Here is a 54,950-nt window from a genome sequence, read left to right as displayed (position 1 = left end):
TCGCCAATGCCGCCGCCGTCATGCGCGAGGCCGGGATCATCGGCAACGGGCCCAACGACACCATCGGCGATTTCGACATGGACCGGGTGCAGGCGATCTACGAGATCGTGTCGCCCAACCTGGATGAGCGCGCCGACCCGGATGTGCAGCCGGGCGATGTCGTGACGAACCGCTTCATCGACCCGACCATCGGGCTTGAATGACGCGATATGTGCGCCGTCAGTCTTGACAGTGCAGACCTGGCCGCCACCCGCCTGCGCGAGGTGGCGGCCAGGGTTTCCGAGCTTCGCCGCCGTGGTGTCCAGCCGCATCTGACAACCGTTCTGGTGGGCGCGCATCCGGCCAGCGAGGCTTACCTGGCCCGCAAGCACGCCGATTGCGAAGCGGTGGGCATCGCGTCCGAGGCCATGGTGCTGGACGCCGGGACCATCCAGGCCGATCTGCTGGCCCTCATCGCGCGGCTCAACACCGACCCTGCGCGCCACGGTCTTCTTGTCCAGTTGCCCCTGCCCGATCACCTGGACAGTGACGCGATCATCGCCGCCGTCGATCCGGCCAAGGATGTGGACGGGTTCCACCCGGTCAATCTGGGGCGGCTGCTCTGGGGCAGCGACGGCATCCTGCCCTGCACGCCTGCGGGGATTCTCGACCTGTTGCTGGCCAGGCAAGTTCCGCTGGCGGGCCGCAAGGTGGTGATCCTCGGGCGCGGGTCCATCGTGGGCCGGCCGCTGGCGATGCTGCTGTCGCGAAAGGGGATCGACGCGGATGTGTGCCTGCTGCATTCGCGCTCGGGCGATCTGTCTGCGGTCGCCTCCGCCGATGTGGTGATCTCGGCAGTCGGTATCCCGGATTTCGTCACCGCCGAGATGATCCGCCCCGGCGCTGCCGTGGTGGGGGTGGGCATCAGCCATGTGGGCGGTCAGATGGTCTCGGACATCGCCGATGACGTCGCCGCGAAGGCCGGGTTCGTGACGCCGCGCCACGGCTCGCTCGGGGCGATGACACGCGCGCATCTGCTGCTGAACCTCGTTGCCGCCACCGAGGCCGCCGCCCGGAAAGGACACTGACCCATGCGCATGTTGCAGCCCGATACCATCGCCCCGCCCTTCGCGCGCTACGCCCACGGGGTCGAGGTGCCCGCAGGTCACCGGCTGGTTGCGACCTCGGGTCAGCTTGGGCTGGCCAGTGACGGGACGGTGCCCGAGGGCGCCCGCGCGCAGGCCGATCTGTGCTTTGCCGCCTGCACCGCGATCCTGGGCGAGGCCGGGATGACCCCCGCTGATGCGATCCGGATCAACGCCTTTGTCACCGCGCGGGAGCACATGCAGGGCTACATGGACGCGCGGGACGCATGGCTGGCGGGTGTCGCCCGGCTGCCCGCGTCAACCTTGGTCATCGTCTCGGGCTTCACCCGGCCCGAGTTCCTGGTTGAGGTTGAGGTTCTGGCGGCGGCCCCGTGACCGCCGCCAACTTGCCCGCCTATTCAGACGGCGGACAGGTGTTGATCGGCGCGGCGCGCACGATGGGAAAGCACGCCTCCCATTCCTCGGTGCGGGCGGGCCAGGGCGTCAGCATCTCGGGGCTTTCATCCCTCTCCAGGATCTCAAGCGCCTGGAGGTCTTTCACACGACCGTCGAGATATTCCTTGATGATGGTGATCTCGCCGCCCTCGACGGTGGCGATCCAGACATCGTTGACGACCTGGTAATTGCCGCGCTGGAAGGCGCGGAACTGCACTTCGGCGGCGATCCTTCCCGTGACCGTGTCGATATAGAAGGCATCGGCGGGCAGGTAGAAGGACACGTCCGTCGCCATGCCGCAGAAGGCATCGAGATCGGCCAGCATCGGTTCAAGCCCGGTGTAACTGGTGGTCGGGTAGGCAAAGAACACGTCCTGCGACACCGACGCCTCCATCGCCTCGGCGTTGCAATCGGCCCAGGCCGTCATCAGGTCGAGGATGAGGCCCTGCATCAGGGCGCGGTCGCTGCCGGGTTCCTCAAGCTCACCGGCGAAGAAGACGTTCGGGCGCACCTCCTCCTGCGCGTTTGCCAGCCCTGCGGTTGCGGCAAGGACGGCACTGGCCGCCACTATGGTCTTGATCATCGTCTTCCCTCCCTGTTTTCGATTTTCGAAACACTAGTCGATTTTCGCCGATTCGACAAACGCGGGGCGGCGTCAGCGGCCAAGCCGAAGCACGTTGCGCAGCAGGCAGGCGGCGGTGACGGGGCCGACACCGTCCGGCACGGCGGTCAACCAGGCGACATGCCCCCGCGCGGCGTCAGGGTCGATATCGCCGATCAGCCGGTCGCCGACGCGTGTGACGCCAATGTCAATCGCGATGGCACCCTTGCGCAGGTGGTCGCGCTTGACCAGCCCCGGCACCCCGGCGGCGGCGCAGACAATATCGGCGTCACGGGTCTCGGCGGGCAGGTCCTTCACCGTCTCCTGTGCCACCCGCACGGTCGCGCCCTGCGCCAGAAGCGACAGCGCCAGGGGCCGCCCGACCGAAGCCGAGGCCCCGATCACCGACACCACCGCGCCTTGCAGCGATCCGGCCAGATGCGCGGCCACCAGCGTTGCGGCCTCCGCCGTGGGCGGGGTGATATCGGGCCGCCCGAGGGCAAGGCGGCCCGCGTTCTCGGGGTGCAGCCCCTCGACATCGCGTCGCGGCCCGAGCTTGTCCAGAAAGCGGCGCATGTCAAAGCCTGCGGGGGTCGGCAGAAGCGGCAGGATAGGCCGGTCATGGGCCGCGATGAGCGTCGCCCCCGCCTGCGCGGACCTGGGATAATCGGTGATCTCGACCGAAAGGCCGATCTGGCTGGCGAGGGTCAGGATGCGGTCGGCATAGGCCACCGCGCCAGCCGCGGTCGCATCGGCCAGCACGCAAAGACCATCACCGGGCCGGGGGTTGAGTCCGTCGAGAATGGACGCGGCGAGGTCATGGCCCTCAAAGATCCGTGTCTGCATGTGCCCCCTCCCCGCCCCTTATCTCAGACCCAACCGTACCTGTCTGCCCTGAACGGGTGCAGATCGACCTGCGCCGCGCGGCCCGCGACCATATGGGCAATCTCGCGCCCCGTGGTCGAGCCGCCGCACATGCCGACATGGCCGTGACCGAAGCCGAACCAGGCGTTCTCGGCACGCGGCGCGCGGTCAATCACCGGCATGGAATCCGGCATGCAGGGGCGGTGGCCCATCCATGTGGTGTAGGTTTCGGTCTTCAACGCGCCGAACACCTTGCGCCCAACCGCGATCAGCGCCTCGGCCCTCCCCGGATTGGGGGCCGCGTTGAGGCCCGCGAACTCCACCGTTCCGGCCAGCCGCAGCCCCATCCGCATCGGGTTGACCATGATGTTCTGTTCCACCGCCATCACGTTGCGGTTCAGCGTCACGCCGGGATCGGGGATGGTGACGTGATAGCCGCGCTGGCTTTCCAGCGGCACGCGCGCGCCCAGTTTGCGCGCCAGCTTCCCCGACCATGCCCCGGCGGCGATGACCACCCCGTCAACCGCAAGCGGATCGCCCTGATCCAGGGTGATCCGGCGCACCTGGCCATCGGCGAGGTCGAACCCGGTGGCCCGCGCGCGCAGATGCGCCGCCCCGTCCTCGATCGCCTGCGCATAGATCGCCTGCACCAGTGCCTGCGGATCAATGGTGGAGCCGTTTTCCGGCGCGAACTGGCCAAATCCGAAGCGGCCGCGCAGGGCGGGTTCAAGCTCGAACAATTCCTCCCCCTCGACGGGGCGCATCTCGACGCCGAGGTCGCGGCGAAGTTGTGTGCCGAAGCGCCAGCGTTCCGCCGCCGCGCGCGAGCTGTAGACATAGAGACAGCCATCCCTGCGCATCAGCCCCGTCGCGCCCGCGCGCTGCAAAAGCGGCGTGTAGCAATCGAAGGTGGGCGCCAGCAGCCCGCGCATCGCGCCCGCGATCCTTGTCACCTCGGCCTCGGACATATGGCGCAGAAAGCGCATCAGCCAGGGCAGGACGCGCGGCAGGTAATGGGTGCGGATGACCAACGGCCCCTCGGGATCGGTCAGCCATTTCGGCACCCGTTTCCACATCCCCGGCATCCCCACCGGCAGCACTGCACTGGGCGAGATCGAACCTGCATTGCCGAAGGAGGTCTGCGAGCCCGCGTCGTTCGGGTCGATGAAACTCACGGATTGCCCGTCGCGTTGCAGCCAGGCAGCCGTGGCAACGCCCACGATCCCCGTTCCGATCACCCCGATATGCAATGGACGCCCCCCCGTTTCGGGGGCGAGTATCCCGGTTGCGGCAAGTTCAGGCAAACGAATTGATCTTGTGTTACCATCAGCTTTCTTGATGCGCTGCAAGAGGCCGAACTGGATCGGCGCGGCACCATGGTCAGCGCCCGCGGCCCCCTGTGGCAACAGCGGCAGTGGCGGCGCCGAGACAGGTCGCCACCCATTGCCGTTGCAAGTTGGACCGCGCATCAGCAGACTGACCGGGGAACACCCGCAGCAGCCAATGGGCCAGATCGACCATGAACGAACCGACTTTTCTGCCCTATACGGACCGGCCACCCAATGGCGTCCAGCGGAGAAATCGCCGGTCGCGCCCGGTTCGCGTGGCCGACGCCATCAAGGACTGGGTCGTTGAGCGCAACATGAAGAAGGGCGACCGCCTTCCAAGCGAAACCGCGATGATGGCGCAGTTCAGCATGTCCAAGGGCACCATCCGCGAGGCGATGCGCATCCTTGAAGCGCAGGGCCTGATCGAAACCCGCACCGGCCCGGGCGGCGGATCCTTCGTGGGCGAGGTGACGGCGGATCGGGCCAAGGCGCTGCTTGCCAATTACTTCTATTTCAAGGATCTCTCGGTCGCCGACATCTACCAGCTTCGCCGCGTGCTGGAGCCGGAACTCGCGGCCTCGCTGGCCGGTCGGCTGACCGGCGACCAACTTGCCGAGCTGGAGGAGGTCGTCGCCCGCTACCCCGAACCCGCCCGATCCGCGGAAGAGGAACGCGACCAGCATGTCGCCTCGCTTGCCTTTCACCGCAAACTGGCCAATTTCTCCTCGAATGCGCTGCTCGCCTTCGTGGTCAGCTTCATGGGCCGCATCCTGACCGATCTTACGGTCTATCGCCGTCTCTACGATCCGCCCAACCGTGAGCTTTACGACAAGGGGCTGGCCTACCAGACCGACCTGATTGCGGCGCTGCGGAACGGAAACGCCGAGGATGCCCGCGCCATCATGCGCGCGCATATGGAGACCGCCGAGGACCTGATGCAGGCGCAGGAGGCACAGGTGCTGCGCCGCTTTATCGAGGAATGAGGTTGCCCGCTACCGGCCTGCGCCGGGGGCCGCCTTGACCATCGGCTGGGGCATGTCGGGCACATCCGCCGGGGACGGCGCGCGATATGGATCGTCCAGCACCGGCACCACTTCTGTCCAGCCATGATAGGGGTCGCTTTGGCTCAGCCGGTAGAGATCGGCCAAGGCTGCGAGGGGCTGCATCGAGTGGTCGATCCGCAGCGACAGGGGCGCGAAATCGCGCCCGACGACCAGCAGCGCCGCCGAGGCCAGCCCACGGGCATCCCCGCCCGCCGCCGCCGCCGCGTCCAGCGCCGCCAGCAACCGTTTGGGCAGCGGCCCGTCAGCTTGCTGACAGGCCGCAAGCGCTGCGGTGATCACTTCGGGCCCGGTCAGCATGTTGCCCGCGACCACGACGCCCGGTGCCTCGGCCGATCCGGCATAGACGACGCTTTCGGCGCCCGTAAACGCCGCCGTGCCGCCCTGCGGATCGAGGGCCGCCAACTGCCGATGCGCGCGGCCCGTATCGGGCGATGTGACCGCATCGACCGCTGCCGCCGCCCCGGCGGACATCCGCGCCAGAACGTCTTCGCCCCACAGGGTCGAGGGGGCCGTGCCCTGGCTTGCCGACATGCCCGAATCAGCGTGCCCGCGCAGAACCCAGCCGCCCACGCACAAGCTTCCGGTGGCGGCAGCCCCGCCGATCCAGCCTGTTTTTTCATCAATCGCAAGGACCGAGATCGTCATTCGCCATCCTCCGGCTCAACCCTCTTGCATTTATCATGATAATTTGGCGTTATGCAATTTATCATTATAAATGCGGCGTAACGATGGGCACCGCTGAGAAAGACCATAGGAGAGGTGAGATATCATGAGACTTCTGAACCTGACGCGGCGCCTTGTGCTGGCCGGTGGTGCGGCCATCGCGCTTGGGCTTGCCGCATTGACCCCTGTCGCGGCGCAAACGCCGCCGGGCGTTCTGGTGGTGGGCCAGGTGGCCGAACCGCAAGCGCTCGACCCCCATGCCGTGACCGCCGTCAACGATTTCCGCATCCTGATGAATATCTATGACGGGCTGGTGCGCTATGCCTCTGGCACGCTGGAGGTCGAACCGGCCCTGGCGACATCTTGGGATATTTCCGAGGACGGCACCGTCTATACGTTCAACTTGCGTGACGGGGTCAGCTTCCACGATGGCAGCCCCTTCGACGCGGAGGCCGTGGTGTTCAATTTCGAGCGGATGCTTGACGAGGACCACCCCTATTCCGACACCGGCCCCTTCCCGCTGTCGTTCTTCTTCTCGTCCATCGACACGGTCGAGGCCGTGGACGATATGACCGTCCGGTTCACGCTGAGCGAACCCTACGCGCCGTTCCTGTCGAACCTCGCCTATCCCACCGGCCTGATCGTCTCGCCTGCGGCGGTGATGGAGCACGGGTCCGAGTTCGGCCGCAACCCTTCCGGCACCGGCGCGTTCACCTTCGCGGAATGGCGCTCCAACGAGGCTGTCGTGATCGAGGCCAACCCCGATTACTGGGATGGCGCGCCCGCGCTTCAGGCCGTGGTGTTCCGCCCGATCACCGACGCGAACACCCGCGTGGCCGAAATGCTCTCGGGTGGCATCGACATGATGGTCGAGGTGCCCCCGGTGGCGCTGTCCGAGTTTCAGGGCGACGAGTTCACAATTGTCGAACAGGCCGGACCGCATGTCTGGTTCCTGATCCTCAACATGCGCGAAGGCCCGTTCACCAGCCAGCTGGTGCGCCAGGCGGCGAATTACGCGGTGAACAAGACCGCCCTGGTCGAGGAGGTGCTGGAAGGCACCGCCGCCGTGGCCGCCGGCCCGACACCGCCCGCCTTCGCCTGGGCCTATAACGAGGAGCTTGAGCCCTATCCCTACGACCCCGACCGCGCCCGCGAATTGCTGGCCGAGGCGGGCATGGAGAACCCCGAAGTGACCTTCTACGTCACCGAAGGCGGCTCCGGCATGCTCGACCCTGTCGCCATGGGCACCGCCATCCAGGCCGACCTGGAGGCCGTGGGCTTTGACGTCACGATCGAAACCTACGAATGGAACACCTTCCTGGGCCGCGTGAACCCCGGTCTTGAGGGCGAGGCAGACATGGCCGAAATGGCGTGGATGACCAACGATCCCGACACGCTGCCCTATCTCGCGCTGCGCACCGGTGCCTGGCCTGAAGAGGGCGGCTTCAACTCGGGCTACTATTCCAACCCCGAGGTCGACGCGCTGCTGGAAGAGGCCCGCAGCGCCACCGATCAGGACCGCCGCGCCGAGCTTTACCGCGAGATGCAGGTGATCGTGCAGGAGGACGCGCCCTGGGTCTTCGTGGCCAACTGGGTGCAGAACGCCGTGACCTCGGATGCGGTCGAGGGCTTCTCGCTTGAGCCGTCCTTCTTCCTGTTGCTGCAGGACGTGGTGAAGAACTAACCTGGCGTCGGCGCCGCGGCGGGGGATCTTCCTGTCCCCGCGCCGCGGCGCGATTTGTCTGCACGGGGGGTGTACGGGGGGTGTACGCCCGGTGCATTGGGGGCACCCCCCTTGTTTTCCGCCCCTGACCGCCGGAGAAACCCGCCATGGGCCGTTACATCCTCCGCCGCTTGCTCTCGGCCATTCCGGTGCTTCTGGGCATTTCGGTGATCGTGTTCGCGATCATGGCCCTGATCCCCGGCGACCCGGCCCTGGCCATCCTCGGCAGCTTCGCCACACCCGATAACGTGGCCGCGCTGAACGAGGATCTGGGTCTCGACAAGCCCTTGATACAGCAATACTTTATCTGGCTTGGCAACATGTTGCAGGGCGATTTCGGGCGCAGCTTCGCGCTCAACCGTCCGGTGCTGGACGAGGTGCTGGAACGCTTCAACGCGACGCTTGTCCTGGCCGGCACCAGCTTTGTGATCTGCTCGATTCTGGGCATCATCGCGGGGACGGTTTCGGCGGCCAACCAATATGGTTTCGCGGACAAGGCCATCACCTTCGTCGTCCTGCTTGGCATTTCGATCCCCTCGTTTTTCCTGGGCATGATGATGATCCTGATCTTCGCGGTGAACCTGCGCTGGTTCCCGGCCTCGGGGATGTGGCCGATCTACGGCACCCGCGACATCTGGGCGCTGCTTGACCATCTCGCGATGCCCGCCTTCGCCCTTTCGGTGGTGGCGACCGGGGTCATCGCGCGGCTGGCCCGCTCTGCCATGCTGGAGGTGCTGCGCCAAGATTTCATCCGCACGGCGCGCGCCAAGGGTGTCTCGGAACGCGGCGTGGTCTGGCGTCACGCGCTGCGCGCCGCGATGGTCTCGATCATCCCCGTCCTTGGTATTCAGGCGGGCTTCGTCCTCTCGGGCGCGGTCTATATCGAGGTCGTCTTTCAATGGCCCGGCATTGGCCGGATGCTGGTCGACGCGATCCTGCGGCGCGACCTTTTGCTGGTCCAGGGGGGCGTGGTCATCGTCGCGGCCTGCTACGTCTTCTTCAATATCGTCGTGGATGTCGCGCAATCCCTCCTCGACCCGAGGATCAAGACATGAGCTTTCTCGCGCTCATTGCCCGCAACAGGCTGGCCCTCGGCGGTCTGATCGTGATGGCGGTCGTGATCCTGCTGGCACTTCTGACCCCGTTCCTGCCGCTGGCGGAACCCAACATCACCGACACCTCGAACCGCTTTGTCAGGCCCTTTTCCGAGGGCGCGCCTCTCGGCACCGATCATCTTGGCCGGGATCTGCTGTCACGGCTGATGTGGGGCACCCGCCTGTCGCTTGCCGTGGGTTTTGCCGCCGCCCTGGTCGCCGCCACGCTTGGCGCGGCCATCGGCATCATCGCGGGCTACTATGGCGGCCGCACCGACAACATCATCATGCGCGGCGTCGACATGCTGATGGCGTTTCCCTACATCCTGCTGGCGCTGGCCATCGTTGCGGCGCTTGGTCCCGGCCTGGTCAATGCCCTGATCGCCGTGGCCGCCGTCAACATCCCCTTCTTCGCCCGCAACATTCGCGGCATCACCGTCAGTATCGCGCATAAGGAATTTGTCGATGCGGCCCGTCTTTCGGGCATGTCGGATGCGCGTATCATCCTGACCGAGATCCTGCCCAACGTGATCCCGGTCATTGTCGTCGCCATGTCCACCACCATCGGCTGGATGATCCTGGAAACGGCGGGCCTGAGCTTCCTGGGGCTCGGCTCGCAACCGCCCGTGGCCGATCTAGGCTCGATGCTCGGCGAGGCGCGCTCGGCCCTGATCACCAACCCGCATACTTCGATCGTGCCGGGCATGATGATCCTGGTCATCGTGATGGCGATCAACCTTCTGGGCGACGGGGTGCGGGACGCCCTGGACCCGAGGTTGAAATCCGGCGCGCTGAACCGCCCGCTGCCCGCCACGCTGGTCGCGCGGGATCGCACGCCCGCCCCGCAGACACAGGAGGGCATCCTGGCGCTGAGCGAATTGCAAACGCAGTTCCACGTCAAGGATCGGGTCTACCGGGCCGTCGGCGGCGTATCCCTGGCCGTCAAGCCCGGTGAATGCCTTGGCATCATCGGCGAAAGCGGATCGGGAAAATCGGTGACCGCCCTCTCGGTCATGGGGCTAGTGGCCTCGCCGCCGGGTCTGATCACCAACGGCTCGGTCTGGCTTGACGGCGAGGATCTGGTCGGCGCGCCCTATGCCACGCTGCGCAGTCTGCGCGGGCGCAAGGTCGCCTATATCTTCCAGGATCCCCAGGCCACGCTGCACCCGCTCTACCGCGTCGGAGACCAGTTGATCGAAGCGATTTCGAGCCACCGCCCCATCAGCCGCGAGGGGGGGCGCAGGAAAGCCATCGAATTGCTGGAAGCGGTCCGCATCCCCAACGCCCCGGCCCGCGTGAACGACTACCCGCACGAGATGTCGGGCGGGATGCGCCAGCGCGTGGGCATCGCCATGGCCCTGGCCAACGATCCCGAGGTGATCATCGCGGATGAACCCACCACCGCGCTTGACGTGACCGTGCAGGCGCAGATCCTGTCGCTGCTGGACGATCTGCGGCGTGAGCGCGGGCTGGCGATCATCTTCATCACCCATGATTTCGGTGTCGTGGGTCAGCTTTGCGACCGGGTAGCCGTGATGTATGCCGGCCGCATCGTCGAGCAGGGACCGACACGCGCGATCCTCGATGCGCCGCGCCACCCCTACACCGCGCGGCTGATGGCCTGCGTGCCGGAACTTGGCGGCGGACGGCGCAGGCTGGAGGCCATCCCCGGCCTGCCGCCTGCCGTGGATCGCCTGCCCGAAGGGTGCGCCTTCGCTCCCCGCTGCGACCGTGCGCGGCCCGACTGCACGCAGGGCGACATTGCCTTTGACGCCGATAACGCCCGCGCCGTGCGCTGCCTCTATCCCGTCGATCAGAGGGAGGCGGCGCAATGACCCCGGCCCTGCGTCTTGAGGCGCTGTCCAAGACCTTCCCCCTTGGCCGCACGCTCTTTGGGCCAGAACGCCCCGGCGTGCGCGCGGTGCACCCCCTGACCCTTGATGTCGCCACGGGCGAAACCCTGGGCATCGTGGGCGAATCCGGCTGCGGGAAATCCACATTGGCCCGGATGCTTGTGGGGCTGCTGGAGCCGAGCACGGGCAGAATTGAAATCGAGGGGTCGGCGCTGGACAAGGCCGATCCGGCGGAATTCGGCAAACGCATCCAATACGTCTTTCAGGACCCGATCAGTTCACTTAACCCGCGCAAGACCATCCGGCAGATCATGGAGGCGCCCCTCAAGCTGCTGCATGGCATGGACAAGGGACAGCGGGCCGCACGGATTGCCGAGATCTTCGATCTGGTCTCGCTGCGGCACGAGTTCCTGGACCGTTACCCGCATGAGTTTTCCGGCGGTCAGGCGCAGCGCATCGGGATCGCCCGCGCCCTGGCCGCCGAGGCGCGCATCCTGATCCTGGATGAACCGGTCTCGGCCCTGGATGTCTCGGTGCAGGCGCAGGTGCTCAACCTGCTGGCCGATCTGAAGGCACGGCTTGGCCTGACCTATCTGTTCATTTCCCATGACCTTGCCGTGGTCGAGGCCGTCTCCGACCGCATCGCCGTGCTGTATTTCGGGTCGGTGGTCGAGCTTGGACGGGCGGAGGATGTATTCCGGGCGCCGCGTCATCCCTATACACGGCTGCTCGCCGACAGCGCCCCGGTCGTCGGTCGCGCCCTGACGGCGCCGGAGGGCCGAGAGACGGAATTGCCGGATCCGCTCAACCCGCCCGAAGGCTGCGCCTTCGCAGCCCGCTGCCCCCGCGCGACCGACCTCTGCCGGGCAGAGGTTCCGAAGTTGAGCGGCAATCCCGGTCACTCGGTCGCATGCTTCCACCCCTTCGGCCCGAACCAGGAATAATCCCGCACTCCGACGGTCTGCGGACTGCAGTTGGGTTGAGGGGTTCCGTTCAAGGCGCCTTGGTCGGGGCTTGGACCAACGAGAGGCGCAGCAGATCTGTCCGAAGAGATGGGACCACTTCAACCTGGTCCCTTCAACGAATGCGTGTTTCACTGTCCTTGTCAAAGACATACAGGTGATGCGGCTCGAAGGTGAGCGACACTGTATCGCCAAGTGCCGAGGAGATCTCGCCGCGTTCCTCGATGATCAGTTTTTCGCCGGCCGACGACGTCAGATAGGCATAGCTGATCCCGCCGAGCGCCTCGGTGATCTCGACCGTCAGGGTGGTCCCGTTCGGGTCGATCTTCGCGTGCTCCGGGCGCAGGCCGATGATGACTTCGGTGCCGTCTGCGGGAAGCTCAACCTGCGGCAAAACCCTGCCACCGAGGGCGGGGACGTCCACAGCGCCATCTTGCACCACGCCGGTGACGAAATTCATTGCCGGGGATCCGATGAACCCCGCCACGAACCGGTTGTCAGGATCGCGGTAGAGATCGAGAGGGGCACCGACCTGTTCGATCCGCCCTGCCCGCAGGACCACGATCTTGTCGGCCAGCGTCATCGCCTCGACCTGATCGTGGGTGACGTAGATCATCGTTGCGCCGATATCCTTGTGCAGGCGGGCGATCTCGACCCGCATCTCGACGCGCAGTTCTGCGTCGAGATTGGACAATGGCTCGTCGAACAGAAACACCTCCGGCCCCCGCACGATGGCGCGCCCGATCGAGACCCGCTGCCGTTGGCCACCCGACAATGCGGCGGGCTTGCGGTCCAGGTAGTCTTCCAGTTTCAGGATACGGGTGGCTTCGGCGACCTTCTCGGCGATCTCGGATTTCGGGTGGCCGTTCATGCGCAGGCCGAACGCCATATTCTCCCGCACCGTCATATGCGGGTAGAGCGCGTAGGTCTGGAATACCATGGCCACGCCACGCTCGGCCGGGTCCAGCCGGGTCACCTCGCGGCCGCCGATATGCATCGCCCCTTCGGTCGTGTCCTCAAGTCCGGCGACCATCCGCAACAGGGTGGATTTGCCACAGCCCGAGGGGCCGACGAACACGCAAAACTCACCATCCGCGATTTCGAGGTCGATGCCGTGGATGACCTGAACATCCCCGTAGCGTTTGACCACTTCCTCCATCCTTACGCCTGACATTATCTCGTCGCCCTCCTTGTCGCCGGATGACCGGGTCGGGTCAGGTTGCGGATTGTGTCGACCTCATGCCGGTCATAGGGGCTGCCATCCTCGTGCAGCAGATCGTGAAACCAGATGCTCCGATCCGGCGTTCCGCCATGCGCCCGCACCAGCGCATCGGGCCAGGGCAGCCATGTTTGCGTGCGACCCTTCACAAGGCCCCATTGAAAGCACCCGACGCCGCGGTCGTGAAACAGTTGGAGTTGATCGGTGATCCGGCTGTCGACGGCGCGGGCCATCCATTCCGTACACAGGATGGGACGGTCCAGGACTTCCAGATAGTCGATGAACTGCGCCACGCGTCCGCGGCTCCAATAGGCATGAAAGGTGATGATATCGGAATGCAGCAATGCGCTGCGGTCGATCTCGGTCTGGTATGGGTGGCTGTCATCGCCCGGCAGGGGGGTCGTCCAGGCCGCAACCGAGAGCGGCTGGACCGGGCTTTCCGCCCGCGCCCATTCAAAGCAGCTTTCCATCAGGGACAGGGCCCCGGTCTCCAGCTCGGACGCGTAATGCGCATAGCCGGTGTCAGAGAAATTCATCCGGTTGCCCGGTTCGTTGTAGAGATCCCAGAACAGGATGCGCCGATCGTCTCGGAAGGTTCGGATGATGTCACGCAGATAGGCTTCGAGCCGGGGCCGCTGGCGCGCATCAAGAACGATCGCGCGCCCCGGCGAGGCAACCGCGCGGCTGTTATGGATGCCCCGCACCGGATCGGGCTGCGGGCCCCAGACCGGCTCATCGCCGCCGAAGCCGCAATCGTCGAAGAGGCACGGGACCGTGTCGAGGCCAAGCCCATGCGCCACGCCCATCACCCGATCCAGCCGGTCGATAGTTCCATCGCGGTCATGCACCCAACCGAGATAGTGAAGGTTGAACCGCACCGCGGTGAACCCGATCTCGGCCGCCCAGGTCAGTTCGCGCTCGATCGTGGGAAGGTCGAAGGTATCGGGGTGCCACATCTCGATGAAGTTGACGGCGGTGGAGGGCAGGAAATTGAACCCGCAGACCCAGGGCCGCGCCTGCCACCAGTCCCTTGCGTCTGCTTCCGTCCAGCGATCCATGTCATGACACCCGATATGCGCGTGAAGAAGGCCGCCCCACCGGATGTCGGCAGGGCGGCAAGGCGGGTTAGCGGTCCAGAAGGTCCTGCACGTCGATCTCGGCATCGGCCAGGGCGTCTGCCACCGGCTTGCCGGTCAGCCAGATCGCTTGCAGCTCGCGGTTCAGGACGTCCTGGATCGCGCCGTAACGGTCGGATGACGGCATGTCCTGTGCCAGCTCGGCGGTGCCGGTATATTCGGACCGATGCGGCAGGGACGCATAGGCGTCACTGGTGATCACCGACTCGCGAATGGCTATGTGGCCGGTACGGGCCCAGTCGATATTGTGATCGTTGATGAAGGCGAGAACCCGCAAGGCGGCCTGGTATTCCTCGCCCTCCAGCGAGGCGGGAATGGCCCATATGTGACTGTCGGCCCAGGTTGCGCCGGTCTCGAAGATGGTCGGGAAATCGGCAACGTAATAGCTGTTCAGGCCGGTTCCCTCCTGTTCCGCCTCGGCCGTGTAGAGATCGACGACCCAGGTGCCGTTGACCAGAATTGCCGCCTCGCCGTTGAGGAAAGCCTGCTGGCTGTCGGCATAGTTGAGCTGCGGGTTCGCCAGACCGGCATCGAACAGTTGCGTGACCGCGGCGATTGCATTGCGCGCCTCCTCGGTGTCGATGGTGGCGGTGCCGTCCTCGTCGAACACGTTCGAGCCCTGCTGCCAGATCAGCGCCAGCACCAGCCGGACGCCAAGCGGGAACTGGGCAAAATCGGCGGCGAGATAGTCTTGCCCGGTCGCCTCTCGGACCATCTGCGCGTGTTCCAGCAGCTCCTCGGGCGAGGTCGGCAGGATCGGCCGGCCGTCTTCGACAAGGCCGGCGGCCTCCATGATCTCCATGTTGACGTGCCAGAGATTGGCATGGACATCCATCGGGACACCGTAGATGCCGCCCTCATAGCTGACCGCGTCCAGTGCGGCGGGGGACCAGTCTGCGGGGTCGATGCCCGCGGCCTCCAGGTCGCCCGAGATCTCGCGCAGCGCGCCGAGCCCCGCGAATTCCGGCACCCGATGGCGATGCATGACGTGGATATCGGGCGGGGTGCCACCGGCATAGGCCGCCTTGAGCTGGTCGTAGTAATTGCCCCAGTCGGTCGGCAATGTGGTGATCGTGATACCGTCCAGCTCGGCATCGGCGGCATTGATGATCGACTGGATGATGCAGGCCTCGCCGGTGGTGACGGTGGTGTCGGTTCCGGCGTCTTCGCAGGCTCCGAAGAAGCGCGCGAGGGATATTTCCTGCGCGGACGCGCCGGTGGCCATTGTCGCCGCCGCAATCGCGGTGAATAGCACGTGTTTCATGTTAGTCCTCCCTAAGTTTGGTGTTAGCCCTTCGATCCGCCGACGGTCATGGCTTGGACCACGTAGCGCTGGAAGATCAGGAACAGAATGACGACCGGAAGCGAGGCGATGACGCCCGAGGCCATGACACGGCCCAACCCTTCCGATTGCGCGAAGTTCGATTGAATGGACGCAAGGCCCAGGGTGATGGTGAAGTATTCCTGCTGCTGCGCCGAGACGAGCGGCCAGAGGTAATCGTTCCAGGCATAGAGAAACGTCAGGATCGCCAGCGTCATCATCGCGGGGCGCGCGAGCGGCAGCATCACGTACCAGAAGATCTTGAGCCAGCCGACACCGTCCAGACGCGCCGCCTCCTCGATGTCCTTGGGGATCGCCCGGAAGAACTGCAACATCAGGAAGACGCCGATCGGCACCGCCATGCGCGGCAGGATCAGCGCCCGATAGCTGTTGTGCCAGCCCAGGTCGGCAAACATCGTGTAGAGCGGGATGAAGACGGCCTGCTCGGGTACCATCAAGCCGATCAGACAGATTACCGTGATCGTGCGCTTGAACGGAAACTCCATCCGCGCCAGAACATATCCGGCGGTCGTCGAGACGGCCAGCACGCCAAAGGTCATGCCGAGCGCCACAATCAGCGAATTGAGGAACCACCAGGGCGTCTGACCGAAGGCAAAGAGCGCGGCGTAATTATCCGCCGTGAACGGCAGCGGGATCAGGCCGAAGGCCGTGGTCGAGGTCGAGCGCGCCAGAACCTCGTTCGGCTGAAACGACAGCGATACCATCCAGATGGTCGGGACGAGCCAGAGGAAGGCGGGAATCGAAAGGCCGAGGACAAGCCAGTAATAGCTGCGGTTCATCACGACTTCTCCCGGCCGACAATGAACTGGATCACCGAGAACGTACCCATGATGACGAAGAGAAAGACCGCCATCGCGCTGGCCCGTCCCAACTCGCTGTCACGGAACCCGGTCTGGTAGATGTAGCGGACCAGCACCTGCGTGGTGTCGTTCGGACCGCCCTGCGTCATCAGATGCGATTGGCCGAAGACCTGGAAATGCAGGATGATCTGGAGGATCACCACCAGGGTAATGGTGCGCTTGAGGTTCGGCAGGGTGACATACCAGAAGGCCCTGACACCGCGCGCATTATCAAGGGCCGCCGCCTCGTAGATGTCCTGCGAGATGTCCTGCAGCCCGGCCAGAAACAGGATCATGGCGATGCCGAGCGACCACCAGATCGTCGCGATGACAATGGCCGCCATGGCGAATTGCTGATCTGTCAGCCAGTTGATCGGGGTGCCGCCAAAGGTCTCCGTGATGTTCGCAATCAGGCCCTGACGCGGGGAAAACATGATCTGCCAGATCAAGGTGACCACCGTGACCGAGAGAACCTGACTGAGAAAGAACAGGGTTCGCAGAGCGCCCATGGCCCGCGTTTCCCGGTTCATCGCGGCGGCCAGAACCAGGGCCGAGATCGTGACCCCAGGCACGGCCAGCCCGACAAAAACCAGCGTATTGCCGACCGTCGGCCAGAACCGCCGGTCATACCAGCGGCCTCCTTCGCCGGGATGAAAACCGGGGAGGAAAACCAGGAGCAGCGACGCCAGCCCGAGGGCGATGGCGTTGAAGCGGCTCAGACGGTCCACCCGGCGAAGGATGACGGAAAGCGCAAGGCCGATCAGGCCGGTGATCTGCCAGAACGGCGCGGCGAAAAGGCCCCATTCGATGTTCCGGCCCCACATGACGCGCTCGTAATTGCGGAAGCCGACGAACTCCGTCGCATCCGGGTTGAAGGCGACGGCCAGCAGGTTCCAGTCATGCAGGCTGATCCAGACCCCCCGAAAGAACGGGTAGATGAGGAACAGGGTATAGGTGATCAGGAACGGGGCCAGCAGGATCGCTGCGGCCTGTGTCTGAGACATACGTGATCTGGAGCGGTCGCGCATCTTCACCTCCCTGATCAGATGCCGATTCTACTTGTGCTATAATTATTAGCAATATTTATTAGCAGAACGCAACAAGTTTCGGGACCGCATGGAAAGCAACAAGAAATCACGTGTCACGATGAAAGATGTGGCAACGCTGGCCGGTGTCTCGCAATCCACGGTGTCATTCGTTCTGAACGGGCTCGAGGATATGCGGATCAGCCGCGATACACGCAAACGCGTGATGGAGGCGGTCAACCATCTCGGCTACCGTCCACGCGGGGCGGGCCGCCCTCCCAAGACCGTCGGCCCCGGCATCATCGGCCTGATGATCGACGAGATCGCGACAAGCCCCTTTGCCGCCATCTCCATCGAGGGCGTTCAGGAAGAGGCCTGGAAGAACAACATCATGGTCGAGGTCGTCATGACAGGCGGCGACCCGCAATACGAATCCGAGATCCTCAAGAAATGGGCACAGGACAACGCTTACGGTGTGATCTACGGCTCGATCCTGACGCGTGAAGCGCATCCGCCCGATGCGCTGGCCCGCCATCGCGCCGTGCTTCTGAACTGTTACGATTCCCTTGGACGATTTTCCTCCATCGTTCCGGCCGAGCGCCGCGGAGGCGAGGTGGCTACCGCTGCCTTGATCGAGGAAGGCCACAGGCGCATCGCCTTCATCTCCGGCGAGACGTGGATGGAGGCCTCCGACCAGCGTCTGGAGGGATATGAACGCGCCTTGCGGGCGGCGCGCATCCCCGTCGACCCATCGCTGATCGTCGCCGGGAACTTCATGCCGAGCGGCGGGCGTGAGGCGACCCTGAAACTCATGTCGGCGGATGCGCGTCCCGATGCGATCTTCTGTGCAAACGATCTGGCAGCGGTCGGCTGCTATGAGGCCCTGAAGGAGATCGGCGAGATCGTCGGGCAGACGATCGCGGTCATGGGCTACGACGATCAGGAAATCGCGCAGCACCTCGCGCCACCCCTCTCAACCGTCCTGCTTCCCCATAGGGAAATGGGCCAATGGTGCGTCGAACGGCTCTTGTCGGAGGGTGACGAGCCCATTGACGAGCGTATCGAATGCCCGCTTGTCATGCGCGCCTCGCACAGGAGGTCAGACCCTTCGAATTGAGTTATATGAGAGACGGCTTCAAACACCGCCGACGAAATCGGAGGATACATTGGCAGAAGAAGGGCCGGTACAATGGCCCAAAAGGGGCTGGGCCAGAACGAAGCGGCGGACTTTGCCGCTTTCATGGGGAATGCTGGACGTCTCCTGGTCTTCTGGCTTGAGCCGCTCGATACCGGGCCGATCTGCCGCCAACACACCGAGATGGTCCCCCGTGATCTTGACTGCCAGCCAGGACCAGCTGAGACATCTCTATCACTCCCGAATATAGGACACCGCGGCATAGTCCAAACCTCCGCCGGGCAGGAACGTCGCTGTCAGAACAATGGTCGGCTCAAAGAAAACGTTGTCCAAGAGCCTTTGAATCCCTCGCCCCCCAAGCGACGACCGAGCGGTCGTTTCCTCCCAACTCCAGTACCCGGAAACGATCCTTCCAAACCGCTCCACGCCAGCACTTTCCGGCGGGTATTCACCCTCCCGAACAGTGAAGTTAAACTCAGACATCCAGGACGCGATCACGTCAGGCGACCCAAGCGCCGTCCAAACACGAAACAGGCAGACGTCGTGTGCGTAGCGCCCATTGATGCCCATCCAGTCATAAGCCAGAAGATTCAGCGATGAGCCACCACGCGCATCTTCGGCAAGACAGGATTCGGTGGTTGGATGCCTCTCCAGCGCTTCGTCATACCGCGGCCAGCTACGGGCCGAGGGGATCACAACCTCACCCGCAAACCGAAAGGGGTTGGCGTCACGTTGTTCCACAACGTCTCTGGGAAGCACAAACGCGCTGGCGGCTTCCACACCTGCGCCCTGCCCAAATGCGGGAGAGCCCAAAGACAAGGCCATCACGGCAAGTACCCGGGAAAGAGAGGCGATCAAGGAGCGGATGCATGACTTATCGCCTGATCTTGCGACAGGAGAGCAGCATGGCGGGGCTGAGACCTGTCCGATTTGCACTGGACCAAAACCGTTCAACCTGGAATGTTCCACCCTGGCAAAAAATACACACTGTCCGAAGCCTATCCAAGACAAAGCCCCAGACAAGTCTGGAATTCCTCAACGTCTGAATTCTGTTCTATTTCGGGCTGCTCGCCCGCCATGTCCGGAAGCCGGACTTTCCAAGTTGCCGACGACGCACGAGCAGCCATGACGACATCGGCCCGCGACCCTATCCCGGCAATGAGCCTGGACAGAGCCCAGGCGTTGGCGAAACGTCTCTCAAGTCTTTGAAAACAGTGGTGAGCCGTGCAGGACTGCGCGGGGTATGGGAAATCAACGGTTTGCGCTGGCGAACCGGAAAATCCCGACCCTTGATTTGATTGGCATTTTTGGGCCTCTGGCGAACCCTTTCAGGGGCCTCAGAAACCGAAAGGCCGCTGACTGGGCTGGCACCCACGTCAACGGCCAAATCGAAAAGTTTGCTCGAAATGGATATCAGGTCGCTGGTGTGATCGCAATCGCGGGAGGGGCCGATGTCTGAGCCTCTGCCCTTCTGCAAGATCAAGCTGCAATACCTGCTGGAGATGGTCACCGACCACGCGCTGGACGACAACGCCCTGCGAGTCGCCCTCTACCTGACGCTGGCCCATGCCGACCACGAGACCGGCGAAAGCCGCCCGTCTTTCGAGACCATAGGCGCGGCCATTGGCAAGCACGCCAAGTCGGTTAAACGGGCGCTGAACAAGGTCGAGGCGGCAGGCTACATGACCGTGGAGCGCGGGACCAACAAGGGGAAATCCTCGCGCTACCGCCCGACCGAAGCGGCCTTGAAACGGGCCACCGAGCGCCGCCGGGAGGGGGACAAGGTTGTCCCCCTTAGCCGCGCCAAAGGGGGACAATCCTGTCCGCAAAGCGGGACAGATGTGTCCAAGAAAGGGGGACAGGATCGCCCCCCGAACAGAGAACAAGAACTTAGAAAAGAACAGGGGCGCGCATCCGCGCCGGATTTGCCCGATGAAGGGCAATCCGGCGGGACGCGCCCGGACCTGGTGTTTGTCCCGAGGGGCATCTGCTTTGTCCGGGACTGGGATGCGCGGCTGGCCCGGGAAGGCATGACCACGCTGGAGCGCAGCCTGCCCCTGTCACCGCACGAGCATCACCTGGGCTTCTGGCTTCCGGCGCGTACACCGGCCCCGGTGGACAGCGCAGAATGGCAAGGGCAGTTGCGCCTTCTGCGGGATGTCATTCGTCAGGCGCAAAATGGCGAATGCGCCGCGCATTCTGCACCCCGCATCGCGTCCCTTGCACCGCGTCAGATGCGGCACGCATCACGTCTTCCGCAGGATGTTGCCTCGACTGTGGAGGAGAACCGCCATGCGGTCTGAGGAAACAGCAAGGCGACCCATGTCATACGCTGGCGCTTCCGACACGGGACCTTGCGAGGGGCGGCAAGCCTCCCCTTCGAACCCCACCGGCGCGGGCAGAGCCCGCGCAAAGGAGCCGTTGACGGAGACCTTCGTCTTCCGTTGCACGGCGGCAGAGAAGGCCGAGCTGCGCGCCAAGGCCGAGGCCGCAGGCTTGCCCGCCGCCACGCTCCTGCGCGAGGCGCTTGGCCTCACCGAAGCCCGCCGCCGCAAGCCCGTGCCGCGCGTTGATCCGGCGCTGGTGCTGGCGGTCGGGCGTATCGGCGGAAACCTCAACCAGATCGCGCGCTGGCTGAACCGCGCGATGCTGGTGGGTCGCACCGACCTCGACAGCCTGACCGTGGCGCGCCGCCTTCTGGTGATCGAACGCCAGCTCGCCCAGCTCCTCGATGAGGCGCGGCGGTGCTGATCAAGTTCTTCCGCAACGGCAAAGGCGCGGGCGCGGGACCCGTCGGTTACCTCGTGGCCGAGCGCGTGTTGGCCTATGACGGCAACCGCGACCTGATCCGCGATGCCGATGGCCAGCCCTTGATGGTGACGCGCGATCCCTTGCCCGAGGTGCTGCGCGGCGATCCAGCCCGCACCGAGGCGCTGATCGACGCGAGCCGCCACCAATGGACCTACCGCGCGGGCGTGATCAGCTTCGCCGTCGAGGACGCGCCCAGTGAGGCGCAGCAGGCCGAGGTGATGGACGCTTTCGAGCAGCTGGCCTTCTCAGGACTCGACGGCGAGCAATATGACATGCTCTGGGTCCGTCACAGCCACGAGGACCGTGTTGAGCTGCACTTCTGCACCCCGCGTCTTGAGCTGACCACCGGGCGCAGCCTGAACATCGCGCCGCCGGGCTACCAGGACGCCTATGACAGCCTGCGCGACCTCATGAACCAGCGCCATGGCTGGGCCGACCCGATGGAGCTGGAGCGCGCCCAGGAGGTGCGCGACACCATCGAAGCCCCGACCCTGGCCCAGGGCCGCGACGAGCTGCATGCGTGGATCCTCGATCAGGTCAGCGTCGGCCTGATCACAGACCGCGCCAGCATGCTCGATGCCCTAGCCGATGCGGGTTTCGACCTGCCCCGCGTCGGCAAGGCCTACCTCACAGCCCAGGACCCCGAGACCGGCGAACGCTGGCGCCTGAAAGGAGAGATTTTCCATGAAGACTGGCAAGCCGACCCGGCTGAGCGAGAAGTTGAACGCGGAACTCGACACGATACGCCAAGACTACGCCGCCTCGATGGCATCCCAGCTGGAGAGCTTCAGGACCGATTTGACGGCCATTGCGAACGACGCGCGGCGTACCATCGAGAACGATACGCGCCGCTTCCTGAACGAGAACAGGAGCTTGTTCGAGACGCGGACCGAGCAGATCAGACGCTGGCTGACGATCTCGCCTTGGGTCATCTCGGGGCTGATCGTGACGGGGATCGCCTCGATGATGGCCGCGAGCTGGTTCTGGACGGCCCTGCTGACGCGCTCGGAGCTGACGGAACTGGGCCTGACGCGGATCGACCAGAGGGAACAGACCTGGCTGACGCTGGACCCGAACCGGACCGAGCTGAAGACCTGCACGCTGGCCGGGACGCCGGTCATTTGCATCAAGATCGAGGAGAGATAGATGACCGCACCCCTGACAGCCTTGGAGCGCGACTTGCTCGCCTGCGTCGAGCGGTTGGTGACGGCCTGCGAAACCTCAGCGCAGGAATTGAGCGGCTTGGAAGCGCGCTCGACGAAGAGGCTGCAAGCCCAGTTGGATGGTATCGCAGGCTGCGCGACGTTGCTCATACGCTCACAGATCGCGTCAATGCAGGCGTTGCGTGGCTTGCTGAGCGAAGAGGCCACCTACAACGCGCTGGACGCGAAGTTGAACGAGAGTTTGACCTTAGCGAGGCACGCCGAAGAGAGGTTGAGACAGAGCTAGAGGTGCGGGATCGGGAGATGGACCGAGGGCTGACGCATTGAGTGAGAGATGTAGCAAGTTGGACACCATCTAGCGAATTTTACGGAAAATTAATACAAAATGTTGTAGCGCTGGTGTTCAAAGTGATGCAATTTGAAGAACCTCATGTCATGTCCGACACCTGCAAGGGAGAGCTCTAGCGATGGGAAAGCGCCGCATTACCGCGATGTTGGATGAGAGCGATATTGCTGAACTTGAGATCATAGCCGAGCAGAACCGCGTATCTCTGGCATGGGTGATTCGCGCAGCTATTTCGAACTATTTGGAAAGCGAAAGTCAGACCAACCTGATCAGTAGGTCGCACACTCGATTGGAAAGCAACTAAATGCGGCGAACTATTGACCACCAAGAAACTCAACATGGGGTTCCAAGGCGCGGCTACGTGCTGTCGAGCGCTGTTGAAAATGTCGCCCGGCACGCTAGGGCGGCAGCTTCTCGCGTGCGCGTTGCATTGGATGGTGACAAGGCGATGCTTCCAGACCTTTTGATGAAGGCAGTCGCCGGAGATGTCGAAAGAGCATCCTGGCTCTGTCTATCTGCCTGGTTTATTGCATCGGTTGATCGCGGCAGAATCCAAGACTTCGGGATAGAGCACGCGATAAGTTGGTTCCTAGGCGACCAGCTAAGCGCGCCACACCGGACTTCGTGGCGGGACCTAGATGCTGAAATCCGGTCTGACCTTGAATGCATCGCCAACTCAAATGGTGTCTACGAGCTGCTGCCATACATCCTTGAAGTGCACGGACCTGGCTCCCGGCTGAGTGTGATGCGCGATCCTTCGACGAACACCGCACGTACTGCAAAGAAAGCCGCAGGTGTGTTTTACACACCTCCAGATGTAGCGTCCTTTATGGCGCGCTCAGTCTTTTCGAATTGCATCTTGGAAAGAGCGCCCAAGGTCCTCGATCCGGCTGTCGGGACCGGTGTATTTCTGCGTGCCGCCTTGGTTGAATTGGTGAAAAGAACGCCGTCTGCCAACGCGTTTCGCTTGGCATGTGACACCCTTTTCGGGTGTGATATTGACCCGATCGCATTGGACGGAGCTGCCACGGTCATTCTCATTGACAGCCTGGACGCAGCGGTTGAAGTCGAAAGTTCACCATTCGAGGCATGGAGCAAGCTTCGACAAAACCTCAAGCACATCGATGCATTGTCAATTGACCCAGATAGAAGCGCCTCAAAGTTGGAAGGTAGAAAGAAGATTTCCGAGGTCTTTCCGGCTGCCGCCGAAGGATTTGATGTCATCTTGGGGAACCCGCCTTACGCAAGATTTGGCTCCAGAAAAGACTGGCATGAACTGGCGCTGAGATTCGAAACTGTTGCAGCGAACCCGACGCGGACCGCCGACTTGTATCCCGTCTTTATCGAACAGATGACGCGTCTCGCTGGCTCCCGGGCGCAAGGTGCTTTGGTGGTGCCACTATCTATCGCGTGCAACTCTGGGAAACAGTTCTCCGCGTGCCGACACCTAATTGAACGCCAGAGCGGCATCTGGAGGTTTGCACATTTTGATCGTCAACCACATGCGCTATTTGGTGAAGACGTCAAAACGCGGAACACGATCATATTGTGGGAGAAGCAACAAGACACCAAGTCGGTCCACTCCGGACCGCTGAGGAAATGGCGTGGCCAAGATCGCCAACGGATGCTGGATTTAATTGAATATACCCAATTGAACGTCGGCATTCGTTCCGGAATCCCAAAAATCAACGGGGATTTGCAGTCCCGATTGCTTGCAGATCTGTCCCATCACCATCTTGTCCTGTCGCACATCGTTACAGATTGGGGCAGGTCAACGCTCCGAGAAGTCCCTGCTGGTGGCGAGCATGAGGTCTTTGTCGCACCAACCGCATACAACTTTTTAGGTGTCGCCCGTCCATTTCCCCACGCAAAGGGTGATATCGAGGCTCTTTCAACTAACCCATTGATCAGGCTGTCATTCTGCTCTGAGGAAGATGCGAAGGCTGGGTACGCACTCCTTTCAAGCAATTTGGTGTTTTGGTGGTGGCATGTTCATGGGGATGGGTTCCACGTAAATCGGGCGACGCTGCAAAAAATACCTGTCGGGCAATCAACTTTCTCCAACTCAACGCTCAGACGGTTGGCAAACCTCGGCGAAGACCTCTGGGAAATTGTCCAGCGAGCCCCCAATAGAAGCGTCAACAAAGGAAGGGTGTCATACACTTTTTCCGCTAGCTCAGCGCCGGAAATAAAGAGCGAGATTGACGCGGTATTGCTCCAGTCGCTGGGACAAGAAGCTAGCCTCGCTCGAGAGTTAGCAATCTACCATGAGATCGCAACAGAAGCCCGGCTCTTCGAGCGGGACCACCTTAAGAACCACAGGGAAGAAGCCTATGACAAAACGCGTGCCGCCTGAAATCAAAGAAAAAAGTCGACTGACGAAAGAGGAGTGGCGCGAGTACACGAAAACAGTTTGGTCCATCGCTAACAAAGCGCATAAAGACCACCCAGCTGCCTTTCCTACTGAAATCCCGCATCGGCTTACAAAGCTTTTCAGCTTTTACGGGGAGACCGTTCTCGACCCGTTTGCGGGGACCGGCACGACCGCCAAGGCCGCGATCCCCCTCGGCCGGCGAGCTGTTTGTGTTGAACAGAACCCTGCATACGTCGAGATCATTAAGAAGGAATGCTCTGCTTTGAGGAACGGGCATGAAAATGACTTCGTTCCCTTGGATACGATTCACGGCGATAGCCGAAACATGGACGCAGTTGCCGACGATAGCATCGGACTGGTAGTGACAAGTCCACCCTATTGGGACAAGGCCGACTACGGCGATGGTCCTGACAATCTGGGCAACATTCAGAACTATCGCGAATTTTTGGACGGAATTCGTCCCGTGTTCGAAGAATGCTATCGAGTGCTTCAACCTGGTCGGAAGATGTGTGTGGTGACCGCCAACGTGAATCAGCACACTGATCACGGCCTGTTAACGTTTCCCCTGGCGACGGATTTCGCAGTGCTCTTGCGAAGTGTCGGTTTCGTAATGGTGAACGAGGTTATCTGGTCAAAAGACGGCACTGGAGGAAAGTGGGGATCGTTTGGTGCTCAGCGCCCGATTTTTGGCAGCTATCCCTACCCCCCGAACTTTTTGTTCAAGAACGTGCACGAATATGTCTTGATTTTCTCGAAGCCTAGCAAAACCAAGTCTAAGGGGCCGAAAGCAAAAAAATACGCTGATCTGATGGACGGAATCCAGCTGACAGTGCCGTACTTGCCTATCGACGAAGAACCAGAAACACATCTACCCTTGGTGTAGTCAAATCAATCTGGGTGAGAAATGTTTTATAACCAACCGCTTGCTATCCGGTTCGGCACTGAGCTTCTGAAGCAAATCCAAGAAGTCAAAGGGATCGAGACGTATTGGGACACTTTGGATGTAGCTGTCGCCTGGGTGAGAGCCTCGGGCGTCTCCCACCTGGAAGATAGCCTTATCAAGTTTCTCAAAAGCGGCGGGCATCTAAGGTTCATTGTTGGTATTGATCTTCACAATACGTCGTTTGAAGGCCTGAAAGCGCTAGTTAAACTCGAAGACCATGGAACAAGCGAAACTTTCGTCTATCACAATGAAGCTGGAAGTGTTTTTCATCCAAAGGTTTATCTGTTTCGAAATGTCGAAGAGGCACGTTTGATCGTCGGCTCAAACAACATGACCGCTTCAGGCCTATATTCCAACGTCGAGGCCGGGTTACAGTTCGACACAGCGCTGACCGACGATGTCATTGAGAGCGCTCTCGACGCCATGGCATCGTGGCAGGACACGAGTTCTGGCTTTGCCTTGAAGCTGGATACGCCGCTTTTGTCGAAGCTTCTGGACAACGGCTACATCAAAAAAGAAGCAAATATTCGACCCCCACAAAGAAAAAGCAAAAAGAAATCAGATGGTTCTGCTACCGAAAAGCTTTTCGGGTCACGCACTTACGCCCCACCCAAACTAGCCGCAAAGAAGCCGAAGAAGAAACCAGCTCCCCCCGGCGGTGCCAATGCAAGTGAGCCCCATGAGGCCGATCCCTCAGGCACTACTGTGTTGATGCGACTGCGCAAGGCACGAGGGACGCAAACCCAAATTCCGTTTCGCGTGGCCGACAAGTTCTTCAAAGACATCACGCAAGTCGAGAGCGTTCAATCAGGTACAGTGCATGGCTTGAACCCTGCAAAAGCGCACAATAAGCAGAACACGATCAAGCTAGAAATCCCCGAATTGAAGGACTTCGACGATCCTTACGCCAGGTTCGAAAAAAGTGGCGGCACCGTTGCCTATGAGGTCCATGACGTTGGCAGCCCGAAAGGAAATCAGATCAAGGCGACGCTGGAAGACGGGTTCAAGAATGAATCCACGCAAATGAGTATCAGCGACAAGGAACGAGCTACATGGTGGAGATACATCTAGCCATCCGGGCGACGTCGTCTACTCGTACTCCTCACCCAACGGCCTGAAGCATCACGTATTTGGCCTATTTGACTGGTTTGGCCTGTGACGAACACAGGCGACGGTAGAAGTAGCTTTCAATCCCAACTGCCAAGGCGAAGGCCGGAAAGGTCATTGCGACTACAACGCCGGAGAAGGCCGCGGCCAGAAGCGGAATCCAAGGCATGTTGTCTACTTCCCAGAACGCGTAGAGTGGCCCCCAGGTCATCAGGTAGACCAGGGAGCAGGTTGCCATGATGCTCATCACCGGGCGCGTGTAGCGGCCAAGGTCAGCCTGCATTCGCTCGGTTGACGCCAGTTGATGGCGTTGCCACGCCTCGGGTTGTCTCATGTCCATTCGCTACTCTCTCAACAATTCGATCCAGGTGTGGACGTCGTCCATGGCGATTTCCTTCCCTTCCAGAAAGGACCGGTACCAACGCGCGGCAATCGCCCCGCGCTTTTCGCTTTTCAGCTTTGTGCCGCTGTCGGACAGGTACTTGTCCAGCGCGACCTCGAACTCTTCAAGGGCGGCAATGTCGTGTTTCATACGTACTGCTTCAACTCCCAACAAAATCCAATTCAGGTCCACATCGAACTTTCGGTGCATCTCGACCAACGCCTCGACCGGGATCGAGCGCTTGCCAAGCTCATAGCTCTGGTAGGCGCGCAGCGAGATTCCGAGCGATTCAGCTAGTTTCGCCTGCGACATACCCAACTCGTTGCGCACAATCGCGATGCGCGCGCCGAGGGCGCTCAGGTAGTCATAGGGACGATCCGCCATTTTCGACAGCAATCCACTTGCGGTTGCGTTCATATGAGTGCTAAACGCACAAATGAACGTTATTCGTTGTGTTTCGTTATTGGGCCACTGCGCACGAGCGCATTCAACCCGATTCGCGCTACCTTACGAAAAGGAGAGGGTTTTGGCACAGGAAAAACTGCTTTCACCGAAAGAACTGGGTGATCTTGTTGGTTTAAGCGCCGCGCAAGTTCGCGCGTCGATGAACGATGGACGGCTGGAGTTCGTCGAGATTTCCGCGAAAACTAAGCTTCTGACCATGAGCGGCTGGGAACGGTTCCAGAAGAACGCGACCAAGGTGAAGCGCCCGGAAAGCGATCAGCCAGGCTTACCCTTGGGCGAACCGCAGCATCAGAGCCTCTGACGGAGAAGGACACACCATGGCCATGCCCCGCGCGACCCTGACGCAGAGCGAGTTGACACGATACCTTAGGGCCTACCGGGATGCAGGCATCCCGGTCGTGCGATCCGAAATCAGCCGTGACGGCAAGGTCGTGATCTACAGCACCGAGAAGCAGACCGACGAGGTCAACAACCCATGGGATCGCCCGTGAAACACCGCAAGCAGTTTCCCGGCGCAACGGCCTATTTCGACCGACACGGGAAGCGGCGGTGGCGGTTTCGGAAGGGCGGGTTTTCGGCGGAGCTGGGAAGTGACTATGGTTCGGAGGATTTCGTCCGTCGCTATGAGGACGCGGTGAACGGCCACAAGACGCGCGGGCTGATCGGGGCGAACCGGACCAAGCCCTACAGCGTCAGCCAGCTTGTCGCGCTCTGGTATCGCTCGCCCGAGTTCCTCGATCTGGCGCCCAGCACGCAGAAAGTCTATCGCGGGATAGTCGAGAAGTTCCGAGCGGAGCATGGTGACAAGCCGGTGAGGTTGATGCAGCGGCGGCATGTGCAGACGATCCTGGCCGAGAAGGCCGAGACGCCCACTGCAGCGAACAACCTGCGCAAGCGGCTGATCCAGTTGATGGATTTTGCCATAACGCTGGATTGGCGCGGCGATAACCCGGCGCGGGCCACAAAGCCTTTCCGCGTGGGAGGTGATGGCTTCCATACCTGGGACGAGGACGAACTGGCGCAGTTCTTCAAGGCCCACAAGGCCGGCACGTTGGCGCATACGGCCGTGACGTTGATGCTCTATACCGGTGCGGCGCGGGTCGATGCGGTGAAGCTGGGGCCGAAGAACATTCGGAACGGAAAGATCGAATACCGGCGGCAAAAGACGCAACGCTCTGGCGGGGTCTTGGTTTCGGTGCCGATCCACCCGGATTTGGCCGAGGTGCTCGACACGTTGCCGAAGGACCGCCCATTCCTAGCGACAAAGAAAGGCACCATGCGTTCGGCTGGTGGCTTGGGCAACCTTATGCAGCGTTGGACTGAGGATGCGAAGCTGCCCCAGTGTTCCGCCCACGGACTTCGAAAAGCCTGCGCGCGCCGATTGGCCGAGGCCGGGGCGACTGCGCACGAGATCGGAGCTGTTACGGGGCACAAAACACTTGCCCTCGTGCAGCGCTACACAGAGGCAGCTGGCCGCGAAGGCATGGCCGATTCCGCCATGGAGAAACTGATCGCCCGCCCGAATGGCGAGCGCAATTTGGCGAACCTTCCCAAGAGGTTCGTCAAATCCGACACCAAACCCAAGCAGGGAAAGGATAACTTATGAGAAGTGGTGAGCCGTGCAGGATTCGAACCTGCGACCCACTGATTAAAAGTCAGTTGCTCTACCAACTGAGCTAACGGCCCACTCTGATGCAAAGGGTGGCCCGGTGGGCTGCCCGTCACAGGCGGCTTCTCTATAAACCCCTCCGCAGGGCGTCAAGCGAAAATCGGCACGTGCGGGATTTCAAATCATGCGAGGGCGGCGTATATGCCGCGCATGGTTCAAGGCACACACCAGACCGGCCTGCCCTTCATGAAGATGCACGGGGCCGGCAATGACTTCGTCGTCATCGACGCGCGGCCAACCGGCGCGGGCGTTTCGGCTGCGTTGGCACGGGCGCTGGCCGACCGGAATCGGGGTGTGGGCTTTGACCAGTTGGCGGTGATTGAGACGGGCAATGGGGCCGATCTGGACCTGACCTTCTACAATGCCGATGGCTCGACCGCCGGGGCGTGCGGCAATGCCACGCGCTGTATCGCGCGGTATGAGATGGACCGGACCGGGGCCGCCGACCTGACCCTGCGCACCGAGCGCGGCATCCTGCAGGCGGTGGATGCAGGGGGCGGACTGACCTCGGTCAATATGGGGGTGCCGCAGCTGGACTGGCGCGAGGTTCCGCTTGCCCGCGAGATGGACACGTTGACCCTGCCCATCGAGGGGGCGCCGGTCGCCACTGGCATGGGCAATCCGCATTGCACCTTTTTCGTGGACGATGCCGAGGCCATCGACCTTGCGGCGCGCGGTGCCGAGATGGAGCATCACCCGCTCTTCCCCGAACGCACCAATGTGCAGTTCGCGCATCTCGTTGCCCCCGACCATCTTCGGATGCGGGTCTGGGAACGCGGTGTGGGGGTAACGCTGGCCTCGGGCTCGTCGTCCTGCGCGACCGCCGTGGCCGCCGCGCGGCGCGGGCTGACGGGGCGCAAGGTGACGGTGGACCTCGATGGCGGGCGCATCTTCATCGACTGGCGCGAGGATGGGGTCTGGATGACGGGGCCGACGGCGCATGTCTTCGACGGCGTGCTGACGCCCGACTTCCTGAACGGGCTGGCAGAATGACCGCGCCCGTCTTCCATACGCTCGGCTGCCGCCTCAACGCCTATGAGACCGAGGCGATGAAGGAGCTTGCCGGTGACGCGGGCATCGACAATGCCGTCATCGTGAATACCTGCGCCGTCACCGCCGAGGCCGTGCGCAAGGCCCGGCAGGAGATACGCCGCCTGCGCCGCGACAACCCCGAGGCGCGTGTGATCGTCACAGGGTGCGCCGCGCAGACCGAACCCGAAACCTTCCGCGACATGGCGGAGGTCGATCTGGTGATCGGCAACACCGAAAAGATGCAGCCCGAGACCTGGGCGGGCCTTGCCGGCGATTTCATCGGCCAGACCGAAAAGGTCATGGTCGATGACATCATGAGCGTGACCGAGACCGCGGGCCACCTGATCGACGGCTTCGGCACCCGCAGCCGCGCCTATGTGCAGGTGCAGAACGGCTGCGACCATCGCTGCACGTTTTGCATCATCCCCTATGGCCGGGGCAATTCGCGGTCCGTGCCTGCCGGTGTCGTGGTCGATCAGATCAAGCGGCTGGTGGATCGCGGCTATAACGAGGTGGTGCTGACGGGGGTGGACCTGACCTCCTGGGGGGCGGACCTGCCCGGCCTGCCCCGCCTTGGCGATCTGGTCATGCGCATCCTGAAACTTGTGCCCGACCTGCCGCGCCTCAGGATCAGCTCCATCGATTCCATCGAGGTGGACGAGAACCTCATGCAGGCCATCGCGCGTGAGCCGCGCCTGATGCCGCATCTGCATCTCAGCCTGCAACATGGCGACGACATGATCCTGAAACGGATGAAGCGCCGCCATCTGCGCGACGATGCCATCCGCTTCGCCGAGGAGGCGCGCCGCCTGCGCCCGGACATGACCTTCGGGGCCGATATCATCGCGGGCTTCCCGACCGAGACGGAGGAGATGTTTCAAAACTCGCTGCGGCTCATCGAGGAATGCGGCCTGACCTGGCTGCATGTCTTCCCCTATTCCAGGCGTCCAGGCACGCCGGCGGCGAAGATCCCCAACCAGGTGAATGGCAACCTGATCAAGGATCGTGCCGCGCGGCTCAGGGCGGCGGGGGCTGCGCGTGTGCGGGCGCATCTGACCGAGCAGGTCGGGCGCACCCACAAGGTGCTGCTGGAAAACCCGCGCATGGGCCGGACCGAGCAATTCACCGAGGTGACTTTCGCCTCCGACCAGCCCGAGGGCCAGATCGTCACCGCCCGCATCACGGGCCACTCAACCACGCAACTCAGCGCGTGATCCGACACGCCGGGCACCGCTCCTGGCGTCTTTGTTCCGAAAATATCCCCGCCGGAGGCTCTGATCACGCCGCCAGGTTCACCGGTTCGGATATGGGCCGCAGGGCAGGGTTTGACCCCGCCTTCCCCCCTCTCAGGCCGCCAGCGCCGCCCGTGTCCTGCCGATCATCAGCGCGGCCTCTGCCGCCTCTCGCCCCTTCTGGATGAAATGCGCCTTGTAGATGTCGACGTGATGCGCCGTCTCCTGGAACTGGTGCGGCGTCAGCGAGACTGACAGGACCGGCACGCCGCTATCCATCCCGGCCCGCATCAGCCCGTCGACCACGGCCTGCGCCACGAAATCGTGCCGGTAGATGCCGCCATTGACGACCAGCGCGGCGCAGGCGATGGCCGCGTAGCGCCCCGTCATGGCCAGGTCGCGCGCCAGAAGGGGCATTTCAAAGGCGCCGGGCACGTCGAACACGTCGACATGGTCGGCGGGGATAAGCTCGGTGAAGCCCGCCAGCGCCTGATCGACGATCCCGGCATGCCAATTGGCTTTCACGAACGCATATCGGGTGGGTGTCATGGTGATCTCCTTCTGGTTCGACACAAATCCACCCAAGGCGATCACGGACGCAGACGCCGCCCCGAACAAGGGGCAGGCTGCGCACGTTCTCTTTCATCCGGACTGTCACCGTCGGCCCCGGCCTCTCACCGGGTCTGCTGACCCCTTGCGCGGTGCAAGGGCGCTCGCGGGCTCATCGGTTGACCCGATATACCGCCGGTGGGGAATTGCACCCCGCCCTGAGAACGGGACTAGCTTTTGCAGAGCTTGCCGCGCTAGGCAAGCCTTCTGACGTTGAAGGAGCGCGCCCGATGCACCCCAACCCCACATTCCGAGCCGAGCCGCGCGCCCGCAATATCGGCTTCGCGCGCGAGCGCGGCTTTGGCACGCTGATCCTCAACGCCGATCCCGCGCCGCTGGTCTCTCACGTGCCCTTCGTGCTGGACGAAGCGGGCGCGGTGGCGGAGCTTCACCTCGTCCGCTCCAATCCCATCTCACGCGCAGTCAACGCCCCCACCCCTGCCGTCATCGCCGTCACGGGCCCCGATGGCTATATCTCGCCCGACTGGTATGGCGCGCCCGACCAGGTGCCGACCTGGAACTATGTCGCGGTGCATCTGCGGGGCACCCTCGTGCCGTTGGAGGCAGCGCAGTTGCGCGGCGCGCTCGCCCGGCTCAGCGCCCATTTCGAAGCGCAGCTCTTGCCGAAACAGCCCTGGACCGCCGACAAGATGACCCCCGGCGCGCTTATCCGCATGATGCGGATGATCCGGCCTTTCCGCTTCGACGTCGATCAGATCGACGGAACCTGGAAACTTGGCCAGAACAAGGAGGGCGCGGTGCGCGACGCGGCTGCCGATCACCTTGCCTCAAGCCCGATTGGGCAAGAAACCGCCCTTTTGGCCGCCCTGATGCGGGGGGCCGGGGTGAAGCATTAGACATGTGGCCTGCCCGTGCCTACCTTTGATGGCAAAGAAAGCAGGAGGTGCCCCATGCCCGTTCCCATCATGCCCATCGCCGGTCTCGCCCTGAAATACGGCTCCATCGCGCTGGCCGGATACGCCATCGCGCACGCCACCTCACATGGTCGGCTGGACCAGCGGGTCGAGGATCTGATGGATGAAACGCCCGAGGGGCTGACCATGCGCACCGATGACGGACAGGTCAATTCGACCTGGCGCTGGCGCAGGGCCTACCGCTTGGGCAATGGCCGGGGTGTTGCCATCGACGCGACCGCCTGGACCCGGCTGAAACTGCGCCGGATCGGCTGACATCCGGGACGGGGCGCAGTCCCGTATGCTCGTCTCTGGCACGCCGACAACTTCTCATGATGGGGGAGCATGCCCAATGCGACACTCCCTGTTTCTATTGAGCCCGATCACGGGCCGACGGGTCCGCGATGCAACTTGGGGCTTGTATCCATGGGCGCTACAGGTGGAGATTGCCGCCACAGCCCCAAACCATCCGAAATCGAGCCCCTGCCATGATCACCCTTCTCTCATCCAGCGCGTCGCCCTTCGTGCGCATCATCCGCGTGTTGCTTCAGGAAACCGGCCAGGCAGACGTGGAGGAGATCTTCGTCACCACCACGCCGATGGCGACCGACACCACCCTCGCCGCCGCCAACCCGGTGGGCAAGATCCCCGCGCTGCTGCGCGACGATGGCCCGGCGATCTATGACAGCCGCGTCATCGCCCGCTACCTGAACGCCCGTGCAAATGCCGCGTTCTACCCCGATGCCAGCATCTGGGAGACGCTGACACTGGAGGCCACCGCGCATGGCATCATGGAGGCCGCCGTGATCTCGGTCTACGAGAAGCGCCTGCGCCCTGAGGAAAACTGGTATCAGCCCTGGATGGACGCGCAGTGGGACAAGATCGCCCGCGCGCTGGATGCGGTCGAGGCGCGTTGGATGAGCCACCTGGCCGGACCGATGGACATGGGCCATATCGCCATGGGCTGCGCGCTTGGCTATCTGGATTTCCGCCACCCGGACAAGGCGTGGCGCGCGGGCCGGGACGCTCTCGCCGGATGGGAGGCCGGATTCGCGCAGCGCCCCGCGATGCAGGCCACCGCGCCAAAGGCATGATCATCCGCACCGCGACGACCCGGGCCGAGCGCGAGATGTGCTTTGCCCTGCGCCGCGCCGTCTTCATGGGCGAACAGGGCGTCAGCGAAGCCGAGGAATGGGACGGGCTGGAGGATGACTGCCACCACATCCTTGCGCTGCAGGACGGACAGCCCGTGGGCACCGCCCGCCTGCGCCCGCTTGGCGACACGGTCAAGGTGCAGCGGGTGGCGGTGATCGCGTCGCATCGCGGCACCGGCTTGGGGCATCGCATCATGGCCCACGCGCTGGACCTTGCCCGGCAGATGGGCAGCGCCCGCGTCACGCTGGAGGCGCAGACCCACGCGATCGGCTTCTACGAGGCGATCGGGTTCGCCGCCCATGGGCCAGAGTTCGACGACGCGGGCATCGCGCACCGCAAGATGGAGATGCGCCTGCGCTGATTCCCCCGCGCGGCTCGCGTGAGCCGGGATTGCGCCCCGTGGTTTCAACCCTCAGGCGTGCGTTTCGCCCCCTACTGCGACAATTCGGGCGGAATTCGGGCGGTCTGTGCGCGTTTGTCCGCTGGACGCGGGCGTGTCGCAGCTTATAAAAGGCCCTAGATCGGCTGCGTTTATCGCGGCCTCGCTAGGTTTTTCGGCCCACCAATCCCGGGCCCGATGTTGAGGGAGACGCTTTCGGTGTCAAACGCAGAAGATCATCCCAGCACCCGCCGCGACTTTCTTTACTACGCCACTGGTGGCGTGGGTGTGGTCGCCACCGGTGCTGCCGTCTGGCCGCTGGTCAATCAGATGAACCCGTCCGCCGATGTGCAGGCCGCCTCGACGCTGCGCGTCGATGTCGGTGACCTGTCGCCGGGGACGCAATTGACTGTCCTCTTCCTGGGCAAGCCTATCTTCATCCGTCGCCGCACCGAGGAAGAAATCACCGTAGCGCGCGCCGTGGACCTGTCGGACCTTCCCGATACCGAATCGCGCAACGTCAATGCCGCCACCGGGGCCGACGCCTCGGACTCGAACCGCACGCTCGCCCCCTTCGAGGGCGAGGATGCCGGCGAATGGCTGGTGATGTGGGGCGTCTGCACCCATCTGGGCTGCGTCCCCCTGGGAGAGGCGGGCAATTTCGATGGCTGGTTCTGTCCCTGTCACGGATCGCATTACGACACGGCGGGCCGCATCCGCCAGGGACCCGCACCCGAGAACCTGCACGTTCCCAATGCGGCATTCATCGACGCCAGCACCATTCTTCTGGGCTAAGGGAGCAGAACATGTCGGGCATTCCCCACGACCATTACGAACCGAAGTCCAATGGCGCAAAGTGGCTTGAACGCCGCTTGCCGGTCATCGGCCTTCTCTATGACACGCTGTTCATCCCCACGCCGAAGAACCTCAACTGGATGTGGATCTGGGGCATCGTGCTGGCCTTCTGCCTGGTCTTGCAGATCGTCACCGGTGTCATCCTGGTGATGCACTACACCCCGCATGTCGATCTGGCCTTCGCCTCGATCGAACACATCATGCGCAACGTGAACAGCGGGTGGGCCATTCGCTATATCCACATGAACGGCGCGTCGCTGTTCTTCATCGCGGTCTACCTGCACATCTTCCGCGGCCTCTACTACGGCTCCTACAAGGCCCCGCGTGAGGTGACGTGGATCATCGGCATGCTGATCTACCTGCTCATGATGGCGACCGGCTTCCTGGGCTACGTTCTGCCCTGGGGCCAGATGTCGTTCTGGGGCGCCACCGTGATCACCGGCCTCTTCGGCGCGATCCCCTTCGTCGGCGAGGCGATCCAGACCTGGCTGCTTGGCGGGCCGTCGGTGGACAACGCTACGCTCAACCGCTTCCTGTCGCTGCACTACCTCTTGCCCTTCGTCATTGCCGGACTGGTCGTGGTGCATATCTGGGCCTTCCACACCACCGGCAACAACAACCCCACGGGTGTTGAAGTGCGCCGCTCCTCCCGCAAGGAGGCCGATGCCGACACGCTGCCGTTCTGGCCCTACTTCGTGATCAAGGATGTCTTCGCGCTGGCCGTGGTGCTGGTGGCCTTCTTCGCGGTTGTCGGCTTCATGCCGAACTACCTTGGCCACCCCGACAACTACATCGAGGCCAACCCGCTCTCGACGCCCGCGGCGATTGTGCCGGAATGGTATTACCTGCCCTTCTACGCAATCCTGCGCGCCTTCGATTCCGAGGTCTGGGTGGTCATCGCGGCCAACTGGCTGACCGGCGGTATCGTCGATGCCAAGTTCTTCGGCGTCATCGCCATGTTCGGGGCCATCGCCGTGATGGCGCTGGTGCCGTGGCTGGATACCTCCAGCGTGCGCTCGGGCCGCTATCGCCCGATGTTCAAATGGTGGTTCTGGCTGCTTGCGATCGACTTCATGGTGCTGATGTGGGCGGGCGCAATGCCGGCCGAGGGGATCTATCCCTACATCGCCCTGATCGGCTCGGCCTATTGGTTCGCCTATTTCCTGGTGATCCTGCCGCTTCTGGGCATCTTCGAGAAACCGCTGCCGACACCCGCCACCATCGAAGAGGACTTCGATGCGCATTACGGCAAGCCGGACGCGGATGGCGACACCGTCACCTCCCCGGCCGAGTGATAGAAAAGGACATGCACGCAATGTTTAAGAAACTTGCCCTGACCACACTCACCGCCCTGACGCTTTCGGGTGGGGCAGCACTTGCCGCAGTCGTGGAAGGTGAAGTCACCAATTACAGCTTCTCCTTCGAGGGGCCGTTCGGAGCCTATGACCAGAACCAGCTGCAACGCGGGCTTCAGGTCTTTACCGAGGTCTGCTCGGCCTGCCACGGGCTGCGCTACGTGCCGATCCGCTCGCTTTCTGACGAAGGCGGCCCCGGCATCTCCGAGGACCAGGTCCGCGCCTATATCGAACAGAACTTCATCGAGGTCTGGGACGAGGATCTGCGCGACTACCGCCCGGCCACCCCGAACGACAACTTCCCGGACATTGACAGTGCCGGCGCGCCGGACCTGTCGCTGATGGCCAAGGCACGGGCCGGGTTCAGCGGCCCCTACGGCCTGGGAATCAACCAGTTCCTCTTCGGCATGGGCGGCCCGGAATACATCACCTCGCTGCTCACCGGCTATAACGGGAATGACGAAGAGGTCGCGGGCATCTACCTCTACGGCAACGACGTCTTTCCCGGCGGGTTGCTGTCGATGTCGCCGCCGCTTTTTGACGGTCTGGTCGAATTCAACGACGGCTCGCCCAATGACGCGGAAAGCATGGCCGAGGATGTCGCCGCCTTCCTGATGTGGACCGCCGAGCCGCAGATGATGGCCCGCAAGAAGATGGGCTTTACCGCCGTGCTGCTTCTGGGTCTGCTGGCGGTGCTGCTCTACCTGACCAACAAGCGTCTCTGGGCACCGATCAAGCGTCGGGCCAAGGAAAACTGAAGCCTTCGCTTCAGGACAGAAACTGAAAACGCGCTCCGATCCGGGGCGCGTTTTTCGTCTTGAGGGTCACATCCAGGGCCGCAGGATTTCGGGCGGGTCGCGCAGCACATCCGCCATCGCGCCCTGCAGCGCCACCTGCCCGCCTTCCAGCAACAGCAGATGCGAACACAACCGCTCCGCATCGCGCAGGTCGTGGCTGACCATGACCAGCGTCAACCCGGTATCGGCGCACAGCTCGCCCATCAGCGCAAGCATCTCGGCCCGCAATCCGGGGTCGAGCGCGGCGAAGGGCTCATCCAGCAGGGCCAGCGGCTTGCCCCTCAGCAGCATCCGCGCCAGCGCCACGCGCGAGCGCTGCCCGCCCGACAGATCGCCCGGCTTGCGCGCCGCCATCTCGGCCAGCCCGACACGGGCCAACGCCTCGTGAACACGCGCCCGCGTCCCTTCGTCCAGACGCAAATCGGTGCGCAGTCCGAGAGCCACATTGTCGAAGGCGCTGAGATGCGGAAACAGGTTTCCCTCCTGAAAGAGGATGCTCAACGGGCGTTTCGGGGCAGGTGTCCGGGTCACGTCCACGCCATCCACGATCACGCGGCCCCGATCCAGCGTCAGGAACCCGGCAATGGCGCTCAGCAAGGTCGACTTGCCGCTGCCCGACGCGCCCAGAACGGCCAGCCGGTCGCCCTTTGCAACCTCGAAATCGGCCTCCAGCGTGAAATCGTCGAAGCGCAGCAGCCCCTGTTCAAACCGCAGCATTCACGCGCCCTCCCCTGTCGAAGATCCAGAATATCGCGAGGCTCAACACCAGGAGCAGCAGCGCCGCCCCCTGCGCATCGTCGGTGCGGTACGATCCCATCAACCGATACATCTCCAACGGCAACGTACCCTGTTGCGGCGCCGCGAAGAGCGTGATCACCCCAAGATCGCCCATCGACAACGCGGCGGCCAATCCGGCACCGAAGCCAAGCGGGCGGCGCAGGCGGGGCAGCAGGACATGGCGCAGGTAGTTCGGACCGGAGAGGCCAAGCGACAGCGCCAGCCGCCCATATCCAGCCTCGGCCTGCTCCACCGCAGGCACCAGTGCCCGCAGCAGGAAAGGCAGCGCCGCCAGCGCATTGACCAGGCCCGTCACCGGCAGCGCCATATCCGTCGGCCCTGCAATGGGGCGCAGGATCAGGAACAGCCCGGTGCCGATCACCAGCGGCGAGACGGCGATGGACAGCGCGCCGATGGTCTCCAAGAGCCCCCGCGCCCGGCCCCGCCCGATCAGCAACGCCATCGGCAGGGCCATCCCCACGGCAACGCTGGCCGTCACCAGCGACAAGGCGATGGAGCGCAGCGCCGCGACCCAGATCGACGGCGGCATCGTGGCAATCGCCCCCGCCCCGCGCAGCACGACGGCCATCAGCGGCAGCAACAGGAACAACGCGGCGGCGGTGATGAACGCGCCATCCAGCAGGCGCGCGGCGCGGCTCTGCCCATCCCAGCGTTCCACCGGCTGATCGAGGCCGGTGCCAATCGCATTGGGCGTCGCAACCCAGAGGACGAAGACGCCCGCTATCACGCAGATCGCCACCTGCACCACCCCAAGCAGCGCCGCACGTCCGAGGTCGAAATCGAACAGAAACGCCTGGTAGATCGCCAGTTCCACCGTCGTGGCACGCGGCCCCCCGCCAAGCGTCAGCGCGACCGCGAAGGACGTGGTGCAAATGAGGAAGATCACCAGGAACGCACCCGGCAGGACATTGCGCAGCATCGGGCGCTCCATGTGCCGCGCGATGTCGCGCGAGGAAAACCCAAGCGTCGCGGCCAGGCGGAAACGCTCCACCGGGATCGCCAGCCAGCCCTGCAGGATCAGCCGCACCGCCAGCGGCAGGTTGAAGAAGACATGCGCCAGCACGACACCGTGCAGCCCGTAGATCTCCACCCCCGGCAGGCCGAAAAGGCGCAGGATCTCGCTGAGCGCACCCTGCCGCCCGAAAACGGTCAGCAGTCCCAGGACCGCGACGATCACCGGCAGGATGAAGGGCGCGCCCATAAGCGCGATCAAGGCGCTGCGGCCCCGGAAGTTCCGCCGCGCCAGCGCGCGGGCAACGGGAATGGCAAGCCCGACGCTGAACAGCGCCGACAGGAACGCCTGCCCCACGGTGAAGCGCACCGCCGCCCAATCGGCAGGCCCAAGCCCCGATGACGCATCGGCGCGCAACATCACCGCGCCAAGCGGCACGGCAATCACGGTCAGGACGAGGGCCGCGACAGCCGCCCCCACCCAGGCCGAGATCCCTACTGGCTGAGCGCTGCGCGCCATTCTTCCAATGCTTCATCGCGCAGGGCGGCAGCCTCTTCCGGCGTAAAAATCAGCCCCGGTTGCGGCTGGATCAGCGTGTCGAACCCCTCAGGCAGGTCCGACGCGGGCAGGGCGGCGGGGTACATCCAGTTGGTCGTGGGGATGACGGATTGGAACGCGGGGGTCAGCATGAAGGCCAGGAAGTCGCGCGCAAGGTCCGCATGGTCCGAGCCTTCGACCATGCCCGCCACCTCGATCTGGAGGTAATGGCCCGCGTCGAACAGCGCCGCGGTGCGGGTGTCATCCTCCTCGGCGATCAGGTGATAGGCGGGCGAGGTGGTGTAGGACAGGACCATATCGGCCTCGCCCTCCAGGAACAGCCCGTAAGCCTCGGACCAGCCCGGCGTGACGGTGACGATATTGTCGGCCAGCGCCTCCCAGACGGCTTCCGCCGCATCGCCGTAAACATATTTCACCCACATCAACAGCCCCAGGCCAGGGGTAGAGGAGCGCGGGTCCTGAATCACGATACGCGCATCGCTTTCGGCCAGCTCGGTAAAACTGGTCGGCACATTCTGCATGTCGGTGTCGTGGACGAAGGCGAAATAGCCCCAGTCGAAGGGCAGGAACTGGTCGTCCTGCCACGCCACCGGCAGGGTCAGGTTTGAGGCGTCCACCCCGTGATCGGCAAAAAGGCCGGTCTCGCGCGCGGCGGCAATCAGGTTGGTATCGAGGCCAAGCACGATATCGGCATCGGTGCTGTCGCCCTCCAGCCGCAGCCGCGCCAGCAACGAGGCCCCGTCGCCCGCGCCGACGAATTGCAGGTCGCAGCCGCAGGTTTCCTCGAACGCGGCTTCGACCGCCGGGCCGGGGCCCCAATCTGAGGTGAAACTGTCATAGGTGTAGATCGTCAAGACGGGTGTATCCGCGCTGGCCATGCCAGCCGCAAGGATCAATCCCGAGGCGATGAGGGGCGTTTTCATGGTCACTTTGCCTTTCATTGCGACGGGCGAAGTGAGGTGTTGAGAGCATCCCAGACCTTCCCTCCGCCGGTCCTAACCGGTTCAGGTTCAACGGGTCCGCTGAAGCAGCATCTCAGGCCTTCCGGCCCCCCCGAGGTATCCCTGCACCTAATCCCTGCGCCCGCGCTTGGCAAGGGATGGGCTTGGCATCGGGCCTGCGGCGCGCTACCCCCTTGGCCGAACAACCAAGGATCGCGCGCCGATGTCGATGAACAGCTATGGCCACCTCTTCCGCGTCACCACCTGGGGCGAAAGCCACGGGCCCGCATTGGGTGCAACAGTGGATGGCAGCCCGCCGGGGGTTCGCATCGATGCGGCGATGCTGCAGCACTGGCTGGACAAGCGCAAACCGGGGCAGAACAGATATACCACGCAGCGGCGCGAACCCGACCAGGTGGAAATCCTCTCGGGCACCTATGAGGGGCAGACCACCGGCACACCGATCCAGTTGATGATCCGCAACACCGATCAGCGATCCAAGGATTACGGTGACATTGCCGAGAAATTCCGCCCCGGCCATGCCGACATCACCTATTGGCAGAAATACGGCATCCGCGATCCGCGCGGCGGCGGGCGCTCCAGCGCGCGCGAAACGGCGGCGCGGGTGGCGGCGGGCGGCATCGCGCGGGCGGCGCTCGATACACTGGCGCCGGGGCTGAAGATCACCGGCTACATGGTGCAGATGGGGCCGCACGGCATCGACCGCGGCAATTTCGACTGGAACCAGATCGAACAGAACCCATTCTGGACGCCCGACGCCATGGCCGCCGAGACCTGGGCGGCATACCTTGACGAGTTGCGCAAATCCGGCGACAGCGTCGGCGCGATCATCGAAGTGACGGCGCGCGGCGTGCCTGCGGGCCTCGGCGCGCCGGTCTATGCCAAGCTGGACACCGACCTTGCCGCTGCGATGATGAGCATCAATGCCGTCAAGGGCGTCGAGATCGGCGAGGGCATGGGCGCCGCGACCCTGACCGGATCAGCCAATGCCGATGAAATCGCGATGGGGCCGGATGGCCCGGTCTACAACTCCAACCACGCGGGCGGCATTCTGGGCGGGATCTCCACCGGGCAGGATGTGGTGGTGCGCTTCGCGGTCAAGCCGACCTCGTCCATTCTGACGCCGCGCAAGACCATCACCAAGTCGGGCGAAGCCGCCGAAATCGTTACCAAGGGCCGTCACGACCCCTGCGTCGGCATCCGCGCGGTGCCCGTGGGCGAGGCGATGATGGCCGCCGTGATCCTCGATCACCTGCTGCTGCATCGCGGTCAGATTGGGGCAAATCGCGGGCAAATCGGCTGATTTCTTTCCTAATTTAACCATGATTCCCGTTTATTGATCCTTGTCGGGGGACAATATACGGGACCGGAACCATGCTTCTGACCGACTTCATCCGCTCTGAATCGGGCGCTGTCACGACCGATTACGTCGTGCTGTCCGCCGCCATGGTCGGCTCGGGCCTCGCCGCGGTCAATTCCAGCGCCGTCGGTGTCGAGAATATCGCCGGTGACATCGAAGCCGCCCTGCGCGGCAATATCGTCAATACAAGCTTTGCCCGCCAGACCTATTTCGACGATTTCGAGAACTCCGCCGGGTTCTGGGTCGGGGGCCAGGTCGATGGCAGCGAGGACGCCTTCGGCGGCATCCTCGGCCCCTATGGCGGGTCGAACGGCGAAGAAATGGTGACGCGCACCTACGACCTGCTCTCGGGATATGACAGCGCCGTGGTCGAGTTCGACATGCACGCCATCGACAGTTGGGACAGCGAGGAATTCATCCTCTTCATCGACGGCAACCCGATCAGCGCCCACAACTTCGACTATCGCACCAGCGGCACGACCGGGTCATGGGTGACGAGCGATGGCAACTATTCCGTGACCCTGACACCGAACGGGACACGCGGAAACTCCGGCTATAACAACGGCTGGACCGATCAGAGTTTCTCGGTCCGGGTCGAGGTCACGAATCCCGGCCCGTCGATGAGCGTCGGTTTCGGGTCAACCCTCGACCAAGATGTCGGCGATGAAAGCTGGGGCGTGGACAATGTCCAGGTCACATCGACCAACGATCCCGGCAGCGTCTGACACGCCACTCTGCCCCCTGATCCATCAGCCCCTGGAGATCGCCCCGATCGGTGGCGCAGCAATCGCTCGTCCTCACCTGACACCTGCGTTGCCCACCCGCGCCAACTGCACCGCCAGGATACCGCCTGCGATGATCCCCACGCCCAGGATGTCGGCGCCGGTCAGCGCCTCGCCCAGGACCAGCGCGGCGATGGCGACGCCGAAGAACGGGTTCAGGAAATGGAACGTCGCGGCGCGGGTCGCGCCGATGCGGCTGACCAGAACGAACCAGATGAGCGTCGCCAGCAGCCCCGGCGCAAAGACCGTGTAGGTGAAGGCCACGCCAAGTTGCCAGGACCAGGTGACCTCCCATGTCTCCAGCACCAGCGCAAAGGGCAAGAGCGCCGCGCTGCCGACCAGCATCTGCAACCCCACAACCATCAGCACGCTGCCGCCCCCGGTCGACGCCCCGCGCACCGACAGCGTTGCCACCGCCAGCGCCAGCGCCCCGATGAGGCAGAGCGCCACGCCGGTCGCATCGACCCCGCCAGACAGCCGCTGCGCCATGATCAGCGCCACACCGCCGAAACCGGCAAAGAGGCCCAGGACACCGATGGCAGGCAGGCGCTCGCGGAAGACGGCCCAGTTGGCGGCGGCCACGATCAACGGCATGGAGGAGGCGATGATCGCCGCCAGCCCCGCCTCGATCCACTGCATGGCGACGAAGTTCAGGCCCAGATAAAGCGCGTTCTGGCAGACCCCGAAGATGATCACGGCGCGCCATTGTGCCCGGCTGAGGGACCAACTGTGGCCGAGCGCGCGCGCCAGCACCACGCCGATCCCGCCCGAGATCGCAAAGCGCACTGCCAGCGAGGCCAGCGGCGGCGCGGCCTCGACGATGATCCGGGCCGAGGTGAAGGCCGAGGACCAGATAAGCGCGAAGAGCAATCCCATCGCAATGGCGCGCAGATCCATGGTTCTTCCATCCAAAGCAAAAGGGCCGCCCGATGGACGACCCTTCGCATGTTCTTGACGGGGAAGGCAATCAGCCGTTGACGCTGTCCTTCAGCGCCTTGGCGATCGTCACTTTCACCACCTTGTCGGCGTCCTTCTTGATCTGCTCGCCCGTTGCGGGGTTGCGGACCATACGTTCGGGCCGCTCGCGGCAATAGACCTTGCCGATGCCCGGAAGGGTCACCGCGCCGCCATTGGCGACCTCCTTGCTGACAACCGAGGATACGGCGTCCAGCGCGGCGGCGGCCGCTTTCTTGTCGCTTCCCATCTCATCTGCCAGAGCGGCCACGAGTTGGGTCTTGGTCATGGGTTTCTGTGCCATGTTTGTTTTCTCCTAAACTGCCCGAACCCATGGGGCTCGTTGGCAAGACGGTAACCGAATGTAGGGGGGGCACACAACGATTAGTGTGCCGAAAACCCAAGAAAACAGCGTTTTTTGTGGCTTTTTGCCCATTCAGAGGAACGCTGTCTCCTCGAAACTGCGCAATTTCCGGCTGTGGAGCCGTTCCAGGGGCATTTCCCGCAACGCCTCCATCGCGCGGATTCCGATCAGAAGATGCCGCGAAACCTGCGTTTTGTAGAACGAACTGGCCATGCCAGGCAGCTTCAATTCGCCATGCAGGGGCTTGTCCGAGACGCACAGAAGCGTGCCATAGGGCACCCGGAACCGGAACCCGTTGGCGGCGATGGTGGCGCTTTCCATATCCAGCGCGATGGCGCGGGACTGGCTCAGCCGTTGCACCGGGCCGGACTGGTCGCGCAATTCCCAGTTGCGGTTGTCGATGGTGGCCACCGTGCCGGTGCGCATGATGCGCTTGAGGTCGAAGCCCTCGAACTCGCTGACCGCCTCGACCGCGTGTTCCAGCGCGATCTGCACCTCGGCCAGCGCCGGGATCGGCACCCAGACCGGCAGGTCGTCGTCCAGCACGTGATCCTCGCGCAGATAGGCATGGGCCAGCACGTAATCGCCAAGGCTCTGCGAATTGCGCAGGCCCGCGCAATGGCCGACCATCAGCCAGACATGCGGGCGCAACACGGCGATATGGTCGGTCGCGGTCTTCGCATTCGACGGGCCGACGCCGATATTGACCAGGGTGATGCCCGCCCCGCCCTCGCGCACGAGGTGAAAGGTCGGCATTTGCGGCAGCTTGGCCAGCTCATGCAACGCCGCGTCGGGATCGGTGATCACCTGGTTGCCGGGGCCAACCAGCGCGGTGTAGCCGCTGGCCGCGTCGCGCAGCACCTCGCGCGCATAGGCGACGAACTCGTCGACATAGAACTGGTAGTTGGTGAACAGCACATGGTTCTGGAAATGCTCGGGCGCGGTGGCGGTGTAATGCGACAGCCGCGCCAGCGAATAGTCGATGCGCTGCGCGGTGAAGGGGGCCAGCGGGCCCGATCCGTCCTCGTTGTGAAAGCCGTAGCCATTGACGATCCGGTCATTCGTGGTGCTGAGATCGGGCACGTCGAACACGTCGCGCAGCGGAAAGCGCATCGCGCCTTCCTGCGGGATCTGGATATCGGCATCGTCCAGCACCGCGAAATGCACCGGGATCGGCGTGGTCGATTGCCCGATCCCGATGGGCACGCTGTGATTGTCGAGCAGAAGCTGGATCTGCTGCGTCAGGTAATGCTTGAACAGGTCGGGCCGGGTGACCGTGGTGGCATAGGTGCCGGGCTCGGACACATGGCCGAAGGACAGGCGGCTGTCGACCTGGCCGAAGCTGGTCGTGGTGATCCGGATCTCGGGATAGAAGGCGCGGAATCGGCAATCGGGCATTTCGCCGCCGACAACGGCGTTGAATTTCTGCGCCAGGAACGCCGTCGCATGGGCATAGCACTCCTGCAGATAGGCCACCGCCTCGCGCGCATCGGTAAAGACCCTCGGTTCGGCCTTGGGCGGGCTTTGGATCGGCAAGTGTCGCGAATGCAGGGTCATGCAGGTTCCTCTGCGAAAAGGGAGGTGAGTTGAAATGTGCTGACATCGACCAGCCCCAGGTCCGAGATACGGAGCGCCGGGATCACCGGCAGGGCCAGAAGCGAATGCTGCATATAGGCATTGTTGAGCCTGCAACCAGAGGCGGCCATCGCGGCGACCAGCCTGTCGGCCTTGGCGGCGACCTCGTGGGCGGGGCTGTCGGACATCAATCCGGCGATGGGAAGTTCGACCAGCGCCTGTTCCTCTGCGTCCTTGTAAAAGGTGACACCGCCGCCGACCTCACCCAACCGCATCGCGGCCAGCGCCATGTTTTCGCGGTCGGTGCCGACGACGATCATGTGGTGGCTGTCATGCGCCACGGTCGAGGCCATGGCCATCCGGCCCTCGTAGTTGAAGCCCGAGACGAAGGCATTGACCACGCCGCCTGTCGCGCGGTGGCGTTCCACCAGCGCAATCTGGCAGGTGCCACCCTCGCCCTCGACCAGCCCGTCGATCACCGGCAGTTCTTTGACCAGCGCCTCGGTCGGGGCCTGGTTCTCGACCACGCCGATTACTCTGACGCGGGCCGAATTGGCCCCTTCGGGGGCTTCGATCTCGAAATCCGCGGCGGTCAATTCCTTGCCCAGATGCACCGTCTGGCGGGCGTCCTCGGGCCAGTCGAGATGCGGGCAATCGGCCAGCATCCGGCCCTCCTGGGCTATCATCACCCCGCGCGCGAAGACCTGCTCGATCGGCAGGGCCGCCAGGTCAGATGTCAGGATCATGTCGGCCCGCCGCCCCGGCGCGATCGAGCCAAGCTCGCGTTCCAGCCCGAAATGCGTGGCGGTGTTGATCGTGCACATCTGAAGCGCGACCATCGGGTCGCAACCGCACTCAATCGCGTGGCGCAGCACCCGGTTCATGTGGCCATCGTTCACCAGCGTGCCGGAATGGCAATCATCGGTGCAGAGGATGAAGTTGCGCGGGTCCAGCCCTTTTTCCGTCACTGCCGTGATCTGGCTTTCGACATCATACCAGGCCGATCCCAGCCGCATCATCGAGCGCATGCCCTGCCGCGCGCGGTCGATGGAATCGTTCTCCCGCGTGCCTTCGTGATCATCCGCAGGCCCGCCCGCCGCATAGGCGTGGAAGGCCGGGCCACGGTCGGGGCTGGCGTAATGCCCGCCCACGGTTTTGCCTGCGCGCATCGTCTCGGCCATCTCGGCCAGCATCTGGGGGTCGCCATTCACCACGCCCGGAAAATTCATCATCTCACCCAGGCCGATGATACCGGGCCAGGTCATCGCCTCGGCCACATCCTCGGCGCTGATCTCGTAGCCTGTCGTCTCCAGCCCCGGCGCGGACGGCGCGCAGGAGGGCATCTGCGTGTAGATGTTCACGGGCTGCATCAGCGCCTCGTCATGCATCAGCCGCACGCCGCGCAGGCCGAGCACATTGGCGATCTCATGCGGGTCGGTGAACATGGTGGTGGTGCCGTGGGGCGCAACCGCGCGGGCAAATTCGGCGGGCGTCAGCATGCCCGATTCAATGTGCATATGCCCGTCGCAAAGACCGGGGATCAGGTAGCGGCCCTTGGCGTCAATGACCTCTGTGCCATCCCCGATGCAGTGCCCCGCATCCGGCCCGACATAGGCGAAGCGGCCCGCGATCACCGCCACCTCCCAGCCGTCCAGCACCTCGCGGCTCTGCACATTGGCAAGCCTCGTGTTCCGGATCACCAGATCGGCGGGTTTGCGTCCGGCCGCGACGGCGACCAGATCGGCGACGCAGTCGGCCCATGTGTTGATTTCAGTCACTTTTTCCATGCCCAAGCGTGACACCGGTTTTTTGCGGCTTCAAGCGACATTTTCATGACAGCAGACGGCGCGCAGGATTAGGGGTTTCGCAGGTGCCTCCGACAGAGGTATTTTGACGAAGACGATGGGCAGGAGGGGCAGATTGGCCCGGAAGAGGAAGACAAAGCGGCGGCCGCTGTGGCGGCGCGCGCTGCGGCTGGTGACGCGCGGCATATTGCTGGCCGCCGTGCTGGCAGTGGCGTGGATCGCGCTATATGGCGTCGTGGCCCCGCCGACCACGCCCTACATGATCAGCGAGGGGCGCAGGGTCGGCGTGACCCAGGACTGGCGACCGATGGAGGAGATCTCGGTGCATCTGGCCCGCGCCGTGGTGGCGGCGGAGGATGCGAATTTCTGCCTGCATTGGGGGTTCGACATGGACGCGATCCGCGCGGCCATCGCGGCAGGCGCGGCGCGCGGCGGATCGACCATCAGCCAGCAGACAGTCAAGAACGCCTTCCTGTGGCAGGGCCGGTCCTGGCCCCGCAAGGCGCTCGAGGCGCTGATGACCCCGGTGATGGAGACGCTCTGGAGCAAGCGCCGCGTGCTGGAGGTCTACCTCAATATCGTCGAATTCGGTGAGGGTGTTTTCGGGGCCGAGGCCGCCGCGCAGCATTTTTTCGGCATCCCCGCCGCCGATCTGAACCCGCAACAGGCCGCGCGGTTGGCCGCCGTCCTGCCCAATCCGCAGGACAGATCGGCCTCGAACCCGTCGCAATCCGTGCTGATGCGTGCGCGCTCTATCGCCGAAGGGGCGGCAACGATTGGCGCGGATGGCCGCGATGCGTGCTTTGCGCGTTGAATTTCCGGGGCATTCAGGCGAAAGAGGTTGGGCATAAGATCAAGAAGAGCAGGCCATGACCCGTCTTTACCATTTCGCCCTGTCCCCGTTCTGCCGCAAGGTCCGCCTGGTCCTGGCGGAAAAGAAGATCGACGTGGAGTTGATCGAGGAGAAGTACTGGGAGCCATCGAACGAATTCGTGCGTCGCAACCCCGCCGCCAAGGTGCCGATCCTCAAGATCGACGGGCTGCACATGAGCGAGAGCCAGGCGATCTGCGAATATCTTGAGGAAACCAACCCGACGCCCGCGCTGATGCCTGGCGATCCCAAGGGCCGGGCCGAGGTGCGCCGCCTCTGCGCCTGGTTCGACGACAAGTTCCATCACGAGGTGACGGCCAACCTGGTCTATGAACGGGTCAACAAGAAGGTGATGCGCGGCGGCTACCCCGACGGCAAATCGGTCAAGACCGGCGCGCAGAAGATCAAGTTCCACCTCGACTACATGGATTGGCTCTTGGATCATCGCCGCTGGCTTGCGGGCGACAGCCTGACGCTCGCCGATTTCGCCGCCGCGGCGCATCTGTCCTGCCTGGATTACATCTCGGACGTGGACTGGAACCGCTCGGCCATCGTCAAGGACTGGTACGCCAAGATCAAGTCGCGCCCCGCCTTCCGGTCGATCCTGGCCGATCAGGTACCGGGCTTCATCCAGCCGCCACATTACGCAAACCTGGACTTTTGACCGATCTGAAGACGCAACTGGAGGCCAAGGCCCTGGAGGAGGGCTTTGCCAAGATGCGCGTCTGCCGCCCGGATGCGATCCCGCAGGCGGCGGGGCGGCTGGCGGAGTATGTCGCCAAGGGGCGGCACGGGCAGATGGGCTGGATCGAGGCGCGCATGGGCTGGCGCGGCGATCCCACAGCCTTGTGGCCGGAGGCGCGATCGGTGGTCATGCTGGCCGAGCCCTACACGCCCGAGATCGACCCGCTGGAGCCCCTGAAAGCGCGGGATTGCGGCACGATCAGCGTTTACGCGCAGAACCGCGATTACCACGATGCCCTGAAGAAGCGGCTCAAACGGGTCGGGCGGTGGCTGCTGGAGCAGGCGCCAGGGGAAGAAATCAAGGTTTTCGTCGATACCGCCCCGGTGATGGAGAAACCGCTTGGCCAGGCGTCCGGCCTTGGCTGGCAGGGCAAGCACACCAACCTTCTGGCGCGCGACCTGGGCAACTGGTTCTTTCTGGGCAGTATTTTCACCACGTTGGAGCTGCCCGCCAATCCTGCCGAGTCTGATCATTGCGGCAATTGCACCGCCTGTCTGGATATTTGCCCCACGGATGCCTTCCCTGCGCCCTATCAACTGGATGCGCGGCGCTGTATTTCCTACCTGACCATCGAACATCACGGACCGGTGGACGAGGAACTGCGCCCCCTGATGGGCAACCGCATTTTCGGCTGCGACGATTGCCTTGCGATCTGTCCCTGGAACAAGTTCGCGGTGGAGGCGCGCGAGATGCGCTATTCAGGGCGGCCCGAGTTGCAAGGCCCGAAGCTCGCGGAACTGGCGAGGCTGGACGACGCCGCGTTCCGCACCATGTTCTCGGGCAATCCGGTCAAGCGGATCGGGCGCAACCGGTTCATCCGCAATGTGCTCTATGCAATTGGAAACAGTGGGGATTCCGGGTTGCTGGACACCGCGCAGGGACTGCTGGACGACCCCGATGACACGGTGAAGGATGCAGCCCGCTGGGCGGTGGAGAGGTTGCGATGAGCTTGATCATTTTCGGCATGGGATATTCCTGCAAGGTGCTGGTGGAAAACCACCGCGACGCCCTGCCCGCGCCGATCATCGCAACGACCCGGTCCGAAGAAAGGGCCGAAGGGTTGCGCGCGCGGGGCGTCACGCCGCGCGTCTTTCCCGGCAGCGACATGGCCAACGACCTCGCCAGGGCCACGCATCTGCTGATCAGTGCGGGGCCCGAGGACGGGGCCGATCCGGTTCTGAAACACCTGCATGACCAGATCGCGGCAGTCGCCAAGTCCTTGAAGTGGGTGGGGTATCTGTCAACCACCGGGGTTTACGGCCATCACGGCGGCGATTGGGTGGATGAAACCACGCCGCTTGATCCTGCCACCAGACGCGGGCAGGCGCGGGTGGTGACAGAGGGCCAGTGGCAGGCATTGATGCGCGACCACGGCCTGCCGCTGCATATCTTCCGCCTGCCGGGCATCTACGGCCCCGGTCGCGGGCCGTTCGAGAAGGTGCGCAATGGCACCGCGCGGCGGATCATCAAGCCGGGGCAGGTGTTCAGCCGGATCCATGTCGAGGATATTGCGCAGGCGCTTGCGGCCTCCATATCTGCCCCCAATCCCGGCGCGATCTACAATATCTGCGATGATGACCCCGCCGCGCCCGAGGATGTGATCGGCTATGCGGCGCATCTGCTCGGGCGTCCCCTGCCCCCCGCCACCCCCTTCGAGGAGGCCGACCTGTCCCCCATGGCGCGCAGTTTCTACGCCGAGAGCAAGCGGGTCAGCAACGCGCGGATGAAGCGGGAACTGGGCGTGACGCTGAAATACCCGACCTACAAGGCGGGGCTGGATGCGCTGTTTGCCGCCGAGCGGGAACAGCCGTGAGGCCCGAGGCGCGCGGATTGCCAGGCACTCACAGGGGGACGCGATACCCATCGACATCCTGCCCTGACAGGCCGGATTTCTGACAGGTTTGTCAGGGATTCTTGACAGGTTTGTCAGAAAAACCGGCGCTCACGACCGGTTCGCGGGCAGGCCCTGGCCCGTGCCGTCGCCATCGCCCGTCACCATGGTCCACCAGATCTTGCCGCTCGGCTCCTGGAAATAGGCAAAGCCCAGGTCGCGGGCGGCGGGATCGGTGATCACGTCGCGGGTATCGGGCTGCTGCATCCAGGCGGCGACGGTCTCCAACTCGGATTCGTAGGTCTCCGAGATATTCTCGCCCAGGACCCGGCCGCGATACCCCGCCCGTTCCGCCCGGTCGATGGGCGAGGATCCGTCCGAGCCGAAATGCCAGGGCCGGTTCTGCACAGACATGTCGCGTGAATGGGTGGCGGCGGCGGCGTTCAATTCGGCATTCAAGCGCATTTCGGGCACACCCGCCGCGCTGCGCAGGGCATTGACGCTGTCGAGGACGCGGAACTGGATATCGCCCGCATCGCGCGGATTGATTCGGTAGATCGTCGGCAGGGGCCGCCCGTCAGAGCCCAGCCGTGGCGCGGTGGTGGTGGCCCCGCAAGCGGCAAGCGCAGCCAATGCCGTCGTCATGATGAAGGAGCGTCGCAACATGGGGGTGACTGCCTGATCGGTGATTTGTTGCGACAAAGCCATACAGCCCGACCCGCGCCCGATCAAACACATCCGGGCAAGACAAGCCATTTCGCCGGGGTCGTGAATGGAGCGTGCAACAGGCAACTGGTATCTTGAGGATAGAGAGAAGCGGTTTTCCCAAGGCGTCGAGGTCGAGCGCCCCGAATACCGGGGATGAGCCTGGGCATCTTCGCCGGCTCCGGCGCACGCGCCTGGCCTCGGTCCGGCAATATTCCCCGCCCGCGCGGCACGCATGACACGCGCAAGATCGGGCGGCGGTCGTCAAACGGCTGTATCGGCCTTTATAATGAGCATATTGCCGCGCTGTGTGGCCTGATGCGCAACGGCACCCAAGTGTTGCTTATTTGACGACAACGCGGCGATCTTGGGGGAACGGGCCGTTTCACGCCATTGCAATCCAAGGATATTGCTGCTTAAAACGGGTCACGAGGTACAGTCTTGGGTGCCCCGCTATGCGTAATACCGCGCGAAAACTTTTGGGGCGTATCTTGGAGGATACAATGAAAAAACTCGCACTTGCAGCCGCTCTTTCCGTCGCCGCCACGTCCGCATTTGCGGGCGGCTATGTTGAGCCCGTCCTGGAACCCGTCGTCATCGTGGAAGAAACCACTTCCTCCGCTGGCGGCGTCATCGTTCCGATCCTGGCTCTGATCCTGATCGCAGCAGCAATCGCAGCTGACTGATCAGCCGGCCACGGTTATTTGGTTAGGAAAAGGCGGTCCTTTCGGGGGCCGCCTTTTTCGCGTCCGGGCCTGGGTTAATCGGTGATCCCGGCCTCGGCGGCGATCTGCGCGCGGCTTTTGCGGGCGCGTTCGGTGGCGGATTTGAGCTGCCCGCAAGCGGCCATGATATCCTCCCCGCGCGGGGTGCGGATCGGGCTGGCATAGCCCGCCTTGTAGACGATATCGGCGAATTTCTCGATCCGCTCCCAGTCCGAGCGCGCGTAAGGCGCGCCGGGCCATTCGTTGAAGGGAATCAGGTTGATCTTGGCCGGGATGCCCTTGATCAGCTGCACCAGGCGGCGCGCGTCCTCGTCCGAATCGTTCACGCCCTTGAGCATCACATACTCGAACGTGATCCTTTCGGAATTCGAGGCTTTGGGATAACTCTTGAGCGCCTCAAGAAGTTCCTTGATCGGCCACCGTTTATTTATCGGCACCAACTTGTCGCGGACCTCATCCGTGGTGGCGTGGAAGGACACCGCCAGCATGCAGCCGATCTCCTGCGCTGTCTTGGCGATCTCGGGCACGACGCCCGAGGTGCTGAGGGTGATGCGGCGGCGGCTGAGGGAGATCCCCTCGTTATCCATCGCGATCTTCATCGCGTCGCGCACATTGTCGAAATTGTAGAGCGGCTCGCCCATGCCCATCAGGACCACGTTGCTGAGCAACCGGGTCTCGTTCTTCGGCGCGCGGCCCAGTTCCGGCCATTCGCCCAGATCGTCGCGGGCGATCATGATCTGGCCGACGATCTCACCCGCCGTCAGGTTGCGCACCAGTTTCTGGGTGCCGGTATGGCAGAAGGAACAGGTCAGGGTGCAGCCCACCTGGCTGGACACGCACAAGGTGCCGCGATCGGATTCGGGGATATAGACCACCTCGACCTCGTGCCCGCCCGCGATGCGCACCAGGTATTTCCGGGTGCCATCTGCCGAGACCGTGCGGCTGACCACTTCGGGCACCTCGATGACGAAATGCTCCGCCAGTTCGGCGCGGTAGCCCTTGGCGAGGTTGGTCATCAGCGCAAAATCGCGCACGCCCTTTTCATAGATCCACTGCCAGATCTGCCCGACCCGCATTTTCGCCTGTTTCTCCGGCGTGCCGGTGGCGATCAGCGCGTCGCGCAGGGCAGGCCGCGTCAGCCCGACGATGTTCATCGGGCCTTCGGGGGCCTTGCGCGGAATGGTCAGGACATCCTGCGTGATCGGGGCGCTGGCGGACATTGGGCGGACTCCGTGTCAGATGGGATGCGGACACATATAGGCATCCGACGCCCATGGCAAACCCGGTCCGCGCGATTTATCAGGCGCCGCAGCGTTCCTCGGCATCCTCGACGGCGGCGGTGAAACCCATCAACGAGAATGTATCGACCGTCTGCGTGCCCCGGCTGGAGCGCGCGGTCAGAACCGCCTCGGCGCCGCGCTTCATCGCGGTGATGATGCGCTGGTCGTCCTGTTCGGACGCGGCCCAGGCCATTTCGCCATCGACGAAGAGCTCAAAGGTCGAGTTGCCGATCTCCAGCGTCACGGTGGACCCTTCCGCGAAAGGATAGCCGCCGGTGAACGAGACCTCGCCCATCCGGCTCTCGGAGGGCCAATAGCTGACGAAAAGCAGGATCGCGGAGCGGCGCACGGCCACCACGCGTCCTTCGCGGGTGTTCACCGTTTCACGCGGGGCGGAGACCACCCAGCATTGCGTCGGGTCGTCTTCGACAAAGACGCTCCAATCGGTTTCGGCGTTGACGCGGTTGGAGGATTCGCCCCCCCCTTCCTGCGCGATAAGCGGCGTCGACAGCATCAACGCGATACCCAGTCCCGCAACCCAGTTCTTCATATGATCCAGCCTCCAGCCGTCTCTGCCTCTGGTTGACACTCATGCCCGTTGATCAGGTCTTGCGCCTGAGGTCCACCAATCCTTAACTGCGGGGGAGAGATTAACCCGAAAAAACGCGGCTGGAAAAGCCCCGGCGGCGGAAAATCGCCGGATCGTGAAGCGCAGAGGGGGCGGAAT

At 63.5% G+C, this 54,950-nt stretch carries 58 protein-coding genes, 1 tRNA gene, 1 pseudogene and 2 riboswitches (1 of these 62 cut by a window edge); of the genes and pseudogenes, 36 read left to right on the top strand and 24 right to left on the bottom strand.

Features of this window, described 5'->3' with window-relative positions; translation table 11 throughout:
• The 3 genes in view from AC13C7_RS17530 to AC13C7_RS17520 are tightly spaced (at most 6 nt apart) and all read left to right on the top strand, a layout consistent with a single transcriptional unit that may run on beyond the window.
• Positions 1–203: the end of a hypothetical protein gene (locus AC13C7_RS17530; protein WP_172318158.1), read on the top strand. Its footprint begins 946 nt before the window's first position; 203 of the gene's 1,149 nt are visible here — the last part of the coding sequence; its start codon lies beyond the left edge, outside the window; the stop codon is at positions 201–203.
• A gap of 6 nt (positions 204–209) precedes the next feature.
• Positions 210–1,067, top strand: coding sequence for a bifunctional 5,10-methylenetetrahydrofolate dehydrogenase/5,10-methenyltetrahydrofolate cyclohydrolase (locus AC13C7_RS17525; RefSeq protein WP_482868229.1), 858 nt, complete (start codon positions 210–212; stop codon positions 1,065–1,067).
• A gap of 3 nt (positions 1,068–1,070) precedes the next feature.
• Positions 1,071–1,460, top strand: a complete 390-nt coding sequence (locus AC13C7_RS17520; RefSeq protein ID WP_482868228.1) for a RidA family protein — start codon at positions 1,071–1,073, stop codon at positions 1,458–1,460.
• A gap of 19 nt (positions 1,461–1,479) precedes the next feature.
• Here AC13C7_RS17520 and AC13C7_RS17515 read toward each other — a convergent pair whose 3' ends face one another.
• From AC13C7_RS17515 to AC13C7_RS17505, 3 genes are all read right to left on the bottom strand, one after another.
• Positions 1,480–2,103, bottom strand: a complete 624-nt coding sequence (locus AC13C7_RS17515) for a nuclear transport factor 2 family protein (protein WP_482868227.1) — start codon at positions 2,101–2,103, stop codon at positions 1,480–1,482.
• Between the two features lie 72 nt (positions 2,104–2,175).
• Positions 2,176–2,967 (bottom strand): bifunctional methylenetetrahydrofolate dehydrogenase/methenyltetrahydrofolate cyclohydrolase, encoded by a 792-nt coding sequence (locus tag AC13C7_RS17510; protein ID WP_482868226.1) that lies wholly within the window; start codon positions 2,965–2,967, stop codon positions 2,176–2,178.
• A 23-nt stretch (positions 2,968–2,990) separates the two neighbouring features.
• Positions 2,991–4,289 carry an NAD(P)/FAD-dependent oxidoreductase gene (locus AC13C7_RS17505; protein ID WP_482868225.1) on the bottom strand — a complete coding sequence of 433 codons (1,299 nt, stop codon included), beginning with the start codon at positions 4,287–4,289 and terminating at the stop codon, positions 2,991–2,993.
• 215 nt (positions 4,290–4,504) lie between these two features.
• Between AC13C7_RS17505 and AC13C7_RS17500 the strand changes: the two genes are divergently transcribed.
• Positions 4,505–5,296 carry a FadR/GntR family transcriptional regulator gene (locus AC13C7_RS17500; protein ID WP_172318166.1) on the top strand — a complete coding sequence of 264 codons (792 nt, stop codon included), beginning with the start codon at positions 4,505–4,507 and terminating at the stop codon, positions 5,294–5,296.
• Positions 5,297–5,305: 9 nt separating this feature from the next.
• On the opposite strand, the gene AC13C7_RS17495 is transcribed toward AC13C7_RS17500, so the two are convergent.
• Positions 5,306–6,022, bottom strand: a complete 717-nt coding sequence (locus AC13C7_RS17495; RefSeq protein ID WP_172318168.1) for a DUF1028 domain-containing protein — start codon at positions 6,020–6,022, stop codon at positions 5,306–5,308.
• 124 nt (positions 6,023–6,146) lie between these two features.
• Between AC13C7_RS17495 and AC13C7_RS17490 the strand changes: the two genes are divergently transcribed.
• The 4 genes from AC13C7_RS17490 (at position 6,147) to AC13C7_RS17475 (ending at position 11,654) form a co-directional block, all read left to right on the top strand.
• Positions 6,147–7,724, top strand: a complete 1,578-nt coding sequence (locus AC13C7_RS17490) for an ABC transporter substrate-binding protein (RefSeq protein ID WP_474887268.1) — start codon at positions 6,147–6,149, stop codon at positions 7,722–7,724.
• 146 nt (positions 7,725–7,870) lie between these two features.
• Entirely contained in the window at positions 7,871–8,818 is a 948-nt protein-coding gene (locus AC13C7_RS17485; RefSeq protein WP_172318172.1) for an ABC transporter permease, read from the top strand.
• A complete protein-coding gene (locus tag AC13C7_RS17480) occupies positions 8,815–10,692 on the top strand; it encodes a dipeptide/oligopeptide/nickel ABC transporter permease/ATP-binding protein (RefSeq protein ID WP_482868224.1) in 1,878 nt (625 codons plus the stop codon). The genes AC13C7_RS17485 and AC13C7_RS17480 overlap by 4 nt, the downstream gene beginning before the upstream one ends.
• Positions 10,689–11,654: an ABC transporter ATP-binding protein gene (locus AC13C7_RS17475; protein ID WP_482868223.1), complete on the top strand. Its 966-nt coding sequence runs from the start codon at positions 10,689–10,691 to the stop codon at positions 11,652–11,654. The genes AC13C7_RS17480 and AC13C7_RS17475 overlap by 4 nt, the downstream gene beginning before the upstream one ends.
• A gap of 133 nt (positions 11,655–11,787) precedes the next feature.
• Here AC13C7_RS17475 and AC13C7_RS17470 read toward each other — a convergent pair whose 3' ends face one another.
• The 5 genes from AC13C7_RS17470 to AC13C7_RS17450 form a co-directional block, all read right to left on the bottom strand.
• Positions 11,788–12,846: an ABC transporter ATP-binding protein gene (locus AC13C7_RS17470; protein ID WP_482868222.1), complete on the bottom strand. Its 1,059-nt coding sequence runs from the start codon at positions 12,844–12,846 to the stop codon at positions 11,788–11,790.
• Positions 12,846–13,949: a glycoside hydrolase 5 family protein gene (locus AC13C7_RS17465; RefSeq protein WP_446121785.1), complete on the bottom strand. Its 1,104-nt coding sequence runs from the start codon at positions 13,947–13,949 to the stop codon at positions 12,846–12,848. Before AC13C7_RS17465 ends, AC13C7_RS17470 begins: the two co-directional genes overlap by 1 nt.
• Before the next feature lie 67 nt (positions 13,950–14,016).
• A complete protein-coding gene (locus AC13C7_RS17460; protein WP_482868221.1) occupies positions 14,017–15,291 on the bottom strand; it encodes an extracellular solute-binding protein in 1,275 nt (424 codons plus the stop codon).
• A gap of 23 nt (positions 15,292–15,314) precedes the next feature.
• Positions 15,315–16,148, bottom strand: coding sequence for a carbohydrate ABC transporter permease (locus tag AC13C7_RS17455; protein ID WP_172318184.1), 834 nt, complete (start codon positions 16,146–16,148; stop codon positions 15,315–15,317).
• Positions 16,148–17,212 (bottom strand): carbohydrate ABC transporter permease, encoded by a 1,065-nt coding sequence (locus AC13C7_RS17450; RefSeq protein WP_214647413.1) that lies wholly within the window; start codon positions 17,210–17,212, stop codon positions 16,148–16,150. The genes AC13C7_RS17455 and AC13C7_RS17450 overlap by 1 nt, the downstream gene beginning before the upstream one ends.
• 142 nt (positions 17,213–17,354) lie before the next feature.
• Between AC13C7_RS17450 and AC13C7_RS17445 the strand changes: the two genes are divergently transcribed.
• Positions 17,355–18,350 (top strand): LacI family DNA-binding transcriptional regulator, encoded by a 996-nt coding sequence (locus tag AC13C7_RS17445; protein ID WP_172318186.1) that lies wholly within the window; start codon positions 17,355–17,357, stop codon positions 18,348–18,350.
• A 252-nt stretch (positions 18,351–18,602) separates the two neighbouring features.
• On the opposite strand, the gene AC13C7_RS17440 is transcribed toward AC13C7_RS17445, so the two are convergent.
• A complete protein-coding gene (locus AC13C7_RS17440; protein WP_482868220.1) occupies positions 18,603–19,226 on the bottom strand; it encodes a hypothetical protein in 624 nt (207 codons plus the stop codon).
• 644 nt (positions 19,227–19,870) lie between these two features.
• On the opposite strand from AC13C7_RS17440, the gene AC13C7_RS17435 reads away from it, so the two are divergent.
• The 7 genes from AC13C7_RS17435 to AC13C7_RS17405 all read left to right on the top strand — a co-directional run bounded on the left by AC13C7_RS17435 (position 19,871) and on the right by AC13C7_RS17405 (position 27,076).
• Complete coding sequence (locus AC13C7_RS17435) at positions 19,871–20,671, top strand: helix-turn-helix domain-containing protein (RefSeq protein ID WP_482868219.1); 801 nt, start codon at positions 19,871–19,873, stop codon at positions 20,669–20,671.
• 118 nt (positions 20,672–20,789) lie between these two features.
• On the top strand, positions 20,790–21,119 hold the full coding sequence (locus AC13C7_RS17430) for a plasmid mobilization protein (RefSeq protein WP_482868218.1): 330 nt from the start codon (positions 20,790–20,792) through the stop codon (positions 21,117–21,119).
• On the top strand, positions 21,113–22,669 hold the full coding sequence (locus tag AC13C7_RS17425; protein ID WP_482868217.1) for a relaxase family protein: 1,557 nt from the start codon (positions 21,113–21,115) through the stop codon (positions 22,667–22,669). The genes AC13C7_RS17430 and AC13C7_RS17425 overlap by 7 nt, the downstream gene beginning before the upstream one ends.
• Positions 22,670–22,809: 140 nt before the next feature.
• The gene (locus AC13C7_RS17420; protein ID WP_482868216.1) at positions 22,810–22,992 is read left to right on the top strand and encodes a ribbon-helix-helix domain-containing protein; all 183 of its coding nucleotides are present in this window, start codon (positions 22,810–22,812) and stop codon (positions 22,990–22,992) included.
• A gap of 114 nt (positions 22,993–23,106) precedes the next feature.
• On the top strand, positions 23,107–25,044 hold the full coding sequence (locus tag AC13C7_RS17415; RefSeq protein WP_482868215.1) for an Eco57I restriction-modification methylase domain-containing protein: 1,938 nt from the start codon (positions 23,107–23,109) through the stop codon (positions 25,042–25,044).
• Entirely contained in the window at positions 25,022–25,945 is a 924-nt protein-coding gene (locus tag AC13C7_RS17410) for a DNA methyltransferase (protein ID WP_482868214.1), read from the top strand. Before AC13C7_RS17415 ends, AC13C7_RS17410 begins: the two co-directional genes overlap by 23 nt.
• 21 nt (positions 25,946–25,966) lie before the next feature.
• The gene (locus AC13C7_RS17405; RefSeq protein ID WP_482868213.1) at positions 25,967–27,076 is read left to right on the top strand and encodes a phospholipase D-like domain-containing protein; all 1,110 of its coding nucleotides are present in this window, start codon (positions 25,967–25,969) and stop codon (positions 27,074–27,076) included.
• A 64-nt stretch (positions 27,077–27,140) separates the two neighbouring features.
• On the opposite strand, the gene AC13C7_RS17400 is transcribed toward AC13C7_RS17405, so the two are convergent.
• Both AC13C7_RS17400 and AC13C7_RS17395 read right to left on the bottom strand, forming a co-directional pair.
• The gene (locus AC13C7_RS17400) at positions 27,141–27,446 is read right to left on the bottom strand and encodes a hypothetical protein (protein WP_482868212.1); all 306 of its coding nucleotides are present in this window, start codon (positions 27,444–27,446) and stop codon (positions 27,141–27,143) included.
• Between the two features lie 9 nt (positions 27,447–27,455).
• Positions 27,456–27,911: a helix-turn-helix domain-containing protein gene (locus AC13C7_RS17395; RefSeq protein ID WP_482868211.1), complete on the bottom strand. Its 456-nt coding sequence runs from the start codon at positions 27,909–27,911 to the stop codon at positions 27,456–27,458.
• A gap of 109 nt (positions 27,912–28,020) precedes the next feature.
• Between AC13C7_RS17395 and AC13C7_RS17390 the strand changes: the two genes are divergently transcribed.
• The 3 genes from AC13C7_RS17390 to AC13C7_RS17380 are packed head-to-tail and all read left to right on the top strand — an operon-like array spanning position 28,021 to position 29,565.
• Positions 28,021–28,260 carry a hypothetical protein gene (locus tag AC13C7_RS17390; protein ID WP_482868210.1) on the top strand — a complete coding sequence of 80 codons (240 nt, stop codon included), beginning with the start codon at positions 28,021–28,023 and terminating at the stop codon, positions 28,258–28,260.
• A gap of 16 nt (positions 28,261–28,276) precedes the next feature.
• Complete coding sequence (locus AC13C7_RS17385) at positions 28,277–28,450, top strand: hypothetical protein (protein ID WP_482868209.1); 174 nt, start codon at positions 28,277–28,279, stop codon at positions 28,448–28,450.
• On the top strand, positions 28,435–29,565 hold the full coding sequence (locus tag AC13C7_RS17380) for a site-specific integrase (RefSeq protein WP_482868208.1): 1,131 nt from the start codon (positions 28,435–28,437) through the stop codon (positions 29,563–29,565). Before AC13C7_RS17385 ends, AC13C7_RS17380 begins: the two co-directional genes overlap by 16 nt.
• A gap of 4 nt (positions 29,566–29,569) precedes the next feature.
• On the opposite strand, the gene AC13C7_RS17375 is transcribed toward AC13C7_RS17380, so the two are convergent.
• Positions 29,570–29,645, bottom strand: a tRNA-Lys gene (locus tag AC13C7_RS17375).
• A gap of 124 nt (positions 29,646–29,769) precedes the next feature.
• Between AC13C7_RS17375 and dapF the strand changes: the two genes are divergently transcribed.
• Together dapF and mtaB are read left to right on the top strand one after the other, a co-directional pair.
• Complete coding sequence (gene dapF, locus AC13C7_RS17370) at positions 29,770–30,621, top strand: diaminopimelate epimerase (RefSeq protein ID WP_482868207.1); 852 nt, start codon at positions 29,770–29,772, stop codon at positions 30,619–30,621.
• A complete protein-coding gene (gene mtaB / locus AC13C7_RS17365) occupies positions 30,618–31,874 on the top strand; it encodes a tRNA (N(6)-L-threonylcarbamoyladenosine(37)-C(2))-methylthiotransferase MtaB (protein ID WP_482868206.1) in 1,257 nt (418 codons plus the stop codon). The genes dapF and mtaB overlap by 4 nt, the downstream gene beginning before the upstream one ends.
• 132 nt (positions 31,875–32,006) lie before the next feature.
• Here the strand turns inward: mtaB and AC13C7_RS17360 are convergent, their stop codons facing one another.
• Positions 32,007–32,477 carry a 6,7-dimethyl-8-ribityllumazine synthase gene (locus tag AC13C7_RS17360; RefSeq protein WP_482868444.1) on the bottom strand — a complete coding sequence of 157 codons (471 nt, stop codon included), beginning with the start codon at positions 32,475–32,477 and terminating at the stop codon, positions 32,007–32,009.
• Positions 32,478–32,522: 45 nt separating this feature from the next.
• Positions 32,523–32,671: riboswitch (FMN riboswitch) on the bottom strand.
• Positions 32,672–32,731: 60 nt separating this feature from the next.
• Here AC13C7_RS17360 and AC13C7_RS17355 point away from each other — a divergent pair.
• The 7 genes from AC13C7_RS17355 to AC13C7_RS17325 all read left to right on the top strand — a co-directional run bounded on the left by AC13C7_RS17355 (position 32,732) and on the right by AC13C7_RS17325 (position 37,917).
• Entirely contained in the window at positions 32,732–33,358 is a 627-nt protein-coding gene (locus AC13C7_RS17355; RefSeq protein WP_482868205.1) for an FMN-binding negative transcriptional regulator, read from the top strand.
• A 54-nt stretch (positions 33,359–33,412) separates the two neighbouring features.
• A complete protein-coding gene (locus tag AC13C7_RS17350) occupies positions 33,413–33,691 on the top strand; it encodes a hypothetical protein (RefSeq protein ID WP_482868204.1) in 279 nt (92 codons plus the stop codon).
• A 215-nt stretch (positions 33,692–33,906) separates the two neighbouring features.
• Positions 33,907–34,509, top strand: a complete 603-nt coding sequence (locus AC13C7_RS17345) for a glutathione S-transferase family protein (protein WP_446118513.1) — start codon at positions 33,907–33,909, stop codon at positions 34,507–34,509.
• Positions 34,506–34,931, top strand: a complete 426-nt coding sequence (locus AC13C7_RS17340; RefSeq protein WP_482868203.1) for a GNAT family N-acetyltransferase — start codon at positions 34,506–34,508, stop codon at positions 34,929–34,931. The genes AC13C7_RS17345 and AC13C7_RS17340 overlap by 4 nt, the downstream gene beginning before the upstream one ends.
• A 237-nt stretch (positions 34,932–35,168) precedes the next feature.
• Positions 35,169–35,744, top strand: coding sequence for a ubiquinol-cytochrome c reductase iron-sulfur subunit (gene petA, locus AC13C7_RS17335; protein WP_172318202.1), 576 nt, complete (start codon positions 35,169–35,171; stop codon positions 35,742–35,744).
• Positions 35,745–35,755: 11 nt separating this feature from the next.
• Positions 35,756–37,099 carry a cytochrome b gene (locus AC13C7_RS17330; RefSeq protein WP_446118509.1) on the top strand — a complete coding sequence of 448 codons (1,344 nt, stop codon included), beginning with the start codon at positions 35,756–35,758 and terminating at the stop codon, positions 37,097–37,099.
• Positions 37,100–37,119: 20 nt separating this feature from the next.
• Positions 37,120–37,917 (top strand): cytochrome c1, encoded by a 798-nt coding sequence (locus AC13C7_RS17325; RefSeq protein ID WP_482868202.1) that lies wholly within the window; start codon positions 37,120–37,122, stop codon positions 37,915–37,917.
• 66 nt (positions 37,918–37,983) lie between these two features.
• Here the strand turns inward: AC13C7_RS17325 and AC13C7_RS17320 are convergent, their stop codons facing one another.
• From AC13C7_RS17320 to thiB, 3 genes are read right to left on the bottom strand one after another with little or no spacing between them, the layout of a single operon-like run.
• Positions 37,984–38,673: a thiamine ABC transporter ATP-binding protein gene (locus AC13C7_RS17320; protein WP_482868201.1), complete on the bottom strand. Its 690-nt coding sequence runs from the start codon at positions 38,671–38,673 to the stop codon at positions 37,984–37,986.
• Positions 38,660–40,225 carry a thiamine/thiamine pyrophosphate ABC transporter permease ThiP gene (locus tag AC13C7_RS17315; RefSeq protein WP_482868200.1) on the bottom strand — a complete coding sequence of 522 codons (1,566 nt, stop codon included), beginning with the start codon at positions 40,223–40,225 and terminating at the stop codon, positions 38,660–38,662. Before AC13C7_RS17315 ends, AC13C7_RS17320 begins: the two co-directional genes overlap by 14 nt.
• On the bottom strand, positions 40,201–41,187 hold the full coding sequence (thiB, locus tag AC13C7_RS17310; protein WP_446117113.1) for a thiamine ABC transporter substrate binding subunit: 987 nt from the start codon (positions 41,185–41,187) through the stop codon (positions 40,201–40,203). The genes AC13C7_RS17315 and thiB overlap by 25 nt, the downstream gene beginning before the upstream one ends.
• 41 nt (positions 41,188–41,228) lie before the next feature.
• Positions 41,229–41,330: riboswitch (TPP riboswitch) on the bottom strand.
• Positions 41,331–41,428: 98 nt separating this feature from the next.
• Between thiB and aroC the strand changes: the two genes are divergently transcribed.
• Positions 41,429–42,529: a chorismate synthase gene (aroC, locus tag AC13C7_RS17305; protein ID WP_482868199.1), complete on the top strand. Its 1,101-nt coding sequence runs from the start codon at positions 41,429–41,431 to the stop codon at positions 42,527–42,529.
• Between the two features lie 71 nt (positions 42,530–42,600).
• Positions 42,601–43,311 (top strand): hypothetical protein, encoded by a 711-nt coding sequence (locus AC13C7_RS17300; RefSeq protein WP_446117115.1) that lies wholly within the window; start codon positions 42,601–42,603, stop codon positions 43,309–43,311.
• 72 nt (positions 43,312–43,383) lie between these two features.
• Here the strand turns inward: AC13C7_RS17300 and AC13C7_RS17295 are convergent, their stop codons facing one another.
• From AC13C7_RS17295 to AC13C7_RS17280, 4 genes are all read right to left on the bottom strand, one after another.
• Entirely contained in the window at positions 43,384–44,265 is an 882-nt protein-coding gene (locus AC13C7_RS17295) for a DMT family transporter (protein WP_482868198.1), read from the bottom strand.
• Positions 44,266–44,335: 70 nt separating this feature from the next.
• Positions 44,336–44,626, bottom strand: a complete 291-nt coding sequence (locus AC13C7_RS17290; RefSeq protein WP_446117117.1) for an HU family DNA-binding protein — start codon at positions 44,624–44,626, stop codon at positions 44,336–44,338.
• Between the two features lie 132 nt (positions 44,627–44,758).
• Positions 44,759–46,243: an AMP nucleosidase gene (locus AC13C7_RS17285; RefSeq protein ID WP_172318222.1), complete on the bottom strand. Its 1,485-nt coding sequence runs from the start codon at positions 46,241–46,243 to the stop codon at positions 44,759–44,761.
• Complete coding sequence (locus AC13C7_RS17280) at positions 46,240–48,048, bottom strand: adenine deaminase (RefSeq protein ID WP_482868197.1); 1,809 nt, start codon at positions 48,046–48,048, stop codon at positions 46,240–46,242. The genes AC13C7_RS17285 and AC13C7_RS17280 overlap by 4 nt, the downstream gene beginning before the upstream one ends.
• A 115-nt stretch (positions 48,049–48,163) precedes the next feature.
• Here AC13C7_RS17280 and mtgA point away from each other — a divergent pair, with 115 nt between their 5' ends.
• The 4 genes from mtgA to AC13C7_RS17260 are packed head-to-tail and all read left to right on the top strand — an operon-like array spanning position 48,164 to position 51,495.
• A complete protein-coding gene (mtgA, locus tag AC13C7_RS17275; protein WP_446169306.1) occupies positions 48,164–48,880 on the top strand; it encodes a monofunctional biosynthetic peptidoglycan transglycosylase in 717 nt (238 codons plus the stop codon).
• Positions 48,881–48,935: 55 nt separating this feature from the next.
• Positions 48,936–49,601, top strand: coding sequence for an FtsZ-binding protein FzlA (fzlA, locus tag AC13C7_RS17270; RefSeq protein ID WP_172318228.1), 666 nt, complete (start codon positions 48,936–48,938; stop codon positions 49,599–49,601).
• Complete coding sequence (gene queG, locus AC13C7_RS17265; RefSeq protein ID WP_482868196.1) at positions 49,598–50,629, top strand: tRNA epoxyqueuosine(34) reductase QueG; 1,032 nt, start codon at positions 49,598–49,600, stop codon at positions 50,627–50,629. The genes fzlA and queG overlap by 4 nt, the downstream gene beginning before the upstream one ends.
• Complete coding sequence (locus AC13C7_RS17260; RefSeq protein WP_482868195.1) at positions 50,626–51,495, top strand: SDR family oxidoreductase; 870 nt, start codon at positions 50,626–50,628, stop codon at positions 51,493–51,495. Before queG ends, AC13C7_RS17260 begins: the two co-directional genes overlap by 4 nt.
• Before the next feature lie 129 nt (positions 51,496–51,624).
• On the opposite strand, the gene dalA is transcribed toward AC13C7_RS17260, so the two are convergent.
• Positions 51,625–52,179, bottom strand: a complete 555-nt coding sequence (gene dalA / locus AC13C7_RS17255; protein ID WP_172318232.1) for a divisome-associated lipoprotein DalA — start codon at positions 52,177–52,179, stop codon at positions 51,625–51,627.
• A 258-nt stretch (positions 52,180–52,437) separates the two neighbouring features.
• On the opposite strand from dalA, the pseudogene AC13C7_RS17250 reads away from it, so the two are divergent.
• Together AC13C7_RS17250 and AC13C7_RS17245 are read left to right on the top strand one after the other, a co-directional pair.
• A pseudogene (locus AC13C7_RS17250) lies at positions 52,438–52,569 on the top strand (L,D-transpeptidase family protein); the annotation flags it as partial.
• 152 nt (positions 52,570–52,721) lie between these two features.
• Positions 52,722–52,904: a hypothetical protein gene (locus AC13C7_RS17245; protein WP_446119699.1), complete on the top strand. Its 183-nt coding sequence runs from the start codon at positions 52,722–52,724 to the stop codon at positions 52,902–52,904.
• 74 nt (positions 52,905–52,978) lie between these two features.
• Here the strand turns inward: AC13C7_RS17245 and rlmN are convergent, their stop codons facing one another.
• Together rlmN and AC13C7_RS17235 are read right to left on the bottom strand one after the other, a co-directional pair.
• Entirely contained in the window at positions 52,979–54,163 is a 1,185-nt protein-coding gene (gene rlmN / locus AC13C7_RS17240; protein ID WP_172318236.1) for a dual-specificity RNA methyltransferase RlmN, read from the bottom strand.
• Positions 54,164–54,242: 79 nt separating this feature from the next.
• The gene (locus AC13C7_RS17235) at positions 54,243–54,773 is read right to left on the bottom strand and encodes an invasion associated locus B family protein (RefSeq protein ID WP_172318238.1); all 531 of its coding nucleotides are present in this window, start codon (positions 54,771–54,773) and stop codon (positions 54,243–54,245) included.
• Positions 54,774–54,950: the final 177 nt, after the last annotated feature.

It is taken from the genome of Alterinioella sp. B-7 (assembly GCF_056857775.1).
Note: the sequence above shows the minus strand (reverse complement) of the source record. Positions and strands in the feature narration are given on the sequence as shown.

Coding starts and splice junctions, on each gene's coding strand:
- AC13C7_RS17525 (WP_482868229.1), top strand. CDS start 210: ATGTGCGCCGTCAGTCTTGACAGTGCAGACCTGGCCGCCACCCGCCTG.
- AC13C7_RS17520 (WP_482868228.1), top strand. CDS start 1,071: ATGCGCATGTTGCAGCCCGATACCATCGCCCCGCCCTTCGCGCGCTAC.
- AC13C7_RS17515 (WP_482868227.1), bottom strand. CDS start 2,103: ATGATCAAGACCATAGTGGCGGCCAGTGCCGTCCTTGCCGCAACCGCA.
- AC13C7_RS17510 (WP_482868226.1), bottom strand. CDS start 2,967: ATGCAGACACGGATCTTTGAGGGCCATGACCTCGCCGCGTCCATTCTC.
- AC13C7_RS17500 (WP_172318166.1), top strand. CDS start 4,505: ATGAACGAACCGACTTTTCTGCCCTATACGGACCGGCCACCCAATGGC.
- AC13C7_RS17495 (WP_172318168.1), bottom strand. CDS start 6,022: ATGACGATCTCGGTCCTTGCGATTGATGAAAAAACAGGCTGGATCGGC.
- AC13C7_RS17490 (WP_474887268.1), top strand. CDS start 6,147: ATGAGACTTCTGAACCTGACGCGGCGCCTTGTGCTGGCCGGTGGTGCG.
- AC13C7_RS17485 (WP_172318172.1), top strand. CDS start 7,871: ATGGGCCGTTACATCCTCCGCCGCTTGCTCTCGGCCATTCCGGTGCTT.
- AC13C7_RS17480 (WP_482868224.1), top strand. CDS start 8,815: ATGAGCTTTCTCGCGCTCATTGCCCGCAACAGGCTGGCCCTCGGCGGT.
- AC13C7_RS17475 (WP_482868223.1), top strand. CDS start 10,689: ATGACCCCGGCCCTGCGTCTTGAGGCGCTGTCCAAGACCTTCCCCCTT.
- AC13C7_RS17470 (WP_482868222.1), bottom strand. CDS start 12,846: ATGTCAGGCGTAAGGATGGAGGAAGTGGTCAAACGCTACGGGGATGTT.
- AC13C7_RS17465 (WP_446121785.1), bottom strand. CDS start 13,949: ATGGATCGCTGGACGGAAGCAGACGCAAGGGACTGGTGGCAGGCGCGG.
- AC13C7_RS17460 (WP_482868221.1), bottom strand. CDS start 15,291: ATGAAACACGTGCTATTCACCGCGATTGCGGCGGCGACAATGGCCACC.
- AC13C7_RS17455 (WP_172318184.1), bottom strand. CDS start 16,148: ATGAACCGCAGCTATTACTGGCTTGTCCTCGGCCTTTCGATTCCCGCC.
- AC13C7_RS17450 (WP_214647413.1), bottom strand. CDS start 17,212: ATGTCTCAGACACAGGCCGCAGCGATCCTGCTGGCCCCGTTCCTGATC.
- AC13C7_RS17445 (WP_172318186.1), top strand. CDS start 17,355: ATGAAAGATGTGGCAACGCTGGCCGGTGTCTCGCAATCCACGGTGTCA.
- AC13C7_RS17435 (WP_482868219.1), top strand. CDS start 19,871: ATGGTCACCGACCACGCGCTGGACGACAACGCCCTGCGAGTCGCCCTC.
- AC13C7_RS17420 (WP_482868216.1), top strand. CDS start 22,810: ATGGGAAAGCGCCGCATTACCGCGATGTTGGATGAGAGCGATATTGCT.
- AC13C7_RS17410 (WP_482868214.1), top strand. CDS start 25,022: ATGACAAAACGCGTGCCGCCTGAAATCAAAGAAAAAAGTCGACTGACG.
- AC13C7_RS17405 (WP_482868213.1), top strand. CDS start 25,967: ATGTTTTATAACCAACCGCTTGCTATCCGGTTCGGCACTGAGCTTCTG.
- AC13C7_RS17400 (WP_482868212.1), bottom strand. CDS start 27,446: ATGAGACAACCCGAGGCGTGGCAACGCCATCAACTGGCGTCAACCGAG.
- AC13C7_RS17395 (WP_482868211.1), bottom strand. CDS start 27,911: ATGAACGCAACCGCAAGTGGATTGCTGTCGAAAATGGCGGATCGTCCC.
- AC13C7_RS17385 (WP_482868209.1), top strand. CDS start 28,277: ATGGCCATGCCCCGCGCGACCCTGACGCAGAGCGAGTTGACACGATAC.
- AC13C7_RS17380 (WP_482868208.1), top strand. CDS start 28,435: ATGGGATCGCCCGTGAAACACCGCAAGCAGTTTCCCGGCGCAACGGCC.
- dapF (WP_482868207.1), top strand. CDS start 29,770: ATGCCGCGCATGGTTCAAGGCACACACCAGACCGGCCTGCCCTTCATG.
- mtaB (WP_482868206.1), top strand. CDS start 30,618: ATGACCGCGCCCGTCTTCCATACGCTCGGCTGCCGCCTCAACGCCTAT.
- AC13C7_RS17355 (WP_482868205.1), top strand. CDS start 32,732: ATGCACCCCAACCCCACATTCCGAGCCGAGCCGCGCGCCCGCAATATC.
- AC13C7_RS17350 (WP_482868204.1), top strand. CDS start 33,413: ATGCCCGTTCCCATCATGCCCATCGCCGGTCTCGCCCTGAAATACGGC.
- AC13C7_RS17340 (WP_482868203.1), top strand. CDS start 34,506: ATGATCATCCGCACCGCGACGACCCGGGCCGAGCGCGAGATGTGCTTT.
- AC13C7_RS17330 (WP_446118509.1), top strand. CDS start 35,756: ATGTCGGGCATTCCCCACGACCATTACGAACCGAAGTCCAATGGCGCA.
- AC13C7_RS17325 (WP_482868202.1), top strand. CDS start 37,120: ATGTTTAAGAAACTTGCCCTGACCACACTCACCGCCCTGACGCTTTCG.
- AC13C7_RS17320 (WP_482868201.1), bottom strand. CDS start 38,673: ATGCTGCGGTTTGAACAGGGGCTGCTGCGCTTCGACGATTTCACGCTG.
- AC13C7_RS17315 (WP_482868200.1), bottom strand. CDS start 40,225: ATGGCGCGCAGCGCTCAGCCAGTAGGGATCTCGGCCTGGGTGGGGGCG.
- thiB (WP_446117113.1), bottom strand. CDS start 41,187: ATGAAAACGCCCCTCATCGCCTCGGGATTGATCCTTGCGGCTGGCATG.
- aroC (WP_482868199.1), top strand. CDS start 41,429: ATGTCGATGAACAGCTATGGCCACCTCTTCCGCGTCACCACCTGGGGC.
- AC13C7_RS17300 (WP_446117115.1), top strand. CDS start 42,601: ATGCTTCTGACCGACTTCATCCGCTCTGAATCGGGCGCTGTCACGACC.
- AC13C7_RS17295 (WP_482868198.1), bottom strand. CDS start 44,265: ATGGATCTGCGCGCCATTGCGATGGGATTGCTCTTCGCGCTTATCTGG.
- AC13C7_RS17290 (WP_446117117.1), bottom strand. CDS start 44,626: ATGGCACAGAAACCCATGACCAAGACCCAACTCGTGGCCGCTCTGGCA.
- AC13C7_RS17285 (WP_172318222.1), bottom strand. CDS start 46,243: ATGACCCTGCATTCGCGACACTTGCCGATCCAAAGCCCGCCCAAGGCC.
- AC13C7_RS17280 (WP_482868197.1), bottom strand. CDS start 48,048: ATGGAAAAAGTGACTGAAATCAACACATGGGCCGACTGCGTCGCCGAT.
- mtgA (WP_446169306.1), top strand. CDS start 48,164: ATGGGCAGGAGGGGCAGATTGGCCCGGAAGAGGAAGACAAAGCGGCGG.
- fzlA (WP_172318228.1), top strand. CDS start 48,936: ATGACCCGTCTTTACCATTTCGCCCTGTCCCCGTTCTGCCGCAAGGTC.
- AC13C7_RS17260 (WP_482868195.1), top strand. CDS start 50,626: ATGAGCTTGATCATTTTCGGCATGGGATATTCCTGCAAGGTGCTGGTG.
- dalA (WP_172318232.1), bottom strand. CDS start 52,179: ATGTTGCGACGCTCCTTCATCATGACGACGGCATTGGCTGCGCTTGCC.
- AC13C7_RS17245 (WP_446119699.1), top strand. CDS start 52,722: ATGAAAAAACTCGCACTTGCAGCCGCTCTTTCCGTCGCCGCCACGTCC.
- rlmN (WP_172318236.1), bottom strand. CDS start 54,163: ATGTCCGCCAGCGCCCCGATCACGCAGGATGTCCTGACCATTCCGCGC.
- AC13C7_RS17235 (WP_172318238.1), bottom strand. CDS start 54,773: ATGAAGAACTGGGTTGCGGGACTGGGTATCGCGTTGATGCTGTCGACG.